26 protein-coding genes are annotated in these 57,671 nt (G+C 35.3%); 2 read left to right on the top strand and 24 right to left on the bottom strand.

The genetic code is table 11. The annotated features are described in order from the left end of the window. Nucleotides 1-371: 371 nt before the first annotated feature. The 3 genes from ACGLWY_RS14010 to ACGLWY_RS14000 all read right to left on the bottom strand — a co-directional run bounded on the left by ACGLWY_RS14010 (nt 372) and on the right by ACGLWY_RS14000 (nt 10,303). Complete coding sequence (locus ACGLWY_RS14010; RefSeq protein ID WP_396620295.1) at nt 372-4,391, bottom strand: FG-GAP-like repeat-containing protein; 4,020 nt, start codon at nt 4,389-4,391, stop codon at nt 372-374. A gap of 10 nt (nt 4,392-4,401) precedes the next feature. Further along, nucleotides 4,402-7,185: a LamG-like jellyroll fold domain-containing protein gene (locus tag ACGLWY_RS14005; protein WP_396620294.1), complete on the bottom strand. Its 2,784-nt coding sequence runs from the start codon at nt 7,183-7,185 to the stop codon at nt 4,402-4,404. Nucleotides 7,186-7,399: 214 nt separating this feature from the next. Next, nucleotides 7,400-10,303, bottom strand: a complete 2,904-nt coding sequence (locus ACGLWY_RS14000; RefSeq protein ID WP_396620293.1) for a LamG-like jellyroll fold domain-containing protein — start codon at nt 10,301-10,303, stop codon at nt 7,400-7,402. Nucleotides 10,304-10,670: 367 nt separating this feature from the next. Here ACGLWY_RS14000 and ACGLWY_RS13995 point away from each other — a divergent pair, with 367 nt between their 5' ends. Both ACGLWY_RS13995 and ACGLWY_RS13990 read left to right on the top strand, forming a co-directional pair. Further along, complete coding sequence (locus ACGLWY_RS13995; RefSeq protein WP_396620292.1) at nt 10,671-14,273, top strand: family 43 glycosylhydrolase; 3,603 nt, start codon at nt 10,671-10,673, stop codon at nt 14,271-14,273. 935 nt (nt 14,274-15,208) lie between these two features. Further along, nucleotides 15,209-16,855: a T9SS type A sorting domain-containing protein gene (locus ACGLWY_RS13990; protein ID WP_396620291.1), complete on the top strand. Its 1,647-nt coding sequence runs from the start codon at nt 15,209-15,211 to the stop codon at nt 16,853-16,855. Nucleotides 16,856-16,940: 85 nt separating this feature from the next. On the opposite strand, the gene ACGLWY_RS13985 is transcribed toward ACGLWY_RS13990, so the two are convergent. The 21 genes from ACGLWY_RS13985 to ACGLWY_RS13885 all read right to left on the bottom strand — a co-directional run bounded on the left by ACGLWY_RS13985 (nt 16,941) and on the right by ACGLWY_RS13885 (nt 57,530). Continuing rightward, entirely contained in the window at nt 16,941-17,075 is a 135-nt protein-coding gene (locus ACGLWY_RS13985) for a hypothetical protein (RefSeq protein ID WP_396620290.1), read from the bottom strand. Between the two features lie 99 nt (nt 17,076-17,174). Then, nucleotides 17,175-17,636: a hypothetical protein gene (locus tag ACGLWY_RS13980; protein WP_396620289.1), complete on the bottom strand. Its 462-nt coding sequence runs from the start codon at nt 17,634-17,636 to the stop codon at nt 17,175-17,177. A 16-nt stretch (nt 17,637-17,652) separates the two neighbouring features. Next, entirely contained in the window at nt 17,653-19,047 is a 1,395-nt protein-coding gene (locus ACGLWY_RS13975) for a glycoside hydrolase family 27 protein (protein ID WP_396620288.1), read from the bottom strand. Nucleotides 19,048-19,353: 306 nt separating this feature from the next. Next, a complete protein-coding gene (locus ACGLWY_RS13970) occupies nt 19,354-21,255 on the bottom strand; it encodes a family 43 glycosylhydrolase (protein ID WP_396620287.1) in 1,902 nt (633 codons plus the stop codon). Continuing rightward, entirely contained in the window at nt 21,252-22,340 is a 1,089-nt protein-coding gene (locus tag ACGLWY_RS13965; protein WP_396620286.1) for a glycoside hydrolase family 43 protein, read from the bottom strand. Before ACGLWY_RS13965 ends, ACGLWY_RS13970 begins: the two co-directional genes overlap by 4 nt. Nucleotides 22,341-22,569: 229 nt before the next feature. Then, nucleotides 22,570-24,954: a TIM-barrel domain-containing protein gene (locus ACGLWY_RS13960; protein ID WP_396620285.1), complete on the bottom strand. Its 2,385-nt coding sequence runs from the start codon at nt 24,952-24,954 to the stop codon at nt 22,570-22,572. A gap of 4 nt (nt 24,955-24,958) precedes the next feature. Then, on the bottom strand, nt 24,959-27,097 hold the full coding sequence (locus ACGLWY_RS13955) for a family 43 glycosylhydrolase (protein ID WP_396620284.1): 2,139 nt from the start codon (nt 27,095-27,097) through the stop codon (nt 24,959-24,961). Between the two features lie 789 nt (nt 27,098-27,886). Further along, nucleotides 27,887-30,253: a sugar-binding domain-containing protein gene (locus tag ACGLWY_RS13950; protein ID WP_396620283.1), complete on the bottom strand. Its 2,367-nt coding sequence runs from the start codon at nt 30,251-30,253 to the stop codon at nt 27,887-27,889. A gap of 86 nt (nt 30,254-30,339) precedes the next feature. After that, nucleotides 30,340-31,560, bottom strand: a complete 1,221-nt coding sequence (locus ACGLWY_RS13945) for a hypothetical protein (protein ID WP_396620282.1) — start codon at nt 31,558-31,560, stop codon at nt 30,340-30,342. A 383-nt stretch (nt 31,561-31,943) separates the two neighbouring features. After that, entirely contained in the window at nt 31,944-33,158 is a 1,215-nt protein-coding gene (locus tag ACGLWY_RS13940; RefSeq protein WP_396620281.1) for a DUF4998 domain-containing protein, read from the bottom strand. A 10-nt stretch (nt 33,159-33,168) separates the two neighbouring features. After that, nucleotides 33,169-34,380 carry a DUF4959 domain-containing protein gene (locus ACGLWY_RS13935; protein WP_396620280.1) on the bottom strand — a complete coding sequence of 404 codons (1,212 nt, stop codon included), beginning with the start codon at nt 34,378-34,380 and terminating at the stop codon, nt 33,169-33,171. Nucleotides 34,381-34,394: 14 nt separating this feature from the next. After that, a complete protein-coding gene (locus ACGLWY_RS13930) occupies nt 34,395-36,368 on the bottom strand; it encodes a RagB/SusD family nutrient uptake outer membrane protein (protein ID WP_396620279.1) in 1,974 nt (657 codons plus the stop codon). A gap of 10 nt (nt 36,369-36,378) precedes the next feature. After that, nucleotides 36,379-39,627 (bottom strand): SusC/RagA family TonB-linked outer membrane protein, encoded by a 3,249-nt coding sequence (locus ACGLWY_RS13925; protein WP_396620278.1) that lies wholly within the window; start codon nt 39,625-39,627, stop codon nt 36,379-36,381. Between the two features lie 172 nt (nt 39,628-39,799). Next, nucleotides 39,800-42,907 (bottom strand): glycoside hydrolase family 2 TIM barrel-domain containing protein, encoded by a 3,108-nt coding sequence (locus tag ACGLWY_RS13920; protein WP_396620277.1) that lies wholly within the window; start codon nt 42,905-42,907, stop codon nt 39,800-39,802. A 244-nt stretch (nt 42,908-43,151) separates the two neighbouring features. Then, nucleotides 43,152-47,267, bottom strand: coding sequence for a two-component regulator propeller domain-containing protein (locus ACGLWY_RS13915; RefSeq protein WP_396620276.1), 4,116 nt, complete (start codon nt 47,265-47,267; stop codon nt 43,152-43,154). A gap of 357 nt (nt 47,268-47,624) precedes the next feature. Beyond that, complete coding sequence (locus tag ACGLWY_RS13910) at nt 47,625-48,611, bottom strand: exo-alpha-sialidase (RefSeq protein ID WP_396620275.1); 987 nt, start codon at nt 48,609-48,611, stop codon at nt 47,625-47,627. Nucleotides 48,612-48,739: 128 nt separating this feature from the next. Then, nucleotides 48,740-50,068 (bottom strand): sugar MFS transporter, encoded by a 1,329-nt coding sequence (locus ACGLWY_RS13905; protein WP_396620274.1) that lies wholly within the window; start codon nt 50,066-50,068, stop codon nt 48,740-48,742. 209 nt (nt 50,069-50,277) lie between these two features. After that, nucleotides 50,278-50,586, bottom strand: coding sequence for a hypothetical protein (locus ACGLWY_RS13900; RefSeq protein ID WP_396620273.1), 309 nt, complete (start codon nt 50,584-50,586; stop codon nt 50,278-50,280). A gap of 265 nt (nt 50,587-50,851) precedes the next feature. Beyond that, on the bottom strand, nt 50,852-52,549 hold the full coding sequence (locus ACGLWY_RS13895) for a PNGase F N-terminal domain-containing protein (RefSeq protein WP_396620272.1): 1,698 nt from the start codon (nt 52,547-52,549) through the stop codon (nt 50,852-50,854). 284 nt (nt 52,550-52,833) lie between these two features. Then, nucleotides 52,834-54,408 carry a SusD/RagB family nutrient-binding outer membrane lipoprotein gene (locus ACGLWY_RS13890; RefSeq protein WP_396620271.1) on the bottom strand — a complete coding sequence of 525 codons (1,575 nt, stop codon included), beginning with the start codon at nt 54,406-54,408 and terminating at the stop codon, nt 52,834-52,836. 11 nt (nt 54,409-54,419) lie between these two features. Next, on the bottom strand, nt 54,420-57,530 hold the full coding sequence (locus ACGLWY_RS13885) for a SusC/RagA family TonB-linked outer membrane protein (RefSeq protein WP_396620270.1): 3,111 nt from the start codon (nt 57,528-57,530) through the stop codon (nt 54,420-54,422). Nucleotides 57,531-57,671: the final 141 nt, after the last annotated feature.

The following is a 57,671-nucleotide window of genomic DNA, read 5'->3' as shown; positions in this document are numbered from 1 at the left end:
GATTTATATTATCAGGGATATTTATGATAACGGATGTGTATCTACAAAAAAGATTTTAAAGTTTGATAAAAACCAATGCATTTGGATGTACCAGAATTAGGTAGAGCTTCATTTTACAAAATCAACTAGAAAAGTATTAACAACTTTACATTAATTAATGAACTCATCTTGACTTTTTGATTGAAGCGAAAAATACCCTTTGCGCAGGCTGACTCGTTCGCCAAAATAACCCACCGGGTTATTTTTATACGCTCCGTCCTGTTCCAGATTTTAGCTTTTTAGCACTTCATAGCAGCGCTACGGAGTAAAAAAAAGGTAAAATATGGGGTAAAAAGATCATTTTGCAGCCAATTGAAAAAGTCAAGATGAGTTCAATTTGATATGCTTCCCACTATTATTTTTCTTGATTGATTATTAATTTTAAGAATATAGATTCCTGTCGCTAATGATTTTGACAAACTTAATCTAGACACTTTCGTTACTTCGTCAAATGATTTGAGGGGGACTTGCAAAAGTCTTCCGTTCATATCGAAAAGATGAATAATATCAGTGGCACTAGTGTATGAAACAAATAGCTCTTTTGATGAAGTAAATATAGGATTTGGATATACTTTCATATCGCTTTCAGGTATCATTATTGGTTTTTCTAAACCCAGGAAATATTTAACACCAAAATTAAATGCATTTTTTCCTATTTTTTCCCCTATTATTCTACCTGCAATATCATCAGCGGGCGGATGAATCCCTCCCCATATCCTAGACAAACTACATTGATCTGAGGCATCGCGATAGGTTGCCCATTGCAATTTAACATCCACTGAAGGTCCTTCCTCAAACACTAAAAATTCATTCTTTTTAGCTACGAACTCACTCATTCCACCAGGAAAATAGGCATCACCTGTTAGTAAAGTCATCACTTCGGCAGCTGCTCTAGAATATGTTGAATGCCCTGAAATATATCCAGCAAATGGAGGCGTTACAAAAGTAGGACGTTGGTATGGCCACCAATTCTCGGCCAATATCCAGCCAACACCTGCTTCATCTACTTCGGGGTTACTAATATAATCATGTCCTTTCCATGAATACAATTTGATCTTTCCTAGATTTTCATTGTTATCGCCTACCAATGGGTCTCCTTCTTCTATAAGTTCTATATAGCCTTCTTTTAATGGAATTCCTGAAGCATCATAATGTGCTTTTGCCGAATCTGAACACTGTCCCTTTGCACACATATAACGTATAGCTGAAATAGGTCGTATATAATCATACCAACCTTTTATGCCCCATGCGGCTATAGCAGCATCATGCATGGCCCCTCCTAAAATAAAATAGGCCTTTACATCCCATTCCAAATCTTCTAAAACATCACCTTTTCCATTAAGCTTCCTTTGGAATAGGTCATGGTCATTCACGTAATTCAATATAGTAAACCAATGCCCTGGTGGTGTTTCTGAATCTGGACCATCTGCCCAAAATTCAGCTAAAACCCTTGTATAATCGCCCCTTGGAACTATTTGCGGTTGGTAAGGACTTTTGGTGTACGGATTTATAGCATATCCTTTTCCTATATCACCTCCGTCTGTTTCATCATAAAAATTCTTATAATCAGAATATTGTTGAGGCAATTGGCTGATTGAAATATTCCCTATGGATTTAGGTGATATATCCCACAGCACCCCGTCACTAGGATCTAAATGCGAACTCCATTTTGAAACCAAAGAAAATGTCCACTTATAGTCATCACTAGAAATAGATGGTGGAGCACCTGGATCGTAATAAACATGATACTCATTTCCTAATCTGCTATAAGTGGTTTTATAGGTATCTTCTAGTGAAAAAGGATATACATTACCCCATTCTGGGCTTAAAAATTTTGGCGTTACACCACCTATCACATTGCCACTTTGGTCGATAAAGTTGTTAAAACTTAGCGGCTGCCATCTATCGGGGTTTATACTTTCGATAAGTTTTGGGTATGACAAACTCAATGGTTCATTTACCGGCTGGTAATACTTATTGGCATATAGATTAATTTCATTGGAACCATCTTGTAGTCCGTATGCTATTATTTGGGATGCCAGATAGTTCCCTAAGGCAATAGGGTTTCCTGTAGTATAATCTTCATCAGTGATAGAAACATCATATCCCAAACCAGACATCACTTCATCCAAAATACTTTGTGACAACGATGGGTTTGGCGCTTGCTTAAAACGTTCAGACAAGAGTCTGTAAACCGCATAACTTATTGTTTGTTTTCTAGCTAAATCTAAACTTTCGGTCGTTTCAAAACCTTCAAATTCACTTATAAAATTATGAACCGTTTGTCCTAATAAATATGGGCTTGCTTTTTCATCATAAACCGCCCAAGCATCATACATGGCAATACTGGTATGAAACAAATTTCTGGCATGAACCGTCGGACGTGCATAATCTTTTCGTATTAACGATAACAGGGTTTCATTCCAAAGTCTGGCCACTGATTGTTCATTGAAATCTACTTCTTCGTCCAATAATGTTACCAATAATTCCACTGGTTCTGTAACACATATTCCATTTGAAACTATTAGGGAAATTTTCCCGTTACTACCTGTTCCCCATTTTACAATAATGGTTCCATTATTTTGATTTTCTAAAATTTCACCCCCCGTAATCTGCCAATTGAATTGATAACCTACTTCAAATGGATAATTATACGATTCTAAACTGTTTTTATGGGTTTTAATAGTCCCCGAAATTTTTCTTGATTTCAAGTAATTACAAACACCTGTACTGACTACAGCATGCGGATTGTAGTTGCAAGCATTTTCATCAGTACAGCCATAGGGTTTTATACTCGGCTCCACATTCAACATTTCGTAACCTCTGCCTTCTTTGGCCAAAATAACTGTATTGGCTTGGATATTTGAATATTTTTCGACAATGCCCGATGGCCAAGAAATGGTCAACTCCAATATTTCTGTATCGACTCCCAAACCAAAGTGTACGGGCACTAAATACTGCGACAAAAAGCCTTTCCCTGAGTAATAACGCACCAAAGAACCACTAGCTGTTTTAACGGACAACATGGTGCCTATAGCGTCGCGGTTGGAGGTTGTACCTTCCAACTTTACCTTAAACCAATACAAATCATTTTGTGGTTGAACAAAGTCGGTGATCTTGTTTTCGTAAAAAAACGATGGTCCATCGTTGTTTGTTACAAAAATATCTAAATCGCCATCATTGTCGTAATCGAAAACAGCTTGGGTAACACTAATCGTTTCTTCACCTAGTTTTACGCTTGCAGAAGCATCAACTAAACTTAAGTTATTATTATTTAACAAGTTTTCATAATAAGTGTTTTTGTAAGGCCCTGAACCTCCATACTCAAATCCGTTTAACACAAACAAATCTTCATCGCGGTCTAAGTCGAAATCTGAAAAGTTAACGTCCCATGCCCAACCTGTATTGTAAACACCCAATTCCCGACCTCTGTTCTCAAACGTATTGTTGCCACGGTTCTGCAATAATGCATTATCCCCAATAGCTGAGATATAAAAATCGAATGCACCATCGCCATTGTAATCGCCTATGGCAATGCCCATATCATCTTTAGAGCGATCTAAGCCATAAATGTTAGCTTGTTCCGTAAACCCCGTACCATTATTATTGATATACAAATCGTTGGTTTCTGTAATATAGTCATTGGCAACGTACAAATCCATCCAACCATCACCATTAAAATCGAAAGGAATACTTTGGTAAGAATGTTTGTTAACCTGGCTATTTATGATGTTACTAGCATTTGAAAACGTACCGTCACCATTGTTTTTATACAAACGATTTCCTTCACATTCTCCCCAATCGGATATATAAATATCCAAAAAACCATCGTTATTATAATCAAACCATGTGGCATCTGTATTTACACATTGGCTATATTTATTGAAACCAGCAACCAAAGTAACTTCTTTAAACGTACCGTTGCCCTCATTATGGAAAAGCTGGATTTTATAAACATGCGTCATAAACAAATCAGGAAAGCCATCGTTGTCGTAATCCCCCCAAAACGCCCCATTTTTAAACCCATTTAAGGCATCAGTATAGGCACTTTCTTCACTTACTGGAAATAAATTAACTAGACCCGAAACTTCGGTAACATCCGTAAACGTACCATCATTATTGTTACTGAATAACTTACTTGAACTTTTATCAACACCATCAATATCTTGGGCTTTTGCTACAATAAACAAATCAAGATCACCATCGCCATCGTAATCTGCCACAGCCGCTCCGTTATTTTCCCTTACGTCTCCTAATCCTGCATAAGTTTCTATATGCTCAAAGGTTTGTGCTCTTAAATTTAAAATAGTTAATAATAATACCGAAAAAAATAGTTTCTTATTTAATCCCATAATTATTCAGTTAATGTGCTACTACAAATTTCTTTACAACTGATTTCGATGCACTATTCAAACTCAAAATATACATACCAGACGCTAAATTTGATACATCAAAAACAATATTTTCGTTATTTTTTAAAATTTTCCCCATCAATACCCGACCGTTTAAATCGAAAATGGTTAAAGTTGATTGATCTAGCCCTATTTGATTGTTTATTTTAATGTACAATACATCTTTTGAAGGCACAGGGTAAATCGTTAACATATTATCATACTTCGAATCTTCAACCGATAAAGTGCTGGCTAATGCCATAACTTCATTAGGTGCTAACACATAATTATAAACTCTAAAATCATCTATACTTCCCTTCAATAAAGGGTCTGGCCACTGGCTTCTCCCAATAAAATTCAATACTGGTTTAAAGTTTAAAGGACTCCCAAAAAAATTACTGGACTCGGCCATTTTTTGTCCATTAACATATAGGGTTGCTACGCTTGCTCCCAAGGTTACTGCTACATGTGCCCATTCGCCTATTGGCAGTGCTGCTGTTTCTATAAACTGCTCCCCACTGCCTATCTTAATGGCAAATCGCAATGTCCCTGCTCCTGAGCTTGGGGTTAAGAACATATATTCATCGGTGTTATTACCAAAATCAAAAATACGTTGCCAGGCATTTCCTCCATTCCATTTAACCCAAGCAGCTACCGTAATTTCTTGGTGGTTGGCTATATCTGGGGAAAGTTGCACAAAATTTGATCCACTTAAGGACAATGCTTGGGATCCTACTTGACCTTCATTATAGGTTGCGTTTAAGTAGGAGGCACTATGATTTAGGTGGTTTGAAATATCCTGTGTATTTCCCTCAAATTGGTAGTGGGCAACCATATCGTTAGCCCCAGAAGCTGTTGCATAAACTTCATTTGAATATTCCGAACGATTCAAGGAGCCATCTACCGCTTTTACCTTATAGAAATATTCCACCCCCGAAAGAACCGTATTATCAACAAAGGAGGTATGGGGTACATTTCGAGCAATTGTATTGTACGCGCCTCCACTAGATTCTGCCCTAAAGACACTGTAACCAGCCACATCTGCCTCTGGACTGGCCGTCCAATCTAATTTTACGGATACCGTTTGTGCGGTAGCCACTAAATTTGTTGGGACACTAGGAGCATCAAATTCTATGGGCGCTCCAACTGGCAATAACCGCCATTGCTGGTTTTCATCACCAGTCGCTGTCCATTGTACTATATTTCCCCCTGGGGTTATGCCAGCACCAAAAACGTCTAAACACATTGTGCTTTCTTTGCTTCGTATTAAAAACCATCCATTTTCCTGATAATCTAAATACCATTGTTGGTTACCACCATTTGCGGAATCCCAAAGATGAATGTTCGCACCATTATCTAAAGAAAAATTAATAACATCTAATGACCTATTAGCATCAGAAACTGGTTTTATGCGATAATAACTAAAATCGCCTCCAATATCCGTTGGAACCGGCGTTACATCAAATATCTGATTGTTCGATCCCATATAGGTATTTTGTCGGACATTGGCTCCATTTCCCGTTCCGTTTACTTCCATTACCAATTTGCTATTTTTATTAACCAGTACATACTGTCCTTGTATAGCTGGTTGAATGTCTTCGCCCCATGTAATATTTATGACACGTTCTGCATTTCTTTGAAGTGGGGTTTGGTATGCTCCATTGGGATCGGCAGGTAGTTCCAGTACAAATTCACGTTGCGGGCCATGACCATCATAATACACCACTCGACCTTTTGAAATAAAAGCATAATTTGTTGGTTTGGCCTGACGTTCTGAAACACCCCCAAAAGCTTGCACCTTGCCGTCTGGATGCCTATATACCGACGCAGCCGTCCAGTTTGGGCGATGTTCTGCATATCCCAATCGCACACCATCACTGGCTTTTACAAATTCCCCGCGAGCCAATTCGGCAGTACCCCACCAAATACCAGTTTGTAAACCATACTCTACGCCTACCATAGCTTCCATGACATTATGAAGTTCATCATTAGTAGCATGGTTGCCATCTGAACGTACCGTTTGATAAAAATTGGCATAATTATTAAAACTGCCTGCCAATTGATGGGTATTACCTTCATCCAATCTCACTTTTAAATAATCATACCAGTTCAGAGCCACATCTGTATTAAGCGTATTGCCACCAGAAACACGAATATTATCAAAATATGTATTATTTTTCAGTTCCCCACAGATAGCATAAAAATCTTGAATAGTACCTTGACCTGTGGCACTCAAGTCTGGTTCATTAAAAGGGGAAACGGTTACAATATTAAAACCTTCGGCTTCATGCATTTTAGCTGTAACCTCAATCAATTTGGCCCAATTGGTGGGATTACCATAAAAATAGGAATGTACACTTGGGTGGTCGCTATTCAGTACTATATTGGCACCTACTCCAATGTTATTTTTAATGATATTGATTCTTAAATTAGTATTGGCAAGGGCATCCCCCTGTAATTCTTCATCATTCAACAAAGGGTCTGTAGGTATAAATGAAGACCGTATCACATCTACATTTTCACTTCCCATAAACGCTAAGCCCCTACGAATATTCCTCTCTGAAAGCCAAGCTAAATCCAGTCCCCAAGTAATAGGTTTTGAAACCCCTGTGGCATCTACATCATAAACTATAGACCTATCTGATATTGGTTGGACAACCAAGTTATCGCTCGTACTGGATATTTGCGCATTTATATAATTTATTTGAAAAAAGCATATTGATACCAGCAATAATAACCTAGTAATTTTGTTCATTATAAATTAATTTTAGTTTAGTTGATAACAAGTGCATAAAAAACTTGTTGTAATTCATCAAATCTAGAAAACAATCTTTGATAAAATGGGAGATAAAATGTTCTTTAAAGGGCTATATATTAGCCAAATATATTCTGATTAAAAATGGCCAACCAAATTGTAGTATTAGGTTGACCAAACTTAAAGTACGGTAAAAGTATATAGTTTAGTATTATTATTTAACCAAAACCTTAATGGCCTGTATGCCGTTTATGTTATCATCTATTTGTACAACATAAATTCCACTTGTATAATTACCCATATTAGTTACACCTTTGCTAGCCAATTGTCCTTTAGCCACCAATTGCCCACTTATAGAATAAAGTCTATAATCAACTTTTTCTTTACCATGATAAACTGCATTTAATGTATTATCCACAGTGAAAAATATATAATCGGATTTTGAAGACAGTACTGCATCCTCAACATCGAGCGTTGTATTAACTAAGTTGGTAATTTCAGTAGAACTCAAAGCACGGTTATATATTCTAAACTCATCAACGGTACCATTTAAATAAGGATCTGGATACTGTGATTTACCAATATAATTTTGGGTGGTTATACCCAAATGGGCTGGGTTAAGGGTAAAATCCTCTTTTCTGCCAACTTCTACACCATCTATGTACATGATGCCTACATTCCCCTCTAGAGTTACCGCCACATGCACCCATGCACCAATAGCAGGACTAACTTCGCTATTTATCTGTTCTTCGGCTCCATTATTTTGTTTAATTGCAAAACGGTATTTTCCCGTACTTCCATTTTGGGGAGTAACAAACATACTGGTGCTAGTATCCGTACCAAAATCAAATAAACGGATCCAATTAGAACTCGCATCAAGTTTCACCCAAGTGGAGATTGTAAAGTCGGTGACATCTTTCAAAAATCCATCTTCGATAGACATATATGAAGTAGATACTCCCGTTAAGTCAATACCACTCCCTTCTTTGCCCGTATTCCAACCTACCGATGCCATCATCGTACCCGAGTTAAGCCCCCACTTATCCAATGGATTGGTTCCCGTACTTTCATTAAAGTTATAATAAAGATGTTGTCCTAAACCGGGTTCTGAAACAACCGCATTCGAATCTCCGCTATCTCCCATATCATTAAAGGCTAAAATTTTATAGTAATATGTAGTTCCGTTAATAGCGGTTAAATCGGTATACTGTGTAGCATCAAAATCTGTTGTGGCAATAGTGGTAAAAGTACCGGATTCTGATTCTGAACGCTTAATATCAAATTGTGAGTCTGGTATAAAATCCCACTTCAGTTTCACTTGGGCATCACCCGAACCCACCAAAATATTAGTCACGGCACTTGGAGCCACTAACTCATTGGTAGTCACCATAACCTCTGGTGAAGAGTCGGCACTTTCACCTCCCGTATTTACAGACGAAATTTTATAATAATAACTGGTTTCTGGTTCTAAACCGGAATCTACGTAATTTAAACCTGTAATATATGAAGCAATGGTTTGATAGATTCCACCAGCAGTAGTTGCTCGTTTTATATTATACGCCTCTGCATTGGTTACGGCAGACCAACTAAGATTTATTTTCTTAGCAGAAATGGCTTCACCAGCTAAATCATTGGGTGCCTCTGCAATAGATTGTGGTACATAAAAATAACTTACCGATATACTTTCTACATTATCCTTTCCTACTACTTTAATACGATACTCTGTAGATTGGGTCGGTATAGACTCACTAGTGCTAAGAATATTGTAATCACTGGAATCATATATGGTTGTCCATGAAAATCCTGCTTTTCTTTGAACAATGTATTTGTTAACTAATTCCCCATTCTTTCCTTCCCAATTAAGAATGAGGCTCTGAAAATCTTCAGATGCTGTAAATGTTAAGGATTCTTTAATAGGTGTCCAGGTGGGGACATACTCTGTAGCGGAGTTGTATGCTTTGTTTGAGGTATGGTCTGCATAATATTCCCCTGCAGGTGTAAGCACTCTGTAATCTGTATCTCCACTAGCATCCACCCATGTAGCTATGGGATTTTGTATGGCTCCTTGCAACCAAACATAATTTTCCCAATCTGGATTTCTAGACCTAAAACCGTCATCGATATTAACAATAAAGGCCCTTCCATCCTCTACCCAATTGTAAAGCGAATAACGTTCTACATAAGGCTTACTTTCCAACACATCTATTATGCCCTTAATATTGTTGAAATGATGGGTTGCGTTAGCATCGGTTAACTTGCTTGGTCCATCAGGAAAACTATTTCCTGTCCAATTAGCCCCCTTATTGCCTTCAGTAATCCAAATAGGGCGTTTAAAACTATTCCATACCCAATCCAAATCACCAGACCATTGCGAAGCAGATTTATTCCAATAGGCGTGAATGGCAACAAAATCCACTCGTAAATTTTTTGCTTCTGCTGCAGCCATAAAGTTACCAAGATAGCCATTAAATGGATCTGAAGTCGCTACGGAACCCACTCTTAAACCTGATTCCATAAAATATTTCCAATTATCTATACATTGTTGAACCGTCATGTTGGCCTGATCTGGACGATCTGGTTCATTGTATCCTAAAAAATGCGTATAACCATCGTAAGTGTTGGCAGGCGTAAAAGATGCCCAATTTAGGTTATGCCTCATAGGTACATATTCTATAGAAGGTGTTGTTGCAACCCCCGTATCCCAATTATAAAACCAACTGCTATTGGTGGCTACCAAATCTTCAATGGGGTTTCCTGTTCCACACCAGCCTCTTTTGGTTACATTTGGATGCCAGGTCATGGTTCTAATAAAGGAAACAGTACCATGTAAATAGGCGGGCATAACCGGCACTTCCAAATCGGCATCTTCAGCTATAAAAACACGGCTGTATCCTGTACCGTCAGAGCTTGTTGCAAATGTGGCCATGTAACCTTGTTGCAGTTTAAATGACTTGATGGTATTATCAAATGCTCCTAAATTTTTATACGCTGTAACAATTTCATAGACTTGGGAATCTCCTCCATAATTTTCTTCGGTATAGATAGTTAAAGGTGATTGGGCACTTAAGTCAAAAGACAATACACATAGAAGTAATATAAATAAGTAATTTTTTAACATCTTGATGGGTTTAGTTTTTTTTTAGGAGTAAGAGACTGTTTAAGTTTTATCCTTTGGCTCTTTTATGTGCCTTTTTCCGCCATACTTCAGCTATTTTTCGGTCCATAGCTATGGCTATGAATCTCAAAATACCTTAGTCTGACAAAAAAATACCCTATAAAACATTCCAAAAACAAAATTTAAACAGTCTCTAAATTTCACACCTAAATGGCTAACCCAAAATTCATAAAACCTATTTCCACAAAAGGGGTACAAAATAGCATTTATAAGGGGAAGAAATGTCCAAACTTTAAAAAGCCATGTTTTAAAATAAAATAGATTGTTATCATTGTATTAACCAACTAAAACCAACCAAAGAGGCATTACTGTGAATTATTTTTTACTAAAATTTATTAAGACTTTATTCTTTACGTTTTCTATTTTTTTTGCTTCTCATTTAAACGGACAAGCTACTATTTTGGTTCAATACGATTTTGATTCTGTCCAAGATGTATCAGGCAATTTTTCGGGGTCGTTAGAAAATGGTGCAACATTAATTCCTTATGGTGATAATTATGTTTTATCCCTGGGCAATGATAATGGCTATTTTGACTTTGGTTCTTATTTTGGAACCCATATTTCGCAATTGGAAAACTTTAGTATTTCTACAAATTTGTTTATTTCAAACGATTATCAAATTAGTAATTTCGGAAATTTTGTTTGGACTTTTGCCCATTCTACAGACATGGCCACAACAGCTAATGGCAACCTTTTTTTTAGTGCCATTAGTTCTAGGTACGCTATTTCAAAAACACATTGGCAAGGCGAAGAAGCTATTTTTATTGAACAGCCATTACCCCAAGGGCGTTGGATAAACCTTACCTATACACAACTTAATGGTGCAGGTGAAATTTATATAGATGGCAACCTTGAAGCACAAGGTTCTGTATCTATCACACCAAGCGATGTAGGCATCACATCTTTCAATTTTTTAGGGCGTTCGTGCTATGCAACGGACAAATATCTTAAAATGGCTCAATATGATAATTTTATCATTTACGATGGCGCCTTAACCCCATCTGAAATCACATCCCTTGCCGAAGCCATTACCCCCCTTAACAGTACTTTAAATGATATATTACTGGCCGAAGCCGCTAGCGAACTACATATCCCAAATGCAGATGCCATAAATTCAAATTTAATTTTACCAACAAACCTCAACGATGGTATTACGGTAAGTTGGGCATCATCAAACACTGGCGTTATTACTTCAAATGGTATAGTAACCCGCCCACCTATTGGCTCTAGCCCCATAAATTTGGTACTCACAGCGACCTTACAGTTAAATGGTTCGGTGTTCGTTAAAGCGTTTGATGTTACAGTGTTACCATTATATTCCGATGCCGAAAGCATTCAAATGGATTTGGCTAATTTAAATATAACAGGTAATACCAATAACATTAGGGAATCTATCCACTTACCCACAATTACCCAAGAAGGTTCTATGGTGGTTTGGTCGTCTGATGCTCCAGATTATTTAAACCACGTTGGACAGGTACAACAACTATCACCGTTTGGAAATGGAAAAAAAAGTATCATTCTAACAGCTACACTCCTAAAAGGAAATGAAAAAACAAGCCGTACCTTCGAGGTTTGGGTTGCCGAAAAAGAAAATCGTTCTTCATATTTACTTTCCTATTTTACGGGAAACGATGCTAATGGAGAGCAAATTCGTTTTGCAGTAAGTAACGATGGTTATAATTACACCCCACTAAATGACGGACAACCCATTATAAATTCTGATACCATTTCCATAAAAAAAGGCGTGCGTGACCCCCATATTTTACGAAACGAAGATGGAAACACCTTTTATATGGTGGTTACTGATATGAAATCCAGTGAAGGCTGGAGCAGCAACCGGGGTATGGTTTTACTTAAGTCCAACGACTTGGTCAATTGGACACATTCCACTGTACATTTTCCAACGAAGTGGCCTGCCGAATGGGGCAATGTATTACGGGTTTGGGCACCACAAACTATTTATGACCCACTGGAAGGGAAATATATGGTGTACTTTTCTTTATGGACTGATGATGCTGCTAGTCCTTACGATAGAATTTATTATTGCTATGCTAACGAAGATTTCACCGATTTGGTAGGCACACCACAGTTACTTTTTGACCGAGGAACATCAACAATTGATGGCGATATTGTGTTTAATGAGATTGATCATTTATATTATATGTTCTTTAAAAATGAAGCCTTGGGAGGTATCAGTCAGGTAACCTCACCAACGCTTACAGCTCCAACAGGCGAGGCACCAGGGTCTCAATGGAGCATACCTTCCCCTCCTCTCCAACAAACCAATAAAGCGGTAGAAGGGTCTGGGGCTTTTAGATTAATAAATACAAACCAATGGGTACTTATGTACGATTGCTACACCAATGGACATTATCAATTTTGCAATGCCCCCAATCTTACCGATTTTAGTTTCGTACAAGATAATTATGATATTGGTGCCCGCCATGGTACTACCATATCCATATCAGATGAAGAAGCCGCAAGACTTGTTGTTAAATGGCCAAGCACGGCATTATCTCCTACTCCTGAAGGTGCCAATAACAAAAGAATCAAAAACAATGGATTTAATCTAAACACTACTAACAAAACAATAAAATTAGCGGTTAGTTATGGTACAGATATTTCCAACTTTGAACCAGAATTGTATGCATCACCAGGTACAGAAATTTTACCAACAGGCCTTCAAGATTTTAGTACTGGCCCTATTAACTATCAATTAACCCAAAACGGAATAAGCGTTGTATATTCGGTTTCAGTGCATGTAGAAGTCAATACGGTTCTTCCAAATTTTCATGCCGATCCAGAAATATTATATTCTGAAAAAACAGGGAACTTTTATATGTATCCAACTACCGATGGATTTCCAGGTTGGGGCAGCTATACTTTTAACGTGTTCTCTTCACCCGATTTAGTTAACTGGACGGATGAAGGTGAAATTCTAGATTTAAAATCAAACCAAGTACCTTGGGCTACAGGTAACGCTTGGGCTCCCACCATTATAGAAAAAAATATAAACGGAAACTATAAATACTTTTTCTACTTTAGTGGAAACGCTGGAACCAAAAATATTGGTGTTGCCGTAGCAAACGCTCCTACTGGACCGTTTATTGATTCGGGTTCTCCTTTAATTTCACAATTACCATCTGGTGTTAATGGTGGGCAACTTATTGATGCCGATGTTTTTGAAGATCCTATTTCTGGCAAAAATTACCTCTACTACGGAAATGGTTTTATGGCCGTTGCCGAACTTAACGACGACATGGTTTCCATTAAGTCTGGTACTACATCGGTTATAACGCCATCTGGCGGAAACTTAAGTACCTATGCGTACCGAGAAGGCACACATGTGTTTTATAGAAACGGATTGTACTATTTTCTCTGGTCTGTTGATGACACCGGTTCGGCCAATTATCATGTAGCCTACGGCACCTCAACATCGCCAACAGGTCCTATAAATGTTGCCAACCAACCTATTGTTATCATTCAAGATCCTGAAAATGATATATATGGCACAGGCCATAATTCAATTATTAAGATACCGGGAAAGGATGAATGGTACATTGTTTACCATCGTATTCATGCCGATTATATTGGATTAGATCCTGGAACGCATAGAGAAGTGTGCATCGATCGATTAAGTTTTAATCCTGATGGAACTATTGTTCAAATAACACCAACACGTCAAGGTATCGAACCAGTAATATTAGACCATGTAAAAAAGGCTTTAAGTCTTACTAAAAATAGCCTTCCTAAGAATTTAAAACTCATTAAGCAAGAGATTTATAATTTTTCAGGACAATTCTTGGGAGACAACATAACACATCTAAAAAACGGACTTTATATTATCAAGGAATTCTATGAAAACGGCACTGTGTCTGCACGAAAAATATATAAACAGACCAAATACTGATTATGAAGATTAGTCAATTTCAATAAAACAACATAAATGAACTACCCCGAACAGAGCCATCGAGGTATCAAGTAGAATAAACAAATTTCTTAAAACGAACAATCCCCGCAGAGCCTAGGTATACTTCGACTAGGCTCAGTACAGGTTTTGTTCGTTTCCTATTGTCCTAAAGGCACAAAAACCGATATTTATTTTTTACACCTCACCCAAAACTGCCTGACAGTTTTGACTTCTCCTCAAGGAACTACGGTGTTCCCACAAATATTTGCCACGAATACATAAATTTCTGCTTTTACCAAAGCCTCCAAGCCTTTGCAGGCTTGGAATTCGTGTAATCTTTAGTGCTTTTTTTACTTTTAACAGTAAGGCATGTTCATTTTGATGTGTGTGTTTTTAAAATATTCATGAAATCGCCATGATTCGGAAAAACAATTGATAATCATCGAACACCAATGAGAATAAAATTTGTGAGATAAACACCAATGAAGATTAAAGCGATTGCTTCGCCAGTTCGCTATCGCTCGTGTCCATATGACCTTTTAAAAACAATAAATATTCACATATGAAAATTTCACGAATTTATCACGCCGACCGCATGATTCATCAAAAAACAATTCGTGAATCTGTGGCGTTTTAAAGATGTGGGCACACCGTAGCCTCAAGGAGAGGTAGAAGCGGACACGAGTAAAGCGAACTGGCGAAGCAAACCCTGGGGCAAGCCCCTAAGAATTCTTTAGATTAAATAATCTAACCCATTCTAAGATTCCTTTTTTTTAGAATTATTTTAAAATTTCCATTATTGGACATTTTGTGCACGTTATTTGGCTGATTTATACCTTAATAAACTCAAGCATTGCATGTAATTTTACATAGTAACAAATGTGAAGCAAACATTTATTACCCGCTAACTAAATATTAATTAAAACTTTATTAAAATGAAAAAAATTACCAAAATGCTATTATCATTGTCAATGCTTTTATTGTTAAGCTTTACGCTTAACGTAAATGCACAAGACTGTTATTCTCCAACCTATCCCTCGGGAAGCAACCTAGTGCCCAACCCTTCTTTTGATGGCGATTTTGCTTCTCAAACAGGCTGGGCCAAAGCATGGACTAATTTTGATCCAAAATCAACTGAAAACTCTTGTGGTACTGATACGACAGGAAGCTTGTTTTTAAAAGGTAATTGCTGGCCTGACGGTGGTGTATTAGAATTTGATTCCGGCATCGCTATTGTACCTGGCCATAGGTATCAAATTATTGCCCATATTAAAAATGAAACCGCTGCAGATAACGCTTTTAATTTTCACTTACCTTCTGGTATATGGGACCTAGCTGCTACAAACAACCACCCTACGGATGATGCGTTCCTTGTGGGGATTCCAAATGGTACAGGTTGGGTGCTATTTGACCAAACCATCACGGCTGGTGCCAATGCCAGCGGAAATGTAAAACTGCTCTTTATGTCTTGTGATGGTTTTGTAGCTTCTACCATAGATGATTTAATCTATTTGGATAATTTTGAAATTTATGACCTTGATCAAGAGGCGCCAGCACTTACTGTTTCAAAAACCAAATTATTATTTAATGAGTCTAATACCCAATTAACTTTTGAAGTTACTGGCAACAACTTAAACGAAGACATTACATTAATAGCACCAACAGGAATTTCATTGGACATTGCCAGTATTTCTTATGCTACGGCATCTACTCCTACAACGGTGACTGCCACATGGGATGCGAGCGCAAACATAATGAATCAAGAAATAAATATTTTTAGTGGTTATGATGCATCTGCCAATGTTAATGTCATTGCTTCAATTGACTCTCCTTGTTTTACTCCTTTGGACGCAAATCTTAACTTAATCTCAGACCCCACTGTTATGGATAGATCTAACTTTGGTGGTTGGGGCGATGTAACTATTGCTGTAGATGCCGAGGGTGCTTGTGGTGCAACCTCAGCTTTATTGACTATAACTGGAGAAGGCACATATTCTAATGGCGGGTGTGCATTCGACATTAATGGTATTACCTTTGCTCCTAATACGCAGTACGGTTTACAAGCTAAAATGAAAACTGTAGGTGGTCATATCGCATTTAAACTGATTAATGGTGGTGCTGATACTTTCTTTGATGACAACAGTAATAGCCCATTAATAGAGGTAAATACTTCAGATGCTTGGGTAACCATTTCAAATACTTTTACTACTGGGGCTGATCCTACTAATCTTTCAATTACTTTTAACAGTGCTGATCTTGTAACAAATGCATTTGCATCAGAAGTTCATATTGATAACCTTGAGTTATACGATATGGCTACCCTAAGTGTAGATTCCCCTAATAAAAACACCTTAAACGTGAGAGTATATCCTAATCCTGCTAAAAATGTTTTAAATATAGACACTAGTTCTAACGTCTCTAAATTAAATATTTATGATGTATTTGGAAGAACTGTAATATCAAAAGACAGCTTTGGGAAATCAAACTTAAAATCTATTGATGTTTCTAATTTAAGTAGTGGCACTTATATTTTACATGCCACTATTGACAACCAAAATCAAGTCATAAAGTTTATAAAATAATACACAATCCGTATTATATACAACTTAAAAAGGTCGGTACAAAATTGTACCGACCTTTTATTATAATAGAATTTATTTAAAGACTCTAAAGCGAGTATTTCATCACAGAATATTCTGAATTATAAGTTATTTGTTTAGTATCTTTATTTATTGTATTCATAGAATTAAGTGCTTCAATGTGATTTGCCATGGCATCGGCTATTTTTTCTGGAAACCCCATAGCACATAAGTTAAGTAATATTTGAGTTTATATATCCAAGGCGTCCCTGTAAATTCACAGGAATTTGTTCTCTTAAAGCATCCCAAGATGATTGATTTACTAGGGAATAAAAGGCTTTACTACTACCAATTTATCAGCAGATAAGTCTACTTCAAACAAATGTGGGATTCTAATTGTTTTTTCTCCTATCTTTTTATGGCTATGAATGGCCATTAATGTTTTTCCTTCGAAAGTTTTAAACAGCATTCCATGACCAAAATTTGGTGGCGTTATGGGGTCTTTTTCTTGAATCCAAGGCCCATCTAAAGTGCCACTTTCAGAATAAGCAACACCTTGTACATAAACATCGTAAATCCAGCTTGTCCAGAGCATTCCCAAACGTCCTGTTCCTGTTTTAAACAAAAAAGGACCGTCGGTTACCTTATTTGGTCTGTCATTACCTTTACTATCTTTTTCGCGACTCCAAGGCGAATCGCTTGCTTTAAATAACAACTTGCCTTCTCCCACCGAACCGCTTAAATCGGATTTTATAGTAACTTTTGCTGTTTTGGTTTCTATCATTTTCTAATTATTATACTTATTTTACAGCTTCAATTTTATATAATCCCGAGGCGTGAGGGGCTAACGTTTGAGCAAAAACATGATTAAACTCACCAACTTCTTCGCCTTTCCACATATTGGATATCTTAACTTTTCCTGATAAGCCCAAATCTGATAATTTCACTTCTACATCAAGTGATGAGGCATCTGACACATTGAATAATGCTAAATAAGTCACACCTTCCTTTTCATTTTTTGAGGTAATTGCTAATTTTTCATTTTCAAAATACAGTTTACGCACATTAGTACTTTCCGCATGCATTTTTAACACCTCTTTATTGGTTAACAACGACAGCGTAAACGCATCGTTACTAGGTAAATCGCCTCCAAAAAACAACGGGGATTTAAAAATGGTAAAAAACGTCATTAACGTATATTGTTCCTCCTTGGTTAAATTTGCCATACGGTCTTTTCCAACCTCACCTCTAATAGCTAACCTTCCCAAAGGAATCATATCACAATCTGGCCAAGTACCCGGTTTAATATAATCGAACCAATCTTGGCTTACCTCCATTAAATGCTTAATATGCCACCAACTGTCCCAAACATCATTTACCATACGCCACATATTGGCATGTTCACTTACATGACCTGCTGCATTTACAGGTGTTTCGCCAGGGGACGTGCTTAACACTATATTACGTCCGCAGTTATCAATAGCTTTTCTTATTAATTCAATTTCATCTTTGTGATAAATTGGTGCTGACAAATCGTCTATCTTAATAAAGTCTACACCCCAACTCGCATATAACTCAAAAATAGAATTATAATATTCTTGAGCTCCAGGTTTGTTGGCTACAATGGTATAATTATCTTTTAACCATTTACACTGGTTTTCGGTTGAATATATTTGATCTGCCGTAATACCATTGGTTCCTTTTATGGGAAGTTTATTTTCAACTGCAGTTTTTGGAATTCCTCGCATGATATGAATTCCAAATTTTAGGCCTTTACTGTGTACGTAATCGGCTAAGTCTTTAAAACCATCTCCATTTTTTGCTGACGGAAACTTATTTACTGCAGGCATATAACGACCGTATTCGTCCATTACATAAATTGGATCACTTTGATTATAACCATGGCGCTTTGTATTCTCCACAAACCATCGAATATCGACCACAACATATTCCCAGCCATAGCCCATTAGCTTTTCTGCCATATAATCTGTGTTTGCCTTTACCTCATCTTCTGTTACCGTAGGACCATAGCAGTCCCAACTATTCCAGCCCATTGGCGGCGTTTGTGCCCATGCTTTAAAACCCATCTCCTTTTTAAGTGCTTCGGTTACAACAATTTCTTTTTTTATACTGTTTTTACAGGCTACCAAAATCGTAGTGATAGCAATTAGTTTGAATACGTTGCTTAGTTTCATCAGTTTATAATATTGTTTTTTAAGGTCAGATGAATATCCGAATAACCATCCTCTAATATGATTAGAATTAATCATGGATATTTCATACTTCGTAAGCTGTTTATTGGTCACAGAAATAGTTAAAACTATGCATTTTTGTGCATTTCCCTTTTAGTTCTAAAAATTTTTACCGCAAATTCGCAGATTACCTAAAATGTTAAAAATTTGCGAATCTGCGGTAAAATTTCACCGATTAATTTCGCAAACTAATCTTGCAGACAAAAAGTCTGCAAACAAAACTATGGACTTCAAGTCCATAGGAGTTGTTTATTTATTAACTCCTGTTGTCGACATTATGATCGGCTTTATAGTTCCTTCTTTATTATACTCCAGTTTATCAATACATACCGATCGGCTATAGCTCCCACCATCAGTTTGTATGCCTCCATTATGATATATAAAATATGATAGCCCTTTAAATTCAACAATAGCCTGGTGGTTGGTGTTGCTATTCCCAGCTATTTCATTTAAAATGCCTTGGTATTCATAAGGGCCTTCAATACTATCGGCCATGGCATAGGCTATTTTTTCAGGGAATTCTGTAGCGTAAGTTAAATAATATTTGTCTTTACGTTTATGTATCCAAGGGGCTTCCGTAAATTCAAAACCTTCAAAATTTAATTGTTTTACCTCACCATCAATTTCAATCATATTCTCTTTTAGTTTGGCATAGTAACATTGTCTGTTTCCCCAGAAAATCCAAGTTTGTCCGTTATCATCAATAAAAATAGCAGGATCTATACATGCCCATGAATGTGAAGAGGCAAAACAATCTTCATTCGTTAATAAAGGTTTTCCCAAAGCATCTTTAAATGGCCCTTCAGGTTTATCGGAAACTGCTACTCCTATACCACTCCAATTGGTACTTATATACCAATAATATTTTCCATTTTTCCCTATAACATGACCAGCATAAGCGTCTCCACTCGTTGCCCATGGAAAATCTGTAATTTTAAGCGGAACGGGGAACTCTGTCCAGTTTTGCATATCTGTAGTGGAAAACACACACCAATCTTTCATTTTATAGCCTTTTTGACCACCTTCGAAATCATGACCTGTATATAACCAGAGGGTATCATCTTCAACAAGGGCGGCAGGATCGGCAGTATATTTATGGGTAAAAATGGGGTTGCCTTGCGACTTATAATGCCTTGGCTTTTCAGATACATTTCCCCATTGGTCTTTAAGTCGGTTTAATTCTTCCTTGGTAATTTCTATAACGCTTCCGTGCCTTGGATGGAAATTTTTGGTGAAGGATTCTGGTTTTTGAGTAAAACTGTATAAATCTTTACTACGCTGAAACTCATAGCGTCCACTAGAATATAAATCGTACATTAAAATATATTCTTCAGAATTATTCAACTTAAAAACTGAAGATCCCTCAACCGTTGTTTTATTATTGGCATAAGAATCAAGATACTCAAACGATTCCTTCCACGGTCCTTGTAACGATTTGCTGGTTGCCTGTTTTATCCCGTTTTTAATTTCTTTACCATTTTCATCTTTGGTATTTCCCTTGTAGAATAAATGATACGTTCCGTCTTTATAAATAATATCACCATCAATGGCGCCGTCTTTAGCACGGTACATTAATGCTGGAACAGATTCGAATCCTGAAAAATCTTTGTTGGCATAAGCACTATAAAAATCTAACTTATCATCATCTTTAAATTTTACCGTAAAATAAATTAGGTATTTTTTGACCACAGGATCATAAATGGTTTGCGGCGCCCAAACCCAATAGGCTTCAGCAAATTTATCTGGATAATCTTTTGACAAATTTATTTTACGGTGTTTCCATTCAGTTAGATTATCAGATTTCAACAATACGATTCCCGGATTTTCCTTCCAACCATTTGATGCTGTTGACATATCGGTAGCGACCATGTAATATGAGTTTTTATCTTCGCCTCTTAAAATATGCGGGTCGCGAATACCTCCAGATTGTGAAATGTCGTCTGAATTTAATATAGGTTTGTTATTATTTAAGGCCGTCCAGTTAATTGCATCTTCACTGATTGCAAAACGCAGTTGTTCTTCACTTTTTCTGCTTTCTGCTGCACCTTCAAAATAGGCAAATAGATAGCCTTCAAAATTCGTATTTTGTGCCTGTAAGGTAAAGACACACACTATTGATAAAACAACCGATTTTAACACTAGTTTCTTCATGGTTCTTCATTTTTAAATGAAGGTGACATTCCCCAATGGTTTGACAACCGGATAGCTTCTAATGTAGTTAAAGGAATAACAGCACCGTGCTTAGGTGACGTGAAATTTGTTGTTTTCATTTCACCTTTATTAAAATGCCCTAAATTTTTAAAGGTTTTAAAATCCGTAGTTTCAACAAAACCAAAATTGTGTGGTTTTATACTGAAAATATCATACATAAGCACCCATGTTTCGCTGTCCAATCGTTTCCATACGTTGGGTGCTTCGCAAGAACCTGGTTCTGAATCAATCCATTCCGGATTGTATCCATATCCCTTATTTATTTCGTTTGAAAACGCCATTTTTATACCTCCTAGATTTTCCTGCGCGACATACATCATACAATAACGACCATCTGGTAAAGACGTTATATCGGCATCCAACACTTGAATCTTTTCATTTGGGTAGTCAAACAACAGTTGAGGTTCGGTAATTAATTTTGTAAAATCTTCATTGGCGTAAGCATAATACATTTTTGTTAACCCGTGCCCCATTCTCATGGTGAAATACACCATCATTTTTTTCTCCTTCGGATCGTAAATCGTTTGAGGCGCCCAGGCACAACCCATATCTTCATAACCTTCGAAAGCTTCATCAAACAGGAAATTACTGTGTATCCAATGAATCAGGTCGTACGATTTCATAAGTACGAAGCCACGGTTGTTGCCCCAATCGTATTTTTCAGCAGGTCTTTCCCATTGGGTGTCTCGCAAACCTTGTTCTTTACCAAAAATGTGAAGATCGGTCATTACCATATAAAAAGCACCATCTGGTCCTCTAGAGATGTGAGGGTCTCGAATGCCTTGTTGACTTGCAATGGTATCGCCTAACACCACTGCTTTTCCTTGATTTACATCGGTAAAACTATAGCCATCGGTACTTAATGCCATATGCAAACTATGGTCATCATCTTTAAAGTATACCATAAGATAAGCACCCGTATCCTTTGGTTCTTCCTTAGTGGTTTTTATTCCTTCTCTTAATGATTTACAATTAAAGAAAACCACTATAGCAAGGAATAGATTTATACTTATTAAGTTCTTCATTTTTCCTGTGAATGGTTTTTTATTTTAAGTATTTAAAGAATCAGGAAGCTCCCAAAAAATATTTATTGAAGTGGTTTAAACTTTTCTCAATTGGCTAAAAAATCGCCTTTTTTTGCCCACTCTACGTCTTTTTTTCTTTCCGTAGCAATGCTATGCAACTCTAAAAAGGCTTCGATTGGACAAAAAATGACTGATTTTCGCTTCAATCAAAAAAGTTTAAACCACTTCATTATTTTCCAGTTAGATGTATTGTTTTTTGAGCGCCACTATAGGAAACTAATTCATATTTTTTTGAACTCTCCAAACCAACTCCATTATCATTACCGACTAAAGCAATTTTAAAGTCATATTGCTTTATGATACCTTTATAATCTCCCTGTTGTTCTCCTATGGTTAATTTTTTTGACTTGTCATCCCATTTAAAGTTAATCGTGCTATATTTTCCTTCTTCGTAATTATAATTGTCCCCTTCATCATTGTATAAAGTAAATTCGCAATCGGATCCTGGATAAACCCGTATTTCTAAAGATTCCCAATTTTTTTCATTCGCATATTGTACCTCTGGTCCCCAAGGAATGATGGCACCTGCTTTTACATATAATGGCATGATATCTATAGGAGTTTCCCTAACTATTTCTTGACCACCTTTTATGGTTTCTCCTGTCCAGAAATCAATCCAGTTATTTGATTCAGGCAAGTAAACCGAACGATTTTTAACTTCACTAAAATCTTCAACCATGTTTTCGTCTTTTCCTTTGGAATACATTTGATTTATTACGGGAGCAACTAAAAATGAGCTTCCAAAAATATATTCATCTGCAATATTTAGTGTTTTTTCGTCTTTTGGATATTCCAATGGAAGTGCTTTCATGAACGAATCGGATTGATTTGTTACTTTCCAAGCGGTTGAATACAAATAAGGCAACAATCTATATCTTAATTTGATTGATTTTTCAATGGCATCAAAAGCCCAATCACCTCTATTTCCAAATTGATAAATTTCTCTTGGCAAGCCTGTACCATGTGAACGCATCATAGGCGTAAAGGTTGCAAACTGAGCCCAACGCACATACAGTTCTTTAAACTCAGGATTTTCCACACCGCCTCCTTTACGATGTCTCCCTGCAAAAAAACCTCCTATATCTGCATTCCAATAAGGTATCCCACATATGGTGAAGTTTAGTGCAGCAGGAATTTGTTCTCTTAAAGCATCCCAAGAGGATTGAACATCGCCAGACCATGAATTTGCTGCATGACGTTGTTGCCCTGCAAATGCTGACCTGGTTAATATATATACCCTTTTGCTTTCGGTGGTTTTTCTTTGGTGTTCATAGATACCTTTTGTGTGTTCTAAAGAAAATGCATTTGATACTGAGCGGTAGGATCCTAATTTTGTTTGTTGATCAAAATCACTGTCTTTCACATTAATATGGTCTGGTTCTGTGGAATCCAGCCACCAAGCATCCGTTCCTTTTGAAAACACCCCTTTATTTAAATAGTTCCAATAAATATCCCTAGCTTCTGCGTCGTAAACATCGTATGGCTTTGTACCACTCTTTGGTGGCCACGTATCAAAATCAATCAGCATATCTTTATCTTTAAATACAGCGTATTGTTCCGTCAACGGTCCAAAACCTGGCCATGCAACTACCATTAAATGGGCATTCATAGCGTGCACCTTATCAGCCATTTCTTTTGGGTTTGGAAATCTATCGACATCCCATTTCATGGCATTCCATAAGCTATCTTCTCCCCAATATCTCCAATCCTGGATAATACCGTCCAAAGGCACTTCTAAATCTCTATACTTTTTTACGACACTTAATAGTTCATCCTGGGTTTTATAGCGCTCTCGTGATTGCCAATACCCATAGGTCCATAAAGGAAACATGGGTGCCTGACCTGTTAAATCCCTCATTTTAGTTATGGCTCCTGCGCCTCCTTTTCCATACATAAAATAATAATCAACACAATCTCCCAAGGATTCAAACGATGTTTCTTGGTCAGAATCCACAAACTTTGTCTCAGCATAATTATCCCAAAAAACGCTGTAACCCTTTATAGAATAAAAATATGGTATAGTAATATTATGGTTGCTGTTTTTTAACGTGACCTCTTGGTTGTTTTGCTTGAGCTTACCATTTTGTAATTGCCCTAAACCATATATGGCCTCATCTGCGGCAAGCTGAAACGATTGCTTTACCATATAGCTTTGTTTCCCTGCATCATTGAAAGGTGTAAATTGATTTTCCACGCTTTGCTCACTTAACAGACTATTGCCTTTCAAGTCTTCGTACAAAACCTCTCCTGTTTTTAAATTTAACTGAACTTTTATGTCTTTTGATTTTAAAACAATAATATCTTTCTTGTTTGATATCTTTAGTTTTAGATCTTCTAACGGCTTAATGACTGTGAGCGATTCTTTCTTTAAATTAGAACCGGAAGGGGACTTTAACACCCTTACAATTGAAGATGAATAAAATTGAATTTGGATCTTGGTTTCTCCAACGGTTGCAATGATTCCGTTTTCTGATTTTACATACTTTTTTTCATTGGAGAATGAAGTGAATAGAACAAAACTTAATGCAATTATACTTAAAATTACTTTTTTCATAAACTTATTCTATTGATTTTATTCCAGACACCGTTGGTTTTACAGGCTTGATACTTCCATCGGCATTAAATTCCAATTTATCTATACAGACTTCCCTGTTAAACCCTGCAGCTCTTCCCATTGTAATACCGTTAGGCCTGTTAAAACGGTGGTAGACAATATGCCATGTATCGGTATCTGGTGTTTGTATCACACTATTGTGCCCAGTACCGTAAATGCCATCTTCTGGTCTTTTTTCTATTACAATGTTATTTTCTGGAATATTTAATGGCCCTGTTGGAGCATCTGAAGTGGCATATCTTACTCTATAGTTTGGACTTCTTGTATCGTCTTCAGACCACATAAAGTAGTATTTTCCGTTTCTATAAAAAACCTCGGTACCTTCCCTAAAAGTGTTATCTGGATTTAAAAGTTTTAAGGTGTTTGGCTTCATAGAGACCATATCGTCATTTAACTCAACACACGCCATGTGGCCATTGCCCCAGTACAGATAGCTTTTCCCAGACACTGGATCAGTAAAAATATCTGGGTCTATTTCTTGACCGCCTTTAGCTCCTTCTGGTCTTTCTGAAATCAATGGTTCTCCAGAATCTACAAAAGGGCCTGTTGGATTGTCTGATACTGCTACCCCTATTTTCTGTGCTGCCGTGAAATAATAAAAATATTTATAAGCACCATTAATTTTCTTTTCAATAGAACAAGGCGCCCAGGCATTTCTGTCTGCCCAACTTACATCCTTTTTTAAGTCAAGGATCACACCTTCATCTGTCCAATTAATTAAATCTGGTGATGAGAATGTTTTAAAATACGTACCGGACCACCCTGTAAAACCATCACTTGTTGGATAGATGTAGTATTTGTTATTTTTATGGGAATAAATAATTTCCGGATCGGCATAAAACCCACTTAAAACAGGATTGTTATCCTCATGAACCGAAACTTTGTACGTTTTTGATTTTCCTGCTGATTCAACAACATAATCTACAGCACCTTTTGAAAAATCCTGTACTCCTGTGGTTTTTAGATTAACCCACGGCACCGTTTGAATTTTTAGGTCTAAATTTGTTATGTCTGTTCCCAATTTTACAGGAATGTACATTGTACCTGATTCGTCATTTATATCAACATTATGTTTCCTAACGGCATCAGAATTAAAATTTACAAAGGCACTTTTATCCAACAAGCCCCATTTTTGAATTAAAGCCTGAGTTTCTTCTTCTGTAATAGGAATTACGGTACCATGCCTTGGATGGAAATTCATAGAAATTTCATCATCTACAATAGTAAAGTTTTGCAAATCTTTTGTTTTAGTAAACTGATATTTTCCTGATGTGTACATATCGTACATTAAAATATATTCATCTGAATCAATCAACTTAAAAATTCCAGAGCCTTCTACTGCCGCATCTGTTTGATCGAAAAAACCATCTAACTGAACATAACCTTCATTTATTTTATCAGATACCGCTTGCCTAATACCTCCTCCAGCACTTTCGTTCTTAAAAAATAGGTGATACTTCCCATCATTATAAATAATATCACCATCTATACAGGCACTGTTTGATGGGCTATAAAACAATTGTTTTGGGGTAGTTGCTAATCCTGTAAAATCTTTATTTGCGTAAGCGTAGTAAATAATATCTGGTCCTGTATCTCCTAGCATAGACCAGTAAATCATGTACTGATTGGTTGTTTTATCGTAAATGGTTTGTGGTGCCCAAACACGCTTAATATCACCATATTCCTGCGGATATGTTTCAGGGATGTTTATAATGCTTGACGACCAATTAATCAAATCTGTTGATTTCATTAAAATCATGGCATAGTTGTTCCAACCTTGTTCTGTTACATACAAATCTGTAACCACCATATAAAACGTTTTTCCATCTGCACCACGTAAAATGTGAGGGTCTCTCACACCTCCAGAAGAGCTTATTCTTTTTGAATCTATTATAGGTTGATTGTTATTAAGCGCATAATAATTGTAACCATTGCTACTCAAGGCATAACGGATGGCTTCTTCTCCATGCTCATTTCCAGTGAAATAGGTAAATAGATAATTAGTGTATTTAACTTCTTTACAAGAAAACAAAATTGCTACTGTAAAGCACATTAAAATAAGCCTGTAGACTGATGATTTCATTAGTTTCATTTCTAAATGTTATAGTTATTATTGTTTAGTTCTTTGGTATATAATGAACTCATCTTGATTTTTTTGGTTGAAGCAAATAAGTCAAGATGAGTTCAATGAATTGCTATGGTTTCATTACTTATTTAAAAAAAATGAAAACATATTTTATAAACGTATAAACAACACTTATCAAATATAAAGATTATTATAGATACTATTTTATATTAATTCTATTTTATTGATTTATGGCCTCCTTTTTTCATGTGCACATATTGAACTCGTTTATTTATTGTTTTTTCAATATTCACATGAACACACCTTAGATAATCATACTCGCATGTATGGACTTAGTCCTCATGGATTGTTTCATCTGTTTATTTTATTGTTTTTTATTGGTCAGATGGTGCATCCATAATCATGCTCCTGTGTGTTAAGAATATTTTTAGCATGGATGGTTCATCTGTTTATTTTATTGTTTTTTATCGGTCAGATGGTGCATCCATAATCATGCTCCTGTGTGTTAAGAATATTTTTAGCATGGATGGTTCATCTGTTTATTTTATTGTTTTTTATCGGTCAGATGGTGCATCCATAATCAAGCTCCTGTGTGTTAAGAATATTTTTAGCATGGATGGCTCATCTTAACTTGTAATAACTATTTATTTTTTTAGTACATGTCAAAAATTCAAATATATTCAGATGTCAGTCTGAGCACAGTCGAAGACATTGGAAAAAATGCTTTTAATTGCATTTCGACTGCGCTCAATGTGACACACTTTTATTTTTGCCATGTACTAAAATCTATTTTACTTCTAACACAACACTGACTGGTTTTAACCAAGGACTTGTAAATTTCACTTCAATTGGCTCACTTTCACCTGTTGCCTGTATATAGGTTAAAATTTTACCATGAAAAACCCGTTGCTTATTATCTGTGTAATCGGTCATATCACTATTATTACCGGCTTCCATTCCTAACAATTTAGCTGGGCCACTTATACTACATGTTATTTCATCATCGGAGTGCATAACAGGTACGTCATTTTCATCTACAACCTCCACCATTAATTGAACAACTCCTTTATCTTTACTTATAATATTTTTTTCAACTTTAACTGTTAGAGCATATGGTCTTTTTGATGAACTTATTGTATAGTGGCTCGCTTCTTTACCATCATCATTAATACCTATTGCCTCCAATTTTCCTGATTGATATGGAATATCCCATGAAATAATTCCCGTTTCCGGATTATAGTTTTTTTCTTCTCCAATAATTTCACCATTTAATTCCAGACGTGCTTTAGATGCATTGGTATAACAAACCACTTTTATTAGTTGACCTTCTCGATAGTTCCATGATGGCCATGCATCCATAGATAATTCTCCATCATTTCTTCTATTTGAAATATAGGTCCCTATGTATATCATTGGTTTTTTAGACCAAAGTGATTGCCTAAAATAGCCTCTTGGTTTTATGTTTCCTGAAAAATCCAATAATCCTGAATAAAACCCTCTTGAAGGCCACCTACCAGATTCTCCAAGATAATCGATACCTGTCCATAAAAACTGCCCAAAAATATGTTCATTGTTTTTTACGGCCAACCACGCTTCGATATCGTGCCTATTTTCACTACCATAAATGATACGGTTAGGGTATTTCCCATGATCTGATTGGTATTTACTTTCGGTATAATTATACCCTGTAATGTCTAAAGTTTCTGGGTATTCCGTTTCGTTAGACATAGCTACTCCTGCTAAACCAGCTGTAGCAGGACGTGATCTATCATATTTTTTTACTGCTGCAACCAAACGTTTTGCAATAGCTCCAAGACGCATAGCATCTGGTGCTTCTTTTTTATAACCACCATACATCGCTTGTGAAAACCCTGTACCACCGCCGCCATCTAAAACAGGGTGCGAATATGGGTCGTTAGGATAATCGACCTCATTACCGATACTCCATGCAAAAACAGACAGGTGATTCCTATCTCGACGCACCATGTCTTCTAGATCTTTTTCAGCCCAATCGGCAAAAATATCATAACTGCCTTCGTATCCTGGTATTCCTTGGTTCCAGCCTTCCAACCATTTACGTTTAGGAAATTCCCATTCATCGTACGCTTCATTTAAAACCAATAAGCCTAATTCGTCGCAAAGTTCATAAAAATCCGGTGCTTGTGGATTATGGCTCGTTCTTATGGCATTAACACCTATGTCTTTCAAGGTTTGTAATCTGGTTTCCCAAACTTCCCGTGGTACTGCCGAACCTAAAACACCTGCATCATGATGAAGACATACACCTTTTATTTTCATCCAAGTATTGTTAAGTGCAAATCCTTTATTGGCATCAAAAGTAAACTTACGAAACCCTGTTTGTGTAATAGATTGGTCTATTACCTTACCATCTTTAAACACCTTTGTTTTAAGTTGGTATAAATTTGGCACATCTATACTCCATAATTTAGGATTGTTAACTTTTAATTTGGTTGAAATCTTCGCTAATTCGTTTGAAGCTATTTTAATTCTGTTTGAGCTTTTAGCTACTGTTATTCCACCATTTGTAATTAACTCATTAACTACTACTAAGCTTGCTTTAATACCAGATTCGTTTGCTAATTCGACTTCAACATTTAGTGTTCCTAAGTGTTCTTCAACTTCAGGATATGCATATACACCCCATTGTGCTATATGCACCGGATTTGAATATACTAACCAAACATTACGGTAAATACCCGATCCGGTGTACCAACGCGAATCGGCACTTTTACTATGGTCAACTCGTACAGCAATTGTATTATCTTCACCATACTTAATATAAGGTGTAGCATCGTATGCAAAAGAAATATATCCATTAGGACGTTTTCCTAAAGATTTGCCATTAATAAATACCTCACTTCTATTATAAACACCTTCAAAATATAAGTACACTTTTTGCCCATCCTTTTCTAATGGAACATGTATAATTTTTCTGTACCAAGCAATACCACCTGGCAGATAGCCTGTTGCGCTTGCCAAAGTAGGGTTTAACTGTTGTTTTATACTCCAATCATGCGGTATATTAACTGTTTCCCACACATCAGTGTTATATGTAGGTTGCTTAAATTGTTCATTTTCTTGAAGAATGAACTTCCAATCTTCATTTATCTTTTTTGAATTACCGAATGACATCTGGCCAAAAACAGATGAATAGCATTGAATAAAAACTATTAAAAAAATTCTTTTTAAAGTTAAACCCATAATAATGGCATTAATTTCTAATTACTTGGTAATCCATCCGTTTTCATTCCTTGTATAATCAAGGCATGCTTAATATAAAGCATCGGATCGCCAGTATCTTCATGGGCACCATTAATTCCATAAGGCCAAAAATGGGTTGCATCTCCTGATATTTGCCCATTTGGATTATTGTCCATCATTTTTAAAATGTCATTTGCTCGTGTACCTTGCCAACTACCTTGCATTAATTCCCAGTATTTTGCGTGTGTTCCCACACCTACTGTATGCGCCATTTCATGCATAGCTGTACCTGTTTTTTGGTAACTGGAATTTGCTCCCATATTTATCCACCCATCAAAGTTTGCGTCTGCAGTTGGCGTGCCTGGTGAATAATTAACATTGACATGCTTTTCTATAGAAGTAAAATTATTGTAGTATTCCGTGGCTTCGTCAAAAGCAGCTCTAATACGAGCATAAGTAGCCTTTGTTTCTGCATCGGCGTTGGGGTCTTCATTCCAAAAATACCAAGTAAAATTTCCTTTTTTAATGGTACGCATGCTTATTTGGTCGCTATATGAAACACCTTTTGAAGTTATAGCGTATGGTCTAATATAATACAAGGTTTCAGGTTCCAAATTAGAAATTCGCTGTTTAAAACTAGATTCAACTTCGTCTCTAACTATTTTGTTATCTTCAATAGTAGGTGCTTCATGCGTACTAAAAACAACACCTACTTCATCAATGCTTAAATCTCCGTTTTCTGTTAAATCTATATCAATAAAAAGATCATGTGCCCCAGCTACTTTTACTTCTCTTATGTTGAGTATTGGCACATTTATCTCTAAAGTTTTAAAACTTACTTGATTACCATAACCAACACCTTTTCCATTAACGGCATAAGCCCTCGCATAATAAACTAATCCCGCCTCAAGATTGGATATATCAACTTTAAACTCACCCGATCCCTTTGTAACGGTTGGTATTTGTTTTGTGTCACTATATGTAGGGTTTTCATTTAATCCATAGCAAACACCACGTTCAGTAACACTACTTCCCCCATCATTTGTTAGATTACCCCATATGGTAGCCCTAATTGCATCTATATCTTGAGCCTCATTGGTTTCTAGGGTAGGTAATTCAACCGTAGGTTTAGGCTCTTCAATAACGTTCTTTTCATCTGTTGTATTTTCAGAAGAACAGTTATAAACAATTAGTATGACTAGTATTAATAATTTTGTGTGTATATTATAGTTCTTCATCTTTTATATTTTTATTTATTAAATTATGTCTATTTAGCAGGGTCGTTGCTAAAAAATATTTTTAGCTTGGAAATACTATTGATTAGTTATTACAATTGAACTTTTAATAGTTGAACCATTAGCTCTTTCCATTCGCATATTTATTATTAACCAAAATGGTTGGTTGGAAAAATCCTTGACTTCGGAAAATTTCAATTCATCACCTATATATATTTTAACCTGAATATTTTCATCATCGATATGTTAGCTTTCACAACTGATGAAATGGCTATACTTAATGAACTAAATAACAAGACAACTTCATTTCTTTGAAAATTTAATTCTTAATAAAAAGAGAAGAAAATACAAGTGCATTTTCTTCTCTTAAAAAACTAAACTAAAACCTACTCTACTACAACTATTTCCCACGATTTAATATTAGCAAATCGTCCTGGATTGCCACCTGCTTGGGTGGTCAATAATCCTACTGAAATATCGGTTGTTTCATCAACCGTAAATTCAACAATATAATTTAAACTAGATGTTGCCAAGATTCTTTTATAGGCTAAGACTTCAGGAGCCGTAGTAAGATCTTCAACGTTTGGCAATCCTCCGTTGCCTTTTACTATTACAAAATAAGCACCGCCTACATCGGCTGCGGCATGATTGGTATCTCGCAATGCAACTTTTAACTGATATGTGGCAGGTTCTGCTGTAACAACTTGATATACTTTACCGTTTGTAATTGCTGGAGCACCCCAGCCCGATTCTAAATTAAAAATATTGCCATTCCACTCATCCCAGCCACCATAACCACCGTGGTTTTTGGCTGCATCATTTGTTATCCATGGTTCTGCAAGATTTCCCCATCTCCCACTTGTAGCTGAAGCTATAAAAGGTACAGCTGCATTTCCTAAAATGGGAGTTGGTATTGGTTTGACATTCTGATAATCAGTATAAAAATTATCAATTGATTCTTCATCTGGAATAAATGCCGTACGGTATCTATATGTTGACCCACTTTCAAAATCTAAAATTTCTACACTAGATTCTTCAATATTTACAGATACTGTATTTAATGAACCAGAGGTCGTTGTATATTCGACCTCAGAACCTAAAACCCCAGAACTTAAGTCCATTTCAGCAAAATTAATTATGAGCTTACTATCTACAAGCACATTACTAACTAAGGGTCTATTTAAAAGTGAAGCTATATATCGATCTCCATAAACCTCTGCTGTTTGGGAAACCGATATGGAACTATTGCCTTCTGCGTCAAAAGTCTTAACGACAAAATTATAAATGTTCTCTTCTAGTCCATCTACGATAGTTGAAACCATATCGATGTTAGCCGTTCTATTTACCGGAACCGAAACAGAATCTTTATTAGAATTCCAATATATGCGTACTTCGGTAACTTTAGGATCTCCTATAATAAGCCCTTGAACTTTAACCCGATTTTGCCCAGGAAATATTTTCAATGAATCGATAGCGGCCGTATATGAAATCTCCCCCCCTTCAGCAAATTTAAGATACTCTTTATCATCTGTACAGGAATATATTCCTAAAACTGCACTGATAGCAAAAACTGCTATAAATATATTTCTAAAATTTTTCATCATGTTCGTTTTATAAATTTGGATTACCATACACTTGGACTTCAGATACTGCCATATATTCACCACCTGCCCAATTTTCCAGACACTCTATTCTAAGATAACGTACCGCAGGCTTTTCTATAGAAATTTCGTAATCTGCTCCGTCCTGTGCTGCCACTAAATCGTTATTGTCTTCTTGTCCATAAGGTAATCCTGATGGTTTGGTTATTTCATACTCGCCCATAAGTGTCCACCCAGACAAGTCACCGTTATTGAGTTCATTTGCACCCCAAATCCTAAAACTTTTCATGGCTCCTAAGTAATAATACAAGCGTTGCCCTCCAATAGGTTCGGAAAATTGCCAAATGTGTAAACGGCTTAATTTGGTCATCTTTCCAATATCCCAAGTAACCAGATGAGGCCCTACATCTATAGTTCTACTAGTAAAAAACGAGTCGTACCATTCTAAAGTCCCACCATTAAACAAATCTCGCACTTCTGTATGTGATGCAATTAATTCGGCATCGTTAGGTAAGGTAAGCGGATTCATTTGTTCCCTTGGCATTAACACTTCATAAAGCGGTTTGATTTGAGTAAACAATGTATCGGTTACATTTAGCCATCTATCTCTTACTACTAGTGCAAAATCTTGTGGAATGGTATCAAACCCTCTTAAACTTTGAGCAATCTCACTAGCAGATGTATAAATACTTGTTGAAAGCGGTTCCCAATCGCCTTGAAGATTTTTTTGCATTACCAATAAAGCTATATCCTCTTCTGTAGAGTTTTCTGCTTTTATGCGCATGCCACCAAAATCAGGACTCGTTTCAATGGATCTATAAATATCAAATATAGGAGCTTCAAGTGGATCTACCGTAACTGTTACGGGAGCCGATTCGGTTTCGCTTCTGTTCACAGCATAGATGCTCACCTCTCTTTGGGAAAGGCCTTTAAAACCTTCCAATAGCATGGAATTTTGATAATATGACGCTTTAACCTCCATCTCAGTGCCATTTTCCAAGGTATAACGTGCTACGATATACAACAAGTCGTCATCATCTGGCAAGGTATACTCCAGTCTTACTTTTCCTGGTAAATTCTCTACCGAAACATTCTCTACTTCCCCTGGAGGGGTGGTATTATTCTCTAATGGAGTTGGTCCAATCTCTTCTTCGCAACTAAACACAGTTACGATAAGAGACCATACGATAATCCAAGCGGATTGTATTAATTTTCGTTTCATAATTATTTTATATTTTACCAACCTGGACTTTGAACCAAGTTAGGGTTTTGAATTAATGTTCTATCATAAATTGGCCAAAAATAGTCTCTTGGCGCTACAAACCTTTGTTGATACAATGTTAAGACCTGATAATAAGTGGCTTCTGTCGAAGCAAATACATTCCATCCCTTTATAGGCTGATTAAACTCTCTGGTTGCTTTTTTCCAACGTCTAATATCCCAATAATTCTTGCCCTCATAAGCCAACTCGATGGTGCGCTCTCTATGAATAATTTCACGCATACCATCTTTGGTTGTGTATTTATTTGGGGTTAGGGAGTAATTTTGCCACGATGTAGCTACGCCTTCTAAACCTGCTCTTGTACGAATAGCGTCAACATACTGTAACACTTCTGCTGTTGGCCCTTGCACTTCGTTTAAGGCTTCGGCATACATCAAATATAAATCTGCCAATCGTAACTCTGGCCACGCATAGTCTTTATAAGATGAACCTCCATCACTATTAAAAGTCTGCTCCCAATTAACCAGTTTTTTAATAAAATAACCTGATATATTAAAATCGAAGGCATCAAAACTACCAGCGTAATCTTTAAATTTAGACTCAATATGAAATTTGGTTTCATCGGCATTACTATCTGCTTTATAAAAAATAGCACCATCAAAACCTAAATCGGCGTAAAAACGCGGTTCCCTATCAAAATTTAAAATTGAAGTTCTGTAACCTTCCAAAATGTTTAATGCATCTTCGGAACCTGCCTCTCTAATTTTGGTAATATCAGAAAAATCTAATGTTTTGTCTTCTTCTATTGGCACGCCATTTTTTGTATAAAATTTTGAAGCCGACCCAATAGTTGGCGAAAATATTTCTCTGGCGTTTCTCTGTGGAACCACAACAGAAAGAGGCATCATACAAATACGTTGTAACTGCCAAGTACGACTGTTGGTATTAGACCATATGACCTCATCATTAAAAGGTTCGCATATGGCTTGCCTAATATTGATTTTTGTTTTAGATGTTTGTGATATATCAAACGTAAAATCGTTTTTGTAATAAATTTTATGTCCGTTTGCTTCAGCCACATCAATGGCTATTTTAAGAGCTTCTGCTGCCCGTTGCCATTTTGATTCGTCGTAGGTCGTATTAAACAATGCCGTACCATCTTTGTTGGTAAAACCCGCCATGTCTGTGTTGCCGTTAAACAACGGACTAGCTGCCATCAACAACAGCTCACCCTTAATACCTAAGGCCGTTTGTCTGGTTACCCTTCCCAACTCATCTTGAGTATCATAAATTTGAGGCGGCAGGTTAGCTGCAGCTTCATCTAACAAAGACACCAAATAATCTACACTTTCATCAATAGGATCTCTAGCCACCTGTAATTCATTTTCTGAAGCATCTACAGGAATTACCTTACGAATGATAGGAATTGATCCATACATACGCATGAGATAATAGTGATAATAGGCTTTTAAGAATTTAGCTTCTGCAATCCATCTTAAACGTTCCGCTTCACTAATATCAGGTACATTACTACGGTCTTCCATATTTTCTATAAAAACATTACAATGCCTGATACCATCATACATGGGGTATAAATCACCTGGTCCTGCACCTTGATAGCGTCCTTCCCAAGCATCCATATAAGGATTTGATGTTCTTTGCAAACCTCTAGCTATGTCAAAAGCATAACTGTTTAAAGCCGCATCATTTGGTGCAATCCAAGTTTCATTACCGGCCAAAAAACCTATATTATAGAGGGCATCACCATTTTTGGGCAAATAAGCATAACATGTAAACAAATACTTCTCCGCCTCATTTCTTAAATTAAATGCTTGATCGATGGTTACTACATTATCTGGAACAACTTCTAAAAAACTATCTTCACATGATTCTAAACCAAAAAGGCAAAAAATCATTAAGGTCATTCCAAATACTTTATGAAGTTTCTGAAAACCTTTTATTAATATTATTTTCTTTATGTTTTTCATATCTATTTTTTTAAAAATCAACTTTTAAACCTAGATTGTACACAGACTGAATTGGATAGCCTAAACCATTACCTCCCATTTCTGGATCCCATAATCTAAATTTACTCCAAACCGCTAAATTATTCCCACTAAAATAAAGTCTGGCAGATTGCATCCCTATTTTAGAGACCAAAGACTCTGGAAAATTATAACCTGCTTCAATAGTTTTTAATCTTAAGAAAGAACCATCTCGCATCCACCAGGTTGATGGTTGGTTATTATTCTCAATATAGGTGTCACTTAAACGCGGCCAAAAAGCATAAGAATCTCTATTAGCCTCAGACCAATGGTCTTCTGCAATGACACTCAACAATCCATTTTGCCCCAAACCATCTGCAACGGGTCTGCCATTTCCGTCAACCACATAACCAGTAACAAAAGGAGATATATTATTTGGGTTTATAAAAAAGGATGTTCTAGCCGCGCCTTGGAAAAAGACACTAAAATCAAAATTTTTATAACCAACCGTACCACCAAAACCGTAAACAATTTCCGGAACTGTTGGATATCCTATAGGCACCATATCATTTTCAGTAATTTGACCATCACCGTTTACATCACGGTACTTAATATCTCCCCCTGTATATTCACCAAATTGTGTTGGAGAATTTAGTGTTTCCTCATGGTCTATAAATAAACGTTCTGCTATATAGCCATAACCTTGAGCTGCACTGTTTCCAATTGCAGAACGATACGCCAACTCATCTGGATATGACACTTCATCTTTTACTAAAATTTCACTTGTAGCATATGTAAAGTTTCCACGTAATTGGGTATACCAATCTTCATTAAAAGACTTATTGTATGTTATGGTTCCGTCTAGACCTTTGCTTTCCATTTCTCCAAAATTTGTAGAAGGAATAGCTGTAAGTCCTAATGTTGCACCAATATTAGATCTTACTTCTAAAATATTAGTTCGATTTTGCTTAAAAGCGTCAATGACTATATTTAATGAATTAAAAAGTTCTAAATCAAGACCAAGATTGGTTTGTTTAGACTCTTCCCAACCAATATTATAATTGGCATAACGGTTTATAAAAACACCTGGCCTAGAATATCCAAATTGCTCTCCAAAGGTTGAACCATAAGTTCCATTGTTGAGATTTACATTAGACAAATAAAAGAAACGGTCATTTACATCCCCGATAGCATCGTTACCAACAAGACCATGGGTAAAACGGATTTTAAAATCACTAACCACATCTTTAAGCGAACTCCAGTAATCTTCATTTGAAACACGATATGCAAACCCTAATGATGGGAAATATCCATATCTGCTTCCTTTTGCAAAACGTTCTGACCCGTTATACCCAAAGTTAAACTCAAACATATAAGTATCATCATAACCATAGGTAAACCTACCCGAAAAACTGTGGTTTCTTTGTGGTAATGAAGATTGTACGCTACCTGCATTGCCTCGTTCATAGCTTTGTAATACATTAACCAACATGCCCGAAACATCATGCTTTTCATTAAACGTCCTACTGTAATTAACTGCTGTTTCTAAATAAATACGAGAATCCAAATTTTTTCCACCTTCACTATAATTAAGGTACTCGGTACCTGTAACCCCTACACTTCCCTGGCCACCCTCATTCAAAACACTAATATCAAGTTCTCCTGTAGAAGGGCTGATATAACCTTGGTAATAAAAAGGATTATAAGCTCTTGAAACTTGAAAGGAAGAATAACGTCTTACATACCCCATAGCCCTTGCGGATAATCCTTCAGCAATAAAATTGAAGTCTTGCTTCAACTCAACTTGAGCCTGTATGGTAGAGGCCTTACTTGTTTGGTACCCCCTCACCATTTCTGCATAGGGGTTTATTAACAAATCCGAGCCTGCATTACCACCGGTTTGAGCCTGAGCACTACCAAATAAGGGGTGCTCTATAAAGGGTAAGTAACTAGATGGATATATTTTAGGGAACATTACAGGATTAGACCTCAATGCTAATTGAAATAAACGTGAACCGCCTCCAACAGGCCCGTTATAATCATCAAACTGCCCATATACACGCACAATTCCTTTTGTTGTAGACGTTAAATTCAAATCTAAATTCGATCTGATGGAATAATTACGTAGCTTAATATTATTATTAAAGTTGTTAATTGGATCTACGTCCAGCACGCCATTATCTACATTATAAGTTCCAGCAATATAATATCTAGCTATGTCACCACCACCTTGGGCACTCATGTTCAAGCCTTGGTTGACTGTGTAATCCTTAATCAATTCATCTATCCAGTTATTACTAGGATACAATAAGGGATCATCACCAATAGATGTTCTATAAATTTTGTTTTGGTTGTATGGTAAAAATGCTTTGGGATCTCTTGTTAACGCCGCTTCATTAGCTAAATTCATATAGGTTATATTATCTGCAAACTTGAAATTTTTAGTATTGCTAGATATTCTGGTTTCACTACGCAACTGGAATTGCGTCTTTCCTGCTTTACCCATTTTGGTAGTAATTAACACGACGCCATTTGCACCACGAGCACCATAAACTGCCGCTGCTGCTGCATCTTTTAGTACCGAAAAACTTTCAATATCATCTGGCTGCAAACGTGCCATATCTGTAGAACTTGATTCTATACCATCTATCAAAATTAATGGACTTACTTTACCAGAACCAAAAGATCCTAATCCACGAATAAAGAAATCTGAGTTATCAGCCCCAGGTTCACCACTCCTTTGAAAAGCAATCATACCTGCTACCCTACCTGCCATCATAGTGGTTAGGTTACTTGTAGGTCCTTTTAGTTCTTTTGGAGAAATTGTAGTAATAGAACTTACTAAACTTGCTTTTTTCTGAGTACCAAAACCTACAACAACAACTTCTTTTAAGGCCTCATTACTCTCATTCAATACAATAGAAAATACTGATTTTTGACCTATTGTCACTTCCTGCGATTCAAAACCGACATAAGAAACCACTAAGGTAGTTGCGCTAGCTTCGATATCCAACTTAAACTCACCATCAAAGTCGGTCATAACACCGTTTGTGGTTCCTTTAACTAAAACATTGGCTCCAGGAAGTACCATGCCTGTTACATCCTTAACGACTCCTGTAATAGTTCTCTTTTGAATTTCATTTTTAAAATCTACATTTTTTTCTTCAGAAGCTTGAACTTGATAAGCAGTAATGCACAATAAAAGCATTACTAATTTAAATCTATAGTCAAACTCCGGACAAGAAAAAAAGACTTTCCTCATTTTAATTAGTTTTATCATATTTAGTTTATTTTGTTTAGTTTATTCTTTGAATATGTCTTTCCTAATTCTGGAAATAAATATTACAATGTAGTTGTTATAAAGTTGATTTTATGTCATATCGTTTCGGTTTTATTAGTTAGCAAAATTGTAATAAGTGAGTTTTTTTCATCTATTAATCTATTAGCTTAATCTGGTAATTATATGAATATTTATTTTCATGCAAACGGTATTGCTTATGTGGATATGCTCCCCAACTGTCATCGCCCCCAACACCTCGCTGTTTTAAATCTATATGTAAATAAATTTTGTCTTTTTCTACAACAATATCGGTGGGGTGCGTTTGAGATTTGGTTTCACCCCCGTCCAAAGTTTCAGTAGCCATATGTAAAGCACTAAAGCCTAATGGTTGTTCTCCAATAATCTCTATACCTTTACTAGCTTTATTTTTTAAAGTAAGCCAGCGCACATCTGTTTTGTAACCTGCTTCTTGTGGACGTATATACTCCCAAGTGTATTGATTTTTAACTTTATCATTATAAACACCTAAGAATGCCGCTGTATTCCTATCGGAATAATTTTCCCAAGGGCCTCTACCATAAAATGATAAATCATCGTAACTACCATCTAATACCATACGCATTCCAAATCTTGGCAATTCTGGCAATTCCTTAGTTCCCATGCCGATACTGGCCGTTATTTTTATGGAACCATCGTTTTGGATTAAATAGTTTACAGTAAAGGAAGCCTCTAATTCTTTTACAAGAAACTCGACATGAACAGGGAGACCTTGCGTATTTTTTTCACCTACTACTGCCTTTTTAACTTCTAATTGTTTGTGTGCATTTTTCCAAACGCCCAAACGTTCTGGCATTTTATTACCATAATCATTATCGGTTGGAGCACGCCAAAAGTAAGGTTCGGGGAAATTTATAATGGTTTTACTTTTGTCTTTTCTAAAAGCGTATTTAGTTAGTTTACCTGATGTTAAATTAAATTCTCCTTCTACTATGTCATTTGAAAAAGAAAGTATATTGTCTTTAACAGTATGCTTTAAATCTCCTCTATGGTCTATGTTATTATCAAAATACGAATGATTCCCAAGTTTAAACTGTTCTCTAGCAATTTCATGGTTTTTCGGCACTAAAGGTGATTCGTTTTTAGTGTATCCGTAAACATCTAAATAATATTCCTTGTTCGATTCTAGCTTAGGTAAGTTTAAAAGGATTTCTTTGGTTTCGTTAGGTGCTGTCGAAACTTCAAAAGTATTTTTATCTATTACCACACCATTGGCCTTAAGTTCCCATTTAAAAGTATAATTATCCAGATTGGTAAAATTATAGGTATTGGTTACCTGTAGTTTGTTCCCGCTTTCAAGTTCAAAGGCTATAAATTGAAATACTTTTTTCACTTCTGCTAAGGCTGGGTGAGGTACTCTATCAGCTGTTACCAATCCGTTAGCACAAAAGTTTTGATCGTGTTGCAAATTCTCGCCGCCTAAATCGCCACCATAAGCCCAAAACGGTCTTCCATCTGGAGTTTCTGTTTTTAAACCTTGGTCAACCCAATCCCAAATAAAACCACCTTGCATTCTCTTACTTGTATTCATAATGTCTCGGTACTCCTGAAAATTACCATTACTATTTCCCATTGCATGGGAATACTCACACATTATAAATGGTCTTTGTTTATCTGATTCGGCATAATCCTTCATGGTTCCAATACTTGGATACATGGGTGCTACAATGTCGGTGTTAGTATTTTCGTTAGCTTGTTCAAAAGTTACATAGCGTGTTTTGTCCCGTTCTTTTATCCATTTATAGCCTTCATAAAATACAGGACCATTACCGCACTCGTTCCCCATAGACCAAAGAATGATTGATGTGGAATTCTTGTTTTGCTCAAGCATACGTTTCATTCTATCCATATGAGCTGGTGCCCATTCTGGCAAATATGCTGGATGTTTGGTTTTATCAAAATTACCTTGTTTTTCGGCCCCCATAGCATGTGTTTCAATATTGGCCTCATCTACAACATAAATCCCATATTCATCGCATAAGGTATATAAGTATGGATCATGCGGATAATGACTCATACGAATGGCATTGATGTTATTTTGCTTCATTAATTTAATATCCTCCAACATAGTTTCTCTATCTGGCGTATGTCCTTTAACGCCATGATGTTCGTGAAGGTTTACCCCATTAGCCATTAGAGGCTGCCCGTTAACCATTAATTGAGCATCTTTAATTTCTACCTTTCTAAATCCTATTTTTTTAGAAACAACTTGTGTGCTTTTTTTATCGGTCAGACTTAATATGTATCTGTATAAACAAGGATTTTCGGCACTCCATTTTGACACATTATTGATGGTTGAAGAAAAGCTAATATTACTAGTTAAACCATGTACTTTCTTTTCTTCTTCATATACTTTATTTCCATTTGCATCAACAAGACAAACTGAAACAACTTGGCCTTTAGAGGCTTTTTTACCAAAAGATCTTAAATTAACATCAAGACTAAAAAGTCCATTGTTATAAGTCTCATCTAAATTTGCTTTGGCAAAATAATCCCAAATAGCCGTTTTAGGTATTGCTTGTAAATACACATCGCGTTCTATACCGCTTAAACGCCAAAAGTCCTGATCTTCTAAATAGCTGCCGTCATGCCAACGACATACTTGTACTGCTAATACGTTTTCATCTTTCTTTAAAAGTTTGGTAATGTTGAACTCTGCTGCTGTTTTAGACGCCTTGGTCATTCCTACTTCTTTACCATTTAAAAATATTCTAGCATAACCAGAAATAGATCCAAAATGTAATATGACTTCTTTATCATCCCAAGATTTAGAAACATTAAAAGTCTTTCTATAACTTCCTACTGGATTGTAATTACCATCTATAAAAGGTGGGTTCTTAGGAAAAGGATAGGTTACGTTTGTATAAATAGGTATATCAAACCCCTGCAATTCCCAGTTTGAAGGCACTTTAATATTTTTCCAGTTAGAATCATCTAAATTAAAATCGAAAAAGTTCAAAGGTCTATCTGCTGGTTTTTTAACAATACTAAACTTCCATGTACCATTTAAACTTTGATAAAGTTCTGAATTTTCGGGTGTATCTGTAATTGCAGAAGCTTCATCTTGATATAACACAAATGATGTCCTTCCTAATTCTTTATTTCGATCGATTACTTTTGGGTTTTCCCATTCATTGGCTTTTACTTGTGCAAAACCTATATGGAAAGGCAATAAAAAAATTAATATGAAAATTAATTTGGACATATTTGTGCTATTATTTTTAATGTTTATTTAAAACATTGTAAGTGTTGCCAATACACTTACAATGTTTCACAAAATTATGTTAAACACATAAAAACAGAGGGTACAAATCATCAAAACAAAGGATACAAAATGACCAAACCAAATTAAAAAGGCATATAAGTTCCCTTAAGGAACGCTTGTTGAGAGAATTCTATATTTGGGCAGGGTAATAAATATTACTCTTGAAGAAAGCAGTATGTATTTATTAATTAGGTGGATTTTTCTTATCCCGCGTTAATTCCGAAGGAACTTGTTCAAATTGCTCTTTAAATAGTTTCCTAAAATATTTTACATTATTAAAACCAACCTCATAAGATGCTTGAGCAATGGTATAATTTCCACTCTTTATTAACTCTGCGGCTTTATCCATTTTTACTTTTCGTATATATTGGTTTATGTTTAATCCTGTAATAGCTTTTATTTTACGGAAGAGTGAGGTTCTACTCATTCCAATACTTTGTGCTACTACCCAAACGTCCATTTTTTCCTCATCTAAATGGTCTAATATAACTTTTTCTAATTTATTTAGAAAACCTTTTTCTTGATCTAATAAAGTAGCATTTTTATTAAAAACTTCTGCCTTTATTTCTTCTTTATTTAAGAAATAATTACGCAACTGTTTTCTAATATCCAGTAAATTTCTAATTCTTGTTTGTAAAATTTGACTGCTAAATGGTTTTACAATATAATCATCGGCACCGTGTGTATAACCTTCTTGTATGCTTTCAATATTAGCTTTCGCTGTAAGAAGTATAATGGGTATATGGGTTGTTTCTATGGTTTCTTTTAGAACATTACAAAGTTCTATGCCATTCATTTTTGGCATCATGACGTCTGAAACTATTAAATCTGGTACATAGCGTAATGCTTTCTCAACCCCTTCTTCGCCATTATTCGCATAAATAAGATCATACTTTCCCTCTAACAAACCGTCTAAATAATTAAGGATATCTGGGTTGTCGTCAATTAATAATATAAGTTCTTTATTATCATTCAAATTAATATTTGAAGATTTGTTTTCTGAAGATTTTAATTCTGTCGACGTAATCCATTCTTCCAAATCAACCGTTTCATTTTCAGTTACTGCATTTTTATTATCTAAAACAGCATCTACAAATAATGTTTTGTCTCTGGGGATCATTACTGAAAAAACACTTCCTTTATTTAGCTCACTTTCAATATGAATGGAACCCATGTGCAGTTCTGTGAAATTTTTAGCCAATGCTAAACCAATGCCTATGCCGTCTTTACTTTTAACAGCATCAGATCGGTAATATCTTTCAAAGACATGTTCCAATTCATCTTGTGCGATACCGTAACCAGTATCCTTAACTTTTATTTCGAAACTTTCCTCATCGTAATTAAGAGACACGTGTATTTCACCTTTATCTGGTGTATATTTAAATGCATTTGATAAAAGGTTGTTGAAGATGATATGCATTTTTTCCAAATCAAACCATGCCAATAAATTTTCTTCAGGAAAATCATAACTTAATGCTATATCTCTTTTTTTTGCTAAAAGAAAATAGTTATGCACCCATTGCTCCAAACAATCTGTAAGGTTGTGTTCTTCAATCCTTAACTTACTTAAGCCCAAATTGGATTTTCTAAATTCCAAAAGCTTATTTATAGACTGTAGTAACAGCTTAGCATTTTTCTGAATTAATTTTAAACTGTTTTTTTCCTTTATTGATTTAACTTCGGAAATCAAATCTTCTAACGGTGCTAAAATAAGTGTCAAAGGTGTTTTTAATTCGTGTGAAAAGCTTGTAAAAAACCGTATTCTTTCTTCGTTAAAATTGTATTCTAATTGACGCTGCTTTTTTTCAAACAACAAGGAATTTATTAATTTAATGCGTTCAGAATAGTAGCGCATAAATCCATAAATCATGCCTGCTAAAAGCAACACATAGCATATATAAGCTAAAGGAGTTTTCCATAATGGTGGATTTATTGTGATACGTATTTTTTTCACAACCTCGTCTCCAGATCCAAACTTAGCCTTTACGTTTAAAATATAATCTCCATGAGGCATGTTTATTAGATTGACCTTTCCGGCTTGGTTAGTATTTATCCAGTTATCGTTATAACCATCTACCATGTAAGAATAAACTACATTTTTTATAAAGGGATATTTTATTGCAACATAATCTATAGAAAAAAAAGTTTGATTATAGTCTAGAAAAAAATGATCTTCATAAAGAATTGACTTATCCAAAATTTCATTTTTATTGTTTTTTGAAACTCGAACTTGTTTATCCAATACTTCTAGTTTTTCAAAAACTATTGGATGCCATTCTTTTTTTCTTTGTAAATTGTCTGGATCAAAAATATTAAGTCCGTTATCACCTCCTAAATAAACAATTCCAGATTTGGCAATTAAACCAGATCTAAATATGCCTTGTTGAATATTGGTATAGGTATTTAAATTATATATTTTATTTGTTGAAGTATTATAATTACTAATTCCTTTATAGGTTCCTAGCCAAATATTATTTTCATTTTCCCTAATAATATTATTAACAGTATTGTTACTTAACCCATTTTTTTGAGAGAAACTTGAAATTGTTTTCTTTATTGGGTCTAACCTAATAAGGCCTTCGTTTTCTGTTCCAGCCAATACATCACTACTTGAAAGCGCTAAAACACTTAGAATATTATCACTCTTAAAACCTTCTGTATTTGTTGAATTATATGTAACTGTTTCATCATTGTAAAGATCGTATCTCAAAATACCGTTACCATAAGTTGCCAACCATAAAAAACCATTTTTATCTTCATTAATATCTCTAATATCTATTTTACCTAAAGAATTAATAAATTCAAATTGATCTAGATTGTCTTTATATTTATATAAGCCACCTCTATTAGTACCTACCCATATTTGGCCATTGCTATCTTCAAAAATGACTCTAACGTCGCTACCTTGATCAATACTCCCTTGCAAATAGTGGGTACAGTAACCTGTATTTGGATTCATTTTATTTAAGCCTCCTTGGTAAGTTCCTACCCAAAGTCTTTTTTTCTTGTCTTCATATAAAGAAATGATATAGTCATTACTTAAACTAGATACATTATTAGATTCATGTCTATAATGCTTAAATGACCCTGTAATTGGATCAAATAAATCTAAACCTGCCCCATCTGTTCCAATCCAAATTTTTCCTTCATAACTTTCAGCCAAAGCACCTATCCTATCGTGGCTCAAACTCTCTGCCCGAGAACTGCTTTTTCTTAATAGTTTTACTGGTTCTCCATTGGGGTTTACAAAATTTAATCCAGTACTTGTGCCTATCCACATATTGCCATCCCTATCCATTCTTAAAGCAGATACGGTTCTATTAAAGACACTAGAGCCATCATCTTTTGGCAAATACCATTTTACCGAAAAATTTGATTTTTTTCTTAAGAAATCGGATTTATTTATAATATTCAAACCTCCGTTTCTAGTGCCAATCCATAAGTTTCCCAAATTGTCTTCCTCAAAGCAAAGGACGTTGTTATCGCTCAACCCTTTTCCTTCTGTTAAAGATTTTTTTAACTGTAGTGTATCGCCCTTAACCGTAATGACATGCATTCCTTCATTTGAACCTACCCATAAATTGCCTTCTTTTCCTGTGTAAAGTTCATCTACCTGTAGTGAGGACGCATTTTTATTATTGCCAAATAAAACACGCGTAACTTTTCTTGTTTTGTAGTTTATTTTATTCAGTCCATTTTCTTTAGTACCAACCCATAGCAAAGAATCTCCTTGTCTTGCCATACAGGTCACTTTATTGGAAGAAAGTGAAGACATATTATCTGGACTGTATGTATATACTGTTGATTTGTTATTGGTATCGATAATTTGAATTCCCCTATCATAAACCCCAATAATAAACTCACTTTCGGTTCCAAATTCAAAACAGCTAGTATTAATGCCAATTAAACCGTTTTGCGCATTAAGAATTTTAAAAGTTTCACTTCTTGAATCGTAAATGCTTAACCCTTCATCCGTAGTTATGACTAATTTACCTTTATTTATTATACTTAACTGATGAACAAAATCATCGGTTAAACCCTGATTCTCTCGAAGATCGCTCTTTTTATAGACTGAAAATTTGGTTCCATTATACCTATTTAAACCTTCTGGTGTTCCAATCCAAATAAACCCAAGAGAATCTTGTACTATATCATGGATATAATTACTTGATAAACCAAACCCTGTATCTAAAAGATAAAACGAAAGGTCATCTTTAATTAGTTTAGGTTGCTTTTTATAGCTTTGTCCATAAACTAAGTTTAAACATAAAAATAATATGAGAGTGAGATTGTTTTTCATTTTAATTAGCATCAAAATCCACCACCTAAAAACCTACAAAGAATGTCTTTAGGAATACGAATTTAAATTAAAAATACTCAAAAAAAAACTTATCCATTCTTAGAGACTGTTTTAAATTTTGTTTATGCTTATTATTTGTACTTAAAAAGAACTAACCATGCCATCCTTTAAATCTGTTCATAATTAGCAGAACACTTATGGAATGCTGAAGAGATTCTGAAGGCTTATAACTGCTGTGTTTTTTTAGATCCCAAGTAATAAATTTTTGAGATGCATCAAACATATCATCATTAAATGGTTCTTGTGTAAATTACAACACAAACTTTCTGCAACTCTAGTTTTGACAAAACTAACTTTTTACTTTTTTGAAATTGTCTTGATATTAAAAAATGTATGCTTAATGCATTCTCTATTGAAAGTATATAGTATGTGGATTTTTTTGTCTGAAGTTTGAATAATAGCTGGATAACTAAATTCGCCTTTTTCTTCATTTTCAAGATCAAATATTTTTTCCCAATGTATGCCATCAGCAGAAAACTCAACGTCTAACACATTCCTTCCATAAAACCAATCAGGACCTTGTTTTAAAGGGTTGTTGACTAATAAAAATGCATTTTTTGAAATAGTTAGGGCATCAATACCTGAATTGGAATTGACCACATGAATACTATCAGCATCCGTCCAATGCTTTCCTCCATCTTTAGACCAACTAGTTATTAACTTATTATGCTTGCTCCTGCATAACATTTGAATGACACCATTTGAGTGTTCCAAAAAAGTTGGCTGAATAATATCAAACCCACTTTTGTTTGTAACAGAAACTTTTTCCCATTCATCAGCCGTTTCATCATAGATTTCCACATGCACTCGCCATTGGTTAGTATCGGCATCCTCTGTACTACTACCACATAAAATGACTCCAGGTTTTATCTCAATAGGTTTATTTTTAATAGGGCCTAAAAAACCTTTAGGTAGTAAGACGGCATCGCTCCAACTATTCCCATTATCTTTTGATATTACCATGGCTCCATACCATTCTCTTGGGTTTTTTCCAATTTTATAAAAGAGGTATAGCAATTCACTTTTACTTTTAAACAACACGGGATTCCAACAGGGCAATGTGTCTTTTTCCACAACTAAAGGTTTTATTAAATTATGGGGAACAGACCATGCTTTTCCGTCATAAAAAGACGCATAGATTCCCACGTCTTTGGCTCCTTCATAAGAACCGCCAAACCATGCTGCCATTATTTTATTTGGCATAATTTCAACCAAGCTCACCGAATGGCTATTTTTGGTTACGGGAATATCAAACACATTTTGCTGTACAATGTTAATTGGCAAAGGTTTTTTTAAAACAGATACACACCAAATACATAAAAAAAACGGTATAAGTAATAAAAAATATTTCAATTTTAATAGACTTTTAACCACGTAACTCGACATACAATATATTTTTTAAGCTATAGAATTTACTTTTTCAGTCCTAATTTATGTCCAAAAACAGCATAGTACAAAATAATAATATAACAGGGTACTAATATCCAATACCCTTTTGTAGAAGCTGTTGCAGTAGCTAAGGCTTCATTCATTCCTTGAGCCATATAATCTGCTTTATTTGAATCGACCAGTTTACCATATAAAGGAGGAATGATGGCACCTCCTGAAATAGCCATAATCAATAATGCTGAAGCTGTTTTTGTAAACTTGCCCAACCCTTTTAGTGTTAAAGGCCAAACTGCTGGCCAAACCAATGCATTTGCTATTCCTAATGCTGCTACAAAAATAACCGATGTAAATCCTGTTGTGAAAACAATACAAAAAGAGAATACAATACCTAATACTGCACTAAGTTGTAGCGCAAGAGTTTGGCTAATAACCTTTGGTATTAACACAACACCTAAGGCGTAAGTTGCGACCATAGCCATTAAAGTAAATGTGGTAAAAAATTTGGCATCGGCTGCAGGAATCCCAAGAGAAATCCCATAAGCTATAATGGTATCTCCCGCAATGACTTCAACACCTACATACATAAACAAAGTAAGAACTCCTAGCCATAAATGAGGAAATTGAAAAATACTCGTTTTTGTAGTTGCCCCATCTTTAGGTGCTTCAATAGGTTCAGCTTCAACGTTTGGCAAAGGCGCTTTTCTAATCAAGATTCCTAGAAGGAACAAAACAGCTGCCATTACCAGATAAGGAGTAACTACACTATTGGCCATGGTATCTAATAATTGAATTTTTTCTGTATCAGACACCATACTTAATGTTGCTTGGTTCTCATCAATACCAGATAATAAAAGAGCTCCAAAAATAACGGAGCCCAAAGCACCTGCCACCTTATTGGCAATTCCCATGATAGCAATACGCTTCGCAGCACTATCTATAGGTCCTAAAATAGTTATGTATGGGTTTGCGGCTGTTTGCAATAGGGTCATTCCAGCTCCCTGAATAAAAATTCCTGTTAAAAACACCCAATAGGTTCTAGCTTCGGCTGCGGGAATAAAAACCAATGCCCCAATAGCCATGACAAATAAGCCTAATGACATTCCTTTTTTATATCCAATTTTGTTTAAAATATATGACGCAGGTATTGCCATGACCACAAAAGAGATGTAAGATGCTGATGCTACTAAGAGCGATTGCGCAGAGGTCAGCTCATTAATAGCTTTCATAAATGGAATCAATGCACCGTTAATCCATGTAACAAACCCAAAAATAAAGAACAAACCTGCTATTATTAGTACAGGGATTATGGTACTATCCTTTGTATTGGATGAAAATTTACTGCTATCTGACATACGTTTTGGTTGTTTTATATTAACCTCCTAGGTGTAATTATTTTTTATTGTTAATTTTATATCCATTGTCACATGGAGCCCATCAAAATATTTTTTTTGATGTCTTCGACAAGCTCAGACTGACATTTGTTTCCTGGTTGGCTTTAAATTTTAATTAAAAATTCATTCCTGATTAATTTCGCCTAATTACTCCAACGGGTTATATTAAATCAATTATATCTAAAAGTTCGTTTTACTTGATTATATATGGAAACTAATTGGGAATATTTTTTCTCACAAACTATTTTAGATTTACTCGCAATAGTAATCTCTATAGTAAAATCTGTGGTATTCTTAATGCTTAGCCATCCGCCAGGATAATATACTTTTAATCCTGTGGAATTCTCTTGAAGATATAAATCGAATTCCCCTAAAAGCCAATTAACAAACTTATAATAAACCTTTTTATCCTCTATCGATTCTTCCTGAATCAATTTATAATAAGGTTTTGAATAAACCATCTCATTTTCACAATCCATACTTCTTGTATTACAAATACTTTTTATTTTTTAGCAGAGAAGTGAATGAACATTTAAAAAGAAGAACTGATTACTCAGTTCTTCTTTCAAAACAAAAAATACCAATTCAAACAATTAAAAAATAAACTTTTTCTAAATAAAAGAAAACCCAAGGAGAAATTAAATTATTTCGACAGACAGCAATTGAATAAAGACAAAGGATGAATTAACCTGTGATTTGTATTTTGTTTTCCATCATTTTTCGGATATCCTTTAATAGCACCAATTAATTAATCTGTGTCTTTTCGATATCACCTATGAGCACCCCTGAAACATTCCAATGATTTGTACTAGCTCCTTCATTGGCGCCTTGTTCAATGACAACTTCTAAATGATGCTTCCCTTTTTTTAAATTACTTAATGAAATAATATACGGAGAAGTCAGCGTACCGGGACACCAATTTGAGCGGCTCAAATCGCTTGACGATAGGCCGTCTTTAAAATTACCAGATGCTGGATTAGACAATCGATATGTTGCACAGTCAGTTCGCCATGGAATAATTTTAAAGACTTCGTTCCCGTCAACATATATTTTATTCATTCTTGGTGTAAATTCATCACCACCATCCCAACCTCCATGACCAGTAGAAGTATAAAGCAGACTTAAATTTTTTATATTTTCCGTGATTTCAAAATCTATCGCTAAGGTATCATTGTTAAAAAGCCCTCCATAATTTTGACCTGACATTTCTAGGGTATTCACCGTTAAAAAAAGCGGATCTATGTATTTTGATTGGGTATTGTTTTCCTTTTCCTCAATAGATGGGTAGGAGTCCAATTCAAGACTTATTATATGTCCACCAGAATCATAATTTCCGATAAAAACACCTATCCAGATTTCATCTTCATCAATTGGAATTAAAGACGTGACATCTCCTTTATAAACCACATCATCTGCCCAATTATAATTATTTATTTTTCGTTTATCATTAAAATAATTGACTCCAAAAGAAGTATAAAAACGAAGAATTTCTATGGGAGGCGCATAGCCTTTTTCTTTTTTAATGCCTTGATATTGATTTCCATTATTATCTGTAAAAACAGGTAGTTTTTCTAACCCATACAAATATGCTTCTAATAGTGTCTTAGACATATCTTTTTTGGCAGGCATAACAAAAACAGAGCCTGTCCTATCATAAGCATCCCCATTAGATTTACAAGTTACTTTAGCAAAAACAGAAGCACTAGCTTTCATCTCAGGCGTGATCTTTATTTTTTTTATAATGACACTCCCTTTAGAAAAATGATACACTTTGTCAGTCACAAGTTCACTTTCTTTTGGAAGCATACGATTAGGATCAAAGTTTAAAATTTCATTATCAAAAACTATTAATCTATTATATCTGGACTTAATTATAATTTCTTCAAATTCAGCACTATTTACTAATTGGCTGTTTTGCAAAAAATTATGAGTTGGTTTATAGTTCTTAACTTTTTCTATTGAGGTTGCTATTAAAGTTTGGTTGCCATTAAAAATCATTTTTAAAACCAAGGCATTACTATTGGGCAAATAACTACTATGAGGTGTTCCTTTGGCTAAAGACTTTTCGGTGTACCAAACATCAATTTTATTGGAAAAATAAGAAAACGAGGCATGTTTACATGGATAACCTAATATGAATTGTGTATCATCTTCAACACGTGGTCTAGGCAAACTATCAATAGCCATTTCCTTCTTATAAATTTGATTGTCAAACAGTATTGTACTTATGCTCTTATTATTTTTTAAATCTATAAACTGTTGACTTTTGGCTTCTGCTTTTGAAAAATAAACAATCTGATCCTGATAAAAAATAGTTCGAGTCGTATTTGTTTCTTTACCATTCATATATTGATCATAGCTTATTTTATATACATCTACTTTGTTTTGGGCAAAAATCAGTAATGGAAAACAAACTAATAATAGATGTTTTAATACTTTCATCTGTTTATTTTTTATTATTTTTTAAAAGTCAGATGGAACACCCTTAACAATCATCCTCCTGCATGTGAATGCCATTCTTAGGGGTGTTTCATGACCTATTTTTGATTCATACAATTTTTAAATTATGCCATAGCACTTTGTGATGAGGACTAAAAGACCAATAAATTTTCTATGGCATAATCTAGGTTAAAGTGTGATTTTTTTTTATTAAAAAAAGGAGCGATTTAAAATAAATCCCTCCTTTTTTATATTGTAAGCTTTATATTTTTAAGCTCATTAAAATACTAATTAACATCCCACCAAAGGCTTGTATTTCCTTTGTCAGGACCTCCAAGAGTAGTTACTGCATCTAAAACCGCAGCTTCATTAGTACTGTATTCATTAGGTAAATATGTTACACGCTTCATTACGCCAAAACCAATCGTTGGATCTTCTGTAGTAAGTAATGGGTATAATATATCTGCATCTGTTCTACGTAAATCTGACCAAGCTTCCCAAGATTCTGGAAAAAGACCTAAAAACTTTTGAACCGCTATTTGTTTTAGTTGCTCACTTTCTGTACTAGCCCACGAAACAGGAACATCAACAGGTGGTGTATTATCAATATACAAAGGGCCTCCAAAAACAGGCACAACCCCCGTTGTATTTCCAGTAATGTAAGCACTTATTGCAGCACTATCTGTAACGCCCCATTGTCCCATAGACAAACGTATACCATCTTCATAAAGAGCTTGAGCAGTTCCGGACATGTTCCAACCTTTCAAAGCACCTTCAGCACGGTTAAAATTAGATTCAGAAGCCATCATTACTTCTATATCTTTTGTGCTATTGTCCGCAAATGTAGTTTTTTGGTTTGTTAAGCTAAAATTTTTGCTTTCCCAAGCTGTTGTAGACCCTATTCCGTTAGGTAAACCAACAAAATCGCCCACATAAGTTGAAGTACTATCAGATACAGGATCAAACCAAATATCCATTCTAGGGTCATCATATCCTTTAAGCACACTTTCCATATCGGCAGTCATATAAAAGCCCCAATATTTCATAATATCTACAAAGTTATTGTATGTATCGGGAGTTACTGCAAAATAAGCACTATCATTATTAGACTCCATAACACCGGCAGCAACAGCTGTTTCTGCTTGTACTTTAGCATTAGAAGCATCAACATCTGAAATTCTTAATGCCAAACGCAATCTGAGTGAATTTCCAAATTTTCTCCATTTTTCAACATTCCCATCATATATAGCATCGTAGTCTTTGAATACACCTACAGTAGATTCTGAACTAGAAGATAAGGTTGTATTAGCTGCTTCTAAAAGATTGAAAAAATCGGCATACATGGATTCTTGAGAATCATAAGGAACAGTTGCTCCTCCTATACCCGCTTGTGTATATGGTACTGGTCCCCAGTGATCTGTAAACCTGTGAAACATATACACTTTCCAAATATCTAAAATAGCTGTAGCCTCTGCATTTCCTTCAGTTGCTTTATAAGTATTTAATAAAGAAGGTACTGCTAAGGTATAAAATCTTAACCATCCGCGACTTCTCCAGCCATCGTTTATGCCATTAGCATCTGTTGCTGCTGCCCATCCTGGAGACATATAATGGGCGAACATCATAGAATGTAATGCGGTTGCCAATCCATAAGTTCCATAATCGTCCCCTGGAAGGCTCCAAGAAGCATTACCAGTACCTTTATATAAAGCATTCGCAAAAGCTGGCCCTGCCATAGATGCATCTAATTGATCTGTGGTAAGCGAATTGGGATTTGTATTAACCTCATCAAAATCTGATGTACATCCTGTTATATAAAACAGAAGGGTTATTGCTAAAAATTTGACTATATTATTTTTCATAATTTATTTTTTTAAAAGTTGAATTTTACATTAAATCCAAAATCTCTCGTAGTTGGAATATTATAAGTTTCTATTCCCTGAAGATTTCCTACACTTACGCCTTGTTCAGGATCAAAGTATTTAGCCTTATTAGTAAAGAAGAACAAATTACGCCCTACAACTGAGAAGTCAATACTAGAAAAAGGTGTTCTTTCTAATAATTTATTTGGTAATGAATATCCTAAAATTAATTCTCTTAACCTAACATTTGTTGCGTCAAAAACAAAATCTTCAGCAGATCTAGGATCTCTACTTGCTACTTGAGACCAATAATCTTGGGCTGTAATAGATGTTGTATTGGGGGTATAATTGCCATTTCCATCATCATTAACACCATTAACTACAAAACCATCCCTACCAGCTAGAGTAATATCACTTACACCAGCTCCAGCCATTCTTGCTTGGGAATATGAAATTGTTTCTCCTCCTATACGGAAATCGATGAGGAAGCTAAGTGTAAAATCTTTATATTTAAATTCATTTTGTAACCCAGCTGTCCAATCTGGATTAAAATTACCTGCTAGCACATCAAATCCTGAAGTAAACTCAGGTAGACCACTAGTTGCATTAACAATGATTTGACCATCATCAGTACGATTAAAACCACGTATATACAGATCACCATAATTACCTCCTTCTTTTACAATGGCTTGCGCTAATCTTTCAAAACCTGTAGCTAAAGATAATTCATCTCTTCCTTCCATTATACTTAATACTTTAGTCTTATATGTGGCGAAGTTTGCTGTCACATCCCAAGAAAAATCGTCTGTTTCCAAAACATTCGCATTTAAAACCAACTCTACCCCTTTGTTTTCAATCTCTCCTCCATTTACAACTTGTCTAGAGTATCCAGAAGACTCAGGTACATTTATTGTAAATATTTGATCAGTCGTATTGGTTTTAAACCATGTAAAATCCAATCCTACTTTATTATTTAAAAAGCGAGCATCAAAACCAAATTCCGTAGAACTGGAAATTTCAGGTTTAAGATTTGGGTTGTTTAATAATGTAGAAGATTGCACAACACCACCATTAAAACCATAATAACTAAGTTGGCTTTCTAAAAGATATGGATCTGTATCATTTCCTACTTGTGCAAAAGAACCTCTTAATTTTAAGAAAGACAATACATCAGACTTAATATCGAACATATCACTAACAATGGCAGATAAACCAACAGATGGATAAAAGTAAGACCTGTTATCTTTAGGTAATGTTGAAGACCAATCATTACGTCCGGTTACATCTAAAAATAAATAGTCTTTGAAAGCAAATTGAGCTGATCCGTATAAAGAATTAACTTCCTTATGACTAAAATCAGGAGTAATTGAAGCGTTCTGAAGATTAGTCAATGCAAAATAATTTCTTCTACTTAGTGTACCGCCACTACTTAATGACGTGCTTTTTTGAACTAAAGCATTCCCTCCAAGATTGACATTCACTTTAAAATCTTCTCCTATTGCTTTATTATAGGTCAAAAGGAAATCTGAATTTAATTCTGTTCGCTCTCCAATTGTTTCAGAATAACTACCAAAATCTTGGTTAAGTATAGCAGTTGCAGCATAACGTGACACTTTAGCTTTATTTGTAGCTTGATCTAAACCTGTTCTTACCATTAAACTTAATTCGTTAGTAAAATCGTATGTTAAAGAAGCAAACGTTATAATCCTATTTCTTTCATCTACTCTTAAATTTCTTTTTGCTAACCAAAAAGGATTTGCCCCAAGTGTACCTAAAGTATTTGGATTCATATAATTATATCTCAACTGTCCTGCATCATCAATATATTCATAATCTTTATATTGATTGTAGGGTAAGTTTCTTGGCATGGTATATACAGCTTCTCCAATACCGCCTTCTCCTGCTCCTATCGCATTATCTATTTTTTGTGAAATAAAGTTTGTTTTAACATCTAAATGTAACTTATCTGTTAAATTACTTGTTAAACGTAAATTAACATTATGTCTTTCTAGTTCATTTCCAACTACAATACCTTCTGCTTCTGTATTTGTATATGAAAAATATCCTTGAACTTTATCATTACCCATTGAAGCTGTTATGTTTTTAGACCAGTTATATCCAGATTTGAAAAAATCCATAGCATTATTTGGTTGTGGATTAAATGCATAAGTCGCTGGTCCATCATAATTAGAGTTATGCTCTAGTTGCCATGCAGAAACAGATTGTCCTTCCATTCTTGGTCCCCAACTTACAACACTTAAAGGATCATATATGCCTCCGCTTCCTTGTCCATATTCATTTTGTTGGTTTAATAAATTATATGCATTTGAAGATATAAAATTAGAAGACACCGAAATATTTGCTTTTTCTCCAGAAGCCCCTTTTTTAGTGGTAATTATTATAACACCATTACTAGAACGTGAACCATATAAAGCTGCCGCTGATGGCCCTTTTAATACCGATATGGATTCAATGTCTTCTGGATTGATATTAGAAATACCATCGAAGCTTGTTAAACCTCCAATATCTGTCGAAGGAGAAGAAACCGTATTATCCATTGGCACACCATCAATGACGTATAATGGCTGATTATTACCTGTTAAAGATCTGTTACCACGAAGCGTAATTCTTGAGGAACTACCAACTCCTGTACCCGTAGTAGAAAAATTAAGACCAGCAACCTTACCTGAAAGTGAATTTACGACATTAAGCGATCTAGCTTCTGATAGTTCTTTTGTGGAAACTGTTTGAGTGGAATAAGTTAACGCCTTTTTCTCTCTTTTGATACCTAATGCAGTTACTACAACTTCTCCTAACATCTCTGTGTCTTCGGATAAAGTAATATTTATAGTAGTTGCACCTGTAAGTTCTACTTCTTTTGTTGAATAACCGACATAAGAAACCACTAAAGTTGAAGCATTAGCAGAAACTTCAATACTGTAGTTTCCGTCAAAATCTGACGAAACACCATTGGTGGTTCCTTTTACAATTATACTTGCTCCAGGCAGTGGAATCCCACTGGATGCATCCGTAATTGTTCCTGTTACTGTAGTTTGTGCATTAGCATATTGAAATAGCGAAATACAAAATACAAACAGTATTTTTAGTACATTTTGAATCATAATTTGATTTTTGAGTTAATAAATTAGTTTTATAGGTTATTAATATGTTAAATCTAGAAATCTATACTGTTATTATTTGCATAATTTCGACCAATAACAAATTTAAAAAGGCGTTGGTTTAATTTTCATTTGATAGACTTG

It is taken from the genome of Mariniflexile sp. HMF6888 (assembly GCF_044335535.1).
Taxonomy (GTDB): Bacteria; Bacteroidota; Bacteroidia; order Flavobacteriales; family Flavobacteriaceae; genus Mariniflexile.
The sequence above is the reverse complement of the archived record's forward strand: the minus strand, read 5'-3'. Positions and strand labels throughout refer to the sequence as shown.

Coding starts and splice junctions, on each gene's coding strand:
- ACGLWY_RS14000 (WP_396620293.1), bottom strand. CDS start 10,303: ATGTTAAAAAATTACTTATTTATATTACTTCTATGTGTATTGTCTTTT.
- ACGLWY_RS13985 (WP_396620290.1), bottom strand. CDS start 17,075: ATGGGGTTTCCAGAAAAAATAGCCGATGCCATGGCAAATCACATTGAA.
- ACGLWY_RS13900 (WP_396620273.1), bottom strand. CDS start 50,586: ATGGATTGTGAAAATGAGATGGTTTATTCAAAACCTTATTATAAATTG.
- ACGLWY_RS13915 (WP_396620276.1), bottom strand. CDS start 47,267: ATGAAAAACAATCTCACTCTCATATTATTTTTATGTTTAAACTTAGTT.
- ACGLWY_RS13925 (WP_396620278.1), bottom strand. CDS start 39,627: ATGAGGAAAGTCTTTTTTTCTTGTCCGGAGTTTGACTATAGATTTAAA.
- ACGLWY_RS13960 (WP_396620285.1), bottom strand. CDS start 24,954: ATGAAAAAAGTAATTTTAAGTATAATTGCATTAAGTTTTGTTCTATTC.
- ACGLWY_RS13965 (WP_396620286.1), bottom strand. CDS start 22,340: ATGAAGAACTTAATAAGTATAAATCTATTCCTTGCTATAGTGGTTTTC.
- ACGLWY_RS13940 (WP_396620281.1), bottom strand. CDS start 33,158: ATGAAAAATTTTAGAAATATATTTATAGCAGTTTTTGCTATCAGTGCA.
- ACGLWY_RS13890 (WP_396620271.1), bottom strand. CDS start 54,408: ATGAAAAATAATATAGTCAAATTTTTAGCAATAACCCTTCTGTTTTAT.
- ACGLWY_RS13895 (WP_396620272.1), bottom strand. CDS start 52,549: ATGAAAGTATTAAAACATCTATTATTAGTTTGTTTTCCATTACTGATT.
- ACGLWY_RS13990 (WP_396620291.1), top strand. CDS start 15,209: ATGAAAAAAATTACCAAAATGCTATTATCATTGTCAATGCTTTTATTG.
- ACGLWY_RS13950 (WP_396620283.1), bottom strand. CDS start 30,253: ATGTCATTCGGTAATTCAAAAAAGATAAATGAAGATTGGAAGTTCATT.
- ACGLWY_RS13885 (WP_396620270.1), bottom strand. CDS start 57,530: ATGATTCAAAATGTACTAAAAATACTGTTTGTATTTTGTATTTCGCTA.
- ACGLWY_RS13970 (WP_396620287.1), bottom strand. CDS start 21,255: ATGAAGAAACTAGTGTTAAAATCGGTTGTTTTATCAATAGTGTGTGTC.
- ACGLWY_RS13975 (WP_396620288.1), bottom strand. CDS start 19,047: ATGAAACTAAGCAACGTATTCAAACTAATTGCTATCACTACGATTTTG.
- ACGLWY_RS14005 (WP_396620294.1), bottom strand. CDS start 7,185: ATGAACAAAATTACTAGGTTATTATTGCTGGTATCAATATGCTTTTTT.
- ACGLWY_RS13955 (WP_396620284.1), bottom strand. CDS start 27,097: ATGAAATCATCAGTCTACAGGCTTATTTTAATGTGCTTTACAGTAGCA.
- ACGLWY_RS13905 (WP_396620274.1), bottom strand. CDS start 50,068: ATGTCAGATAGCAGTAAATTTTCATCCAATACAAAGGATAGTACCATA.
- ACGLWY_RS13945 (WP_396620282.1), bottom strand. CDS start 31,560: ATGAAGAACTATAATATACACACAAAATTATTAATACTAGTCATACTA.
- ACGLWY_RS13980 (WP_396620289.1), bottom strand. CDS start 17,636: ATGATAGAAACCAAAACAGCAAAAGTTACTATAAAATCCGATTTAAGC.
- ACGLWY_RS13935 (WP_396620280.1), bottom strand. CDS start 34,380: ATGAAACGAAAATTAATACAATCCGCTTGGATTATCGTATGGTCTCTT.
- ACGLWY_RS13930 (WP_396620279.1), bottom strand. CDS start 36,368: ATGAAAAACATAAAGAAAATAATATTAATAAAAGGTTTTCAGAAACTT.
- ACGLWY_RS14010 (WP_396620295.1), bottom strand. CDS start 4,391: ATGGGATTAAATAAGAAACTATTTTTTTCGGTATTATTATTAACTATT.
- ACGLWY_RS13920 (WP_396620277.1), bottom strand. CDS start 42,907: ATGTCCAAATTAATTTTCATATTAATTTTTTTATTGCCTTTCCATATA.